Origin of the sequence: Terriglobus sp. RCC_193 (assembly GCF_041355105.1) — a bacterium.
In the GTDB taxonomy this organism is placed as follows: domain Bacteria; phylum Acidobacteriota; class Terriglobia; order Terriglobales; family Acidobacteriaceae; genus Terriglobus.
The window spans coordinates 1109050-1166720 of record NZ_JBFUPK010000002.1 but is presented as its reverse complement, the minus strand read 5'-3'; the positions used below and the strand labels follow the sequence as shown (position 1 = coordinate 1166720).

Sequence of the window (57671 nt, the reverse complement as noted above, 5' to 3'; positions counted from 1 at the left end):
CTGATGGTCCAACCACTGGGCACAACATATCGTGTCCCGATGCATTCGTCAGGTACCAAACCACAATATCTACCCTCTCGCACAGGCATCCGGCTTGTAAATTACGTCCAAATTAGTCCGCGTTCTTTTGTTCGATCTTCGCGCAACCACGGAAACCAATATCGCAGACCAGGCATGAAAGCACTGTGACGACGGTCACACAACGCGAAAAACAAGTCGCGATGCATTCTTCCCAGGCTGGGGAACCACTTCGCAAACTCCTCCGTATCATCCACACACAAGGAGTTTCAAACACATGCTCCGCTTCGCTCAACGACTCTTCGCGCTTCTCGCTTTTGTATCCACCCTCTCTGCCGTGGCACAAACACCCATCACAGAAGAGCCGGACTACAAACCGACACTGACGTTCGATGTGGCCACCATCCGCATTTCGCCTCCGCCGGGAGAGGACTTCCGCGTCTCCGTCACCAGCCCGCGCGACTCCAGCCGCTTTGATGCGACCAACCTGCCCGTCCGCACACTGCTCCAGATCGCCTACGGTTACGACGCTCCCTTCGTGAACGCACCCGACTGGATCCGCAACACTTTTTACGACATCCACGCGCGTTCCGACGAAGCCGCCGACGCACGCCTCGCCAAACTTCCCGTGAATGAAGTGCGTCTGGAAAAACGCCATGCTATCCGCCTTCTTCTCGCGGACCGCATGAACCTCAAGCACCACATGGAAACCCGCAGCAGCGCCATCTTTCATCTCGTCGTTGCAAAGAGCGGTGTGAAGATGACACCCATCACGCTGCCGACGCCCGCCGATGCTGACGCCGAAAAGCAGCATGTCCCTCCCGCCGACACCGAGACACACGCCGGGCGTCACGGCCTGGAATTTATCGGCACCAATGCCAACATGCAGGCTGTCACCAGCGTCCTCAGCACCATGATGGAGGCTCCGGTACTGGATAAAACCGGCCTCACTGGCTTTTACAACTACACATTGCAGATTGGCCGCCCCTGGTCCGCGCACGATCCCGACAGCTTCCCGGACATCCTGACCGCCGTGCAGGAACAACTCGGCCTCAAGCTCGAATCTGTCCGCGAACCTGTCCCCAACCTGATCTTCGACAACATCACCAAACCCACCGAAAACTAGCGAAACTCCAACGGTCAAGACCGTCATCCTGAGCGAAACTCTAACGGTCAAGACCGTCATCCGCCACCGAAGTTCCTACGGTCAAAGACCATCCCCAGCAAAGTTCCTACGATCAAAGACCATCCCCAGCGAAGCTCATACGGTCAAAGACCGTCATCCTGAGCGAAACGAAGTGAAGCCGAAGGACCTGCATTCCCCTCAACCCACTACAACGCACAAGGAAACCCAAATAAACCAGCAACCAAAAAACCGGGTGCCCCAGGTTCGCGAAGCTAACCTGGGCCGAGCAGCAAAGCTGCTCCATTCGTGCGAAAGCGCGACCAGCAAAGCTCCTACGGCCCAAGACTATCCCCGAGCGAAGCCCCAACAATCAAAAGACCGTCATTCTGAGCAAAGCGAAGAATCCCGACGAACCCTCATCCCGCCAAGACCGCCACAACCTTCCAGCCACAACCCAAACCAGCTTCGCGAAAGCGAAGCTCCAACGCACGCTTTTCGAGAACAGTACGAAGTACCGCGTCTTCTTTCGGAAGGGCAGGTGCCGTAACAGATGCAACCATAGGGCGGCTAGCCGCTGAGGGAATGCCGGTGGAGGCAGCGCCCGTGCGCCTAAAACTTCACGTCCGTCACCTTGCCGTCTTCAAACACCACCTGCATCCCGCGATAGCTCCACTGCGCCTTCGTGCCAAAGCTGACCTTCTTCTCCGGCGCTCCCATCGCCTTCGTCACATCCGCCTCCGTCATACCGGGCGCAATGGACGCTTCCTGCGTCGCAACCGGCACCTGCGCGGCTGCAGCCGGTGCAGCGGGTGCGGCAGGCTCCTGCCGCAGACGACGTTCCACCAGCTTGGCGTAGTTCTCCTTCGTCCAGTGGTCAATGCTGGAAGCCATGTCACTCGCAGCCAGTCGCCACGAAAGCGCCGATTCCGTATGCAGTGGAATCTCCGAATTGCCCGCCAGCAGCGTCACATGAAGTTCATTCACATTCCGCACACTCGGAACAGTGGTCGCCGTGGTGGAGCGGCCATCCTTACTCTGGTTGGCATAGGTGTTGACCGCAGCCGTCTCTTTTCGCACATTGCGGGAATCAATCCGCGCCACCACATCGGCCTCCGCAGGCGAATCCACCACCACCAGCGTCCGCGACTTGCCCAGCAGCGCCTTACGCAGATCCAGTGAGGAATCCCCCGCCCCATTCGCAGCAAAATCGCCGCTACCCGCCTGCACATACACACGGATCAAAGTCTGCGACCACGAAGCAGGTGCAATCAGTGCAATACAGAACAGCAAGGCAAAAGAAAGCCGACGAAAGCTCATATATCTCGTTCCTTCAAAAGTGATTCCAGGGAATAGGGGAATGCAAACGAAAATGCAGACTTATCCTAATCCACTCAGAGAAACAGGCATCCGGTATCTGCAACCGGGAAACCTGAATTCCTGTCAAGCCCCCGGACCACGCAACTCTAACAAATAACAACAATTAGAGTTGGCATGATATGTCCACCAAACCACTAAAATAGAAACAAGGGGAGCTAAGAGCTAACAGCTAACAGCTTTAGAAAGACGATTTTGCCCATAACCCCAACAGAAAGACGAATTTACAGCACTAAAATCGTAACCCTAATCAAAAGAGGGTTTTAGAAAAACAGGGGGGGAGGGGGGTACCTCCCCGGACAAAACGAAAAAGTTCGCATCTCGGTCAACGCACGATATGCTGAAATCCGGGAAGAACCAGTAGCTCAGCCGGATAGAGCATCTGCCTTCTAAGCAGAGGGTCGCAGGTTCGAGTCCTGCCTGGTTCACCACAGATTCCGACGCAGGATCAAAAGGGGATCGCCGCTGGCGATCCCCTTTCCTTTACTGCGGCTGGTTTGTCGGTGGGGTTGTTGGCGCGCGCGGCGGTCCGGAAGTGGTTGGAGTCGGCGGTTCCGGGCTGGAACTCGGGTTCATCGGATCCGCTACCGGCTTGTCACCGGCTGGCGTATCCGGTACGTCCATGCTGTTGGCGCGCGGTGTGCTGGTGGATGTGGCTGTTCCGCGGTGCTTTCCCGTGTGCTTCGGCTGCGGAGCTGTCGGGGAAGTGCCCGTGCTGGAAGCGGTCGACCCGGCATTGGTCGAACCCGACGTGTTCGAGCCCGAACTCTGGGCATGCATGACAAGCGGTGACATCAGCGCCACCGCCATAAGAGGAAGTACAACTCTGCCAGAGAAGCTCATCGTGGTGTCCTCCTGTGCAGACGTAAGAGGCCGCCTGACCCGCAGAAGATGCCGCCGTGACGCTATTCGGCAACCGTGTAAGGCGCAGTCTCCGAACCGGCTACGATCGGCTTGCCGGTGACATGCCGCAGCACCGCCAGCGCGATGACCACGAACTCCAGCGTGGTGATGCCCGCAGCGCCAAAGTGCTGCCACAGCACCGGCGAGAAGGCCGACGCGATGGAGCCGCCGATGAAGTAGGCCGTCATGTAGATGGTGTTCAGCCGCGCCCGCGCTTCGGGCCGCAGGGCGAAGTTACGCGCCTGGTTGCCAATCTGCATGCCCTGCATGCCCACATCCATCCAGATGACGGCAAAGCCCAGCGACAACAGGTAAGGGATCACATGCAGATGTCCCGCAGCCTGCGCATGAACGGCATAACGCTCCACCAGGTACATGCTCAGGTAAGCCACAGCCATCAACGCCACGCCAATGGACAGCACATACCGCGGCCCCTTACGGTCCGCCATCCGACCCCATACGGTAGCCCCCAGCGCCCCCGCCGTAGCCACCAACCCAAAGCTTCCCGTAACCGCCGCACCCAGTCCGTGCGACTCCATGACGAACGCAAATGTGTTCCAGAAAGCAGAGAATGCACCGAAGCAAAGCGCGCCCATCCAGCAGCTCTCACGGAGCAGCGGCTCTGCGCGCAGCAGCTCCCACAGCGACCGCATGGCCTGCGGATAGGTCAACGTACTCTTCGGCGGCAGTTCCGGCATCATGCGGCCAACCAGCGGCACCAGCGCCGCCGACACCAGCGCGGCCACGGCAAACACCACCCGCCAGCTTGCCACGCGATGCGTCAGGTGCGCCGCAGCCTCGGACAGCCAACCCGCAAAGGTCCGGCCCAGCAGAACACCGCTCAACAGACCGGTCATCACAGCGCCAATGGCCTTGCCGCGCTCCTCAGGAGCCGCAAGATCCGGTGCAATCGGCAACACCAGGTGCGTCACGCACGCCATGAATCCCGACGTGGCACTCAGCAGTAGCAATAGTGGCAGCGATGGCGCACATGCCTGCAGCAGCAGCGCCACGGCAACCATGCCGAACATCCGCTGGATCATCCCGCGCCGCTCGCGGATATCGCCCAGCGGCGTCACGGTGAGCATGCCAATGGCATATCCCACCTGCGTGGCCACGCCCACCTGCCCCGCCGCAGCGGCATCGGCGCCGAACGTGGCCCCCATCTCAGGGAGTAGTGGCTGGCAAAGGTAGATGGTGGAAACACCTACGCCGCAACACAGGCCAAGGAAGCCAAGGTGCGCTTTGGGGTGGGTGGAGGGTGCGTCGTGCTGCATCCCTCCAGTTTACTGGAGTTTTAGGGATCTCTGACGATTTGGCTACTGTAAAGCCCGGCGAATGCTCTGTCCGGAGGCCTCAAGCGCCGCCTCTGCAGCCGCTCGGGAGATGCCACGCTTCTGCATCACAATAGCCACGCGCACACTGCCCGCCTGCTGCAGCAGCTTCGCCGCCTGCTCCTGCGGAATGCTGGTCGCGCCGGAGATGATGCGTTCCGCACGATCCACCAGCTTGATGTTGGTGGTCTGCACGTTGGTCATCAGGTTGCCGTAGACATAGCCCAGCTTGATCATCAGGCCGGTGGAGAGCATGTTCAGTACCAGCTTGGTCGCAGTGCCCGCCTTCATGCGCGTGGACCCTGTCACCACTTCCGCCCCGGTCGCGGGTGAGATGGCAATGTCTGCCGCCTCCTCCACAGGCGATCCCGGTACGCACGACAGGCCAATCGTCAGGCAGCCGTGGTTCCGCGCCGTCTCCATCGCGCCCAGCACATACGGCGTGCGGCCGCTGGCAGCGATACCCACCAGCACATCCAACCCCGGCGACTGGTTGAATCCGTTCAGCATCAGGTCCACACTGCCCTGTTCGCGGCTGTCCTCCGCGCCCTCCTGGCTGACACGCAGCGCAGGCTCACCACCCGCGATGATGCCCACCACCATGTCGCGCGGCACCCCATACGTAGGGGGACACTCGCTGGCATCCAGCACTCCCAGCCGCCCACTGGTACCGGCGCCGATGTAAAAAAGTCGACCACCTTTGGAAACGCGTTCGTAGATAGCGTCCACGGCTTTTGCAATCTGCGGCAGCACTTCATTGACGCGTTGAATCACGGTGGCATCTTCGCGATTCATGATGGCGAGCATCTCTTCGGTCGAGACGATGTCGATGTTTTCCGATGCGGGATTGCGCGATTCGGTAAGTAGGTTACCTAACTTCATCTCTTTGCCTCTGGATCAACGCGGTTGAGGTACTTTCTCTTCGCTGGGGCTGTAGCTTTCCTTCTGCTTCCTGCCAGTGGGATCAAGCTCTTCATCCGCATCGGGCCGCTGATCGCTGTTCTGCACTTTGCGTTTGGGAGCCGCGAACGGCTGCTTGATTCCCTGCTCTGCCGCTGCGCGCACATCCGCCTGCGCTCCCGGCGTATTCATCGCGGCCTTATATTCGGCAACAGCCTTCGAACGATCCGGGTTCTGCTGCGCGTCATACAAACGGCCCAGATACACATGTGACCACGCAACCGTGCGTGCGTCCTTGCCTGTGGTCACAATCTTCTGAAAGCGATCGAATGCTTCCTGCGGTTCGCCACCGAGAAGTTTTAGGCGCGCGATCATGTATAGCGCTTCACTGTCAGACGGATTGGTTGCAAGCTGCTTCTCCGCGATCTCTTCCGCGCCCAGCTTGTCGCCCTTCTGCAACTTCAGTTCCGCCTGATCCATCACGGAGAGTGTGCGTTTCGGAGCACGAGCGCGAGTAACACCTGCACCGGCAACAAGGTTGTTACTATCTGGCGCGAAGAACGGGATCTTCTTCGCTGCATCCACTTCATGCGGCACGTCCATGCCGTAGACCATCTCTGCGATGCTGTCTTTGAGCGTGATGCCATCCTTGTCTTCCTTCATCAACGAGTCATAGAACGAACCTGTCAGCACCCATCCCGACTCCATGTCGAGCACGACCTGCTTGCGGCGCACAGCTTCGGCGCGACGGTCATAGTCAATCAATGCCTGGTTGTAATCGCCAATATCCACGCGGGCTTTTACGGTGCCGGGCTTACGTGGCTTGTCGAAGCCTACATCCATCGTGCGTGCTTCGATGGCCTTCACAAGACATTCGGTGGTGAACGCAACAATGTCGTTCTTGTAATTGAAGTCGATAGGCGCATCCTGAACGACTTTCAGAATGGGCAACAGACGATTCGTAGCCTGGGCACGCGCATAGATGAGCGGGTCCACCTGATAAAGCAGGTAGATGTGCTTCACCTGTTCCATCTGCAACCCACCTGCATGTGATCCGATGGACAAACGTGAACCATACGACGACTTAGTGGCTGTGTTCTCGTCGATGCGTGTCGGCGACGTCACAACGAAATAGTCTGAACCATACACACGCGCATTGACAGCCTGCGGGCTGAGCATGGGTTCCAGCAGAACAAGAAAGCGGCGACCGTCATAGATGCTGACCGGCTGATGCAGGTACGAGTTCGTCTCCAGCAGAAGACGTGTCATGCTGTCATGCACCTGTGCAGCCGCGGCCTCATACTCCGCATGGTGACGCACGAAGATGAAGTGCAAATCTGCCTTCTGCGCAAAGTCCTTCAGCAGAGGCAGCACACCAACAACCTGTCCCGCGTCGGGCGAGAGGTCGCCTTCACTCACCGACAATGTCAGATCCGGTGGAGGCGACAGGAACAACGCCAGCGACACGTATTGCGCCAGGTTCTGCGCCCCACCCTGCGAATGGCTTGCAATATATTTGCAGAGCGCGATCTGGCTTTCGCGGACATCAACAGAACGATCCAGCGCAGCACTTACCTCTGCGCGAATCTCCGCGCGCACCGGCAGCGAACTGTCCAATCCATTGTCATAACCGCAGGAGTTCAGAGCAGCCGCCATGGTGAACATGGTCTCGCTGGTTTCCAGCGAAACAGCGGAACCAGCCTGCTCCACGCCGCGGCGTGGAATCACCGTGGAGGATGGGCGCTCCTCGATCTGCTCACCGGTGGATGAAGACGAGGATGATTGCTGCGCGTGTAGCGGCACCAGCACCAACAGTGCTGCGAGAGAAAGAACGGAACGGGAAAAGAGTCGCACGGATGTTCGACGGACCTCAGCGAAAGGTGTACCAGAGGCTGAGTCTAGGCTGCTGGCGAAGGGTGGTCAAACCTGCGCGATGGTTAACCACGCACCACAACGTCGCCAAAGGTGAGCAGAACGCTGCCACGGACCGGATGGTCAAAGACACGCGCCGGCTGAAAGACACCTGTGAGCATGCGCTGGCGCAAAGCCTCTAATGTTGGGGAATCCAATGCTCCCGACAACACTTGGTAGTCATAGACACGCCCACTGGCATCCACCATCGCTTTTACGATAAGCGGCGCTTCATTCACACTGGCCAGTGGGTTCTCTCCCGCAGGTGAATAGAGATAACGCGGCGCGGAGAAGCCTGCCAGGGGTTCGTCGTTCGCTTCCACAGCCTGCTGCGGAGCGCTTAGCATCAGGGCACCGCCCGTAATCGCCACCAACGCCACCGTTGCCACGCCAGCCTGAACGGCCATGGGGCGCAATGTGTTCTCCAGGAACAACTCCACGCGATCTTTTACACGATGCAACCAGTTGTGCTGCGCGCGCACGCGCTCCTTTGAGAGAGCAACGCGAATGCGCAATGAAAGATCGCGTGGCACCTGTGCCGGGGCAAGCGTGCGCAAGGCGTTGTCCGTCAACGAACGTTCAAAACCAAGTTCCTCCTGCTGAGGCTCATCTTCATGCAGACGTTCCAACAGGTGTTCCAGATCTTTGGCCGAAAAACTCATCGTGCCTCCTTGGATGTCGCAGAGGAGGCTTTCGCTGCTGCCTGCGACATCTTTTTGGGCGCGACTTGTGCAAATTCGGGAAGGCGTGCGCCCAGGCTGCTTCGCAGAGCTGCGCGACCACGCATCAGCCTGCTCTTCACCGTCCCGATATGGATATTCAGAATCTCTGCGATCTCGTCATAGGCCATGCCTTCGATCTCGCGCAGGATCACAACCGTACGAAAGCTTTCCGGCACCTCGCGCAGCGCAGCTTCGACCACCGTCCGAAGCTGGGATTGACGCGCGCTTTCAAACGGCGATTCACGTTGATCCGCAAGCGTATCGCGCAGGGAGAAGTTCAGCTCGCCATCGTCTTCGCTGCTGTCACCGTCAATCGTGACTTCGGCCTTCTTGTGGCGCACCCACCAGCGGCGACTGTTGGACGCCTCGTGCATGGCGATGCGATAGATCCACGTACGCAGACTGCTATCACCGTGGAAGCTGCCAATGGAACGAAAAATCTTGATGAACACGTCCTGCGTGACATCCGCGGCATCTGCCGGATCGGCCAGCGAACGCAACAACAGCGAATACAGCGGGCCGCTGAACTGTGCAATGAGCTGGCGGAAGGCATCCTCAGAGCCCGCCTGCAAAGCAGCCACCAGGGCTACTTCTTCCACAGGCAGTTCCGGACGCGCGGCAGTGTAGCTGCTCGCCTTGGAAAATCCACCGATCGTGCCGGTAACCGGATCCATCACCGCTGCCCCGTTCATCTGTACAACTCCCTTTAAGGTACGGCTCCAGTGCATTTCCTTGCAATGGCCTAAATCCCGGGTGGAGAAAAACGGCTCATCCGCCGGCGGATGAAAGAGTGCTCTCGCTCACTCTGAACGTATAGACACCGGGTGCCGCTGGCTTTGTTCCCGTCCCGTGAGAAAGATTTTCACGACACGCCAGAAAAGTTTCCCTTTCCCAGTAGCAACTCGACATAAGATGGCCGTGTCTATCCGAACACCGCGGCGGTCAAGGCATTGGCCGTCCAGGAGGTTGATAACAAAATGAGGAAATTTACCGGAATCGGACTTACCGCCATTCTGCTGGGGACGACGCTCGCTCCTGCGGTTGTCGCCGCTCAACCAGGTTATGGCCCGCCGCCTCCGGGACCGCGTATGGGGCCTCCACCTCCTCCAAGGGAACGTCGCCCTCCCCCGCCTCGTCCAGGATGGGCCTGGCGAGGTGGCTATTACCGGTGGGGAGGCGGACGGTACGTATGGGTTCCCGGTGGCTATATGGCTCCGCCACGTCCGGGCGTGTACTGGGTTCCAGGCCGCTGGATGAGTACTCCCCGTGGATGGGTTTGGCGTGAAGGCTATTGGCGTTAGAAAGACAAAGAGGCCATCCCAGTCGGATGGCCTCTCACATTGCCGTAAGGTTTACGGAATCATCGAATCACGATATTCTAAGAACCAGTGGGCCTGTGGCGCAGCTGGGAGCGCGCTTCCATGGCATGGAAGAGGTCATCGGTTCGATCCCGATCAGGTCCACCAATAAATCCAATCATTCCTTAGTGTTCCACATCCGGATCATGCTTTTTCTGTCAACCAGATTGTGAATAGTCCCTTGACGTTTCTGGTGCAGACAATCGATAAAATGCATCTTATGCGTGTGTATTCCGGGGTCGTCCTGAATTGTAGCCGCGTGGGTCTATCTGGCGGACTCAAAACGTACTCGGACGAACTCATGAAAGCGCTGATCGAAAGCGGAATCCCCTGTCATGCAGTGCTTCCCGCAGGCTATCCCGTACAGCAAGGCGTCGAGCCGATTTTTACCCCTCCGTCTCTCGCAGGGAACTCAGACCTTTCCCTGCTCCGTCCGATCAAGTGGTTTGTTTATAGCGCATTCGGTTTCCCTATTCCGAAAGAGCAACGAATCCTCAGTACGACACACCAGGTTCTTCCCGGACGCTCGCACCAGATTGTGACTATTCATGATCTGCGACCATACTTCTACCCTGATACGCGAGTACAGAAGTTCTATTTTCACTACATGCTGCCTCGCGCGCTCTCCAAATGCGACGGAATTATTACGGTCTCAGAAACGAGCAAAGCCCTCATCTCGCAGGTCTATAAGATTGCGCCGGAGCGCATAGCTGTTATTCCGAACTGCATTCAGCCACCCACATCGTTTCTTTTTGATGCAGAGGTAGCCGAGTGCCCATATATTCTCGCCGTGGGTGCATCCTGGCGGCACAAAAATATCGAATCATTTCTCAACCAGCGCCGCGTCTGGTCAAACAGCTATCGACTCAAGGTGGTTGCAGGACGAGGGTCCTATCTAACGCATCTTCAGGCCTTGTCATCCTCGCTCGGTATTTCGGACAAGGTGGAGTTTTTATCTGCTGTCAGTCCCCAACAGCTTGAAGCTCTGTATGCAGGATGTTCCGCCCTGATCTACCCATCTCGAATGGAAGGTTTTGGTATCCCTCCGTTAGAGGCGATGGCCAGGATGCGACCGGCAATCGTATCTGATATCCCGGTGTTTCGCGAACTCTATGGATCTCATGCATTGTATGTTGATCCAGATGATCCGGCTTCATGGGAACGAGCAATGAGCGCGTTAGCAACATTGACTCCCACTCAACTGGAAGATGCTAAAGATCACGCACTGGCTTATAACCAGGAGCGAATGGCAATTGCGCTGCGCAAGGCACTGAATCAATTTTGGCCACTTTAATCCCCTACAGGGATGTACTTCGAAAGTATGAAAATGGAAAGGAGAGTACTTCTGACCGAATCATTCGAGCCAGGAAAAATCGGAATCGCTACAGCACTCTTCAACAGCAGTAAGGTGCTCCCTGACTTCTTCAAATCACTTGAGGAGCAGACCTATACGAACTTCATTGTCTATTCAGTGGATAACGCATCCGCGGACGGATCAGCCGCCTTATGCCGCGATCAGGGTTCCCGCTATAAGGTGACAGAAAACTCTCAAAACACCGGGTTTGCACAAGGCACCAACCAGGGTATTCGTCAGGCCATCGAGGATGGCTGCGAATATGTACTGATACTGAATAACGATGTGTTATTCGAACCGGATTTTCTGGCGCTGTTAGTAGAGGGTCTGAACCAACATCATGCAGACATGGTCGCTCCTCTGACGTACTACTTCGATCCACCAAATGTTATATGGGCGGCTGGAGGCAGGCTGCAGCGCCTTTTCGGCTATCGTCCGGTGCACCTTGGGATGAACCAGATCGATACGGGCCAGTTCTCACTTGATATGAAGATTCAGTTTGCGCCGGGTTCCTGTATTCTCGCGCGACGTGAGGTGTTCTCAAACATTGGGCTGCTTGATGAAACGTTCTTCACATACTGGGAAGACACGGATTTCGCGGCACGTGCCCTTAAAAATCATCTCCTGACCTATCTGATTCCGCAGGCGAAGCTATGGCATAAAGTGAGCAGCTTAACTGGAAAGAACTCCCCGTTTCAGCGCTACTACGCAGTGCGTAACCACGCGCTTTACATCCACAAGCACTGTTCGCCCCTTGAAGCTCAAGCGCTTAACGCTCTTTACCTCACCTGGTATCGAATCGCAAAAGCTTTCAACAAAGGGGATGCAGCCCGGATACAGGCATGGAAAGATGGGCTTGAGTTAGCCAGGACCCAATCTTTTAAAAAACCTTAGCCGAAGAGAAACAGGCCTGCTTTTCGCAGGCGCCTGTTCGATCTATTCCTCAATCGCAGCAAACTCTTCCGGCCAGTCGACCAGGGGCGAAAGACCAGTACTTTCCAGATGTGTCGAGAGTGTTGGCATGGGAGACCAAAGCTTGTAGCCGCGCGAAAACAGCAAATTTCTCCAACCCCACAACCAGGTCTTGACCCAGATTTTGAGCCTGATTGTGTCCGCGGCGTGGACACGAGGATTAAACAGGCCTTCTTTTTGAGTAAGTGCAAGCCATAGCGAACAGTCCATATTTCCGCGGCTATAGCTCCGCATCATGTGCTCTGTTGCAATTAAGGTACTCCGCCTTGTCAAAAACGTAAGACAGGTAGACGAAGCCGTTCTCCAGTGCCGTTTCCCAAAAGGCCTGACCTCGTGATGTTCATATCGAGAACTGGTGAAGTAGCTATCTGGATGATCGTAGGGAGTGACAAAATCAACGTCACTGTTTTCCTGAACAAAGTTCACCATCTCAACCAAAGCGTCTGGGAAGTAAAAATAATCGTCTTCTGCAAAATAGACGAGTTCTGCTTCCGTCTGCTGAGTAAGCAAATCGATTTGCATGGAGAACGTTTTCAGGTTTCCGGCAGACGCTACGTCAACGAGCTCCAACTCATCTTGAGTGAAGACTCGCCGAAACAGGTCAGGATACTCTGGCGGACATCCATCCAGGAGCGCCCAAATCTTGAAGTTTAGGCCGCCGAGGGCGCGGCGGAACGACTCCAGTGCAAGTTGCGATAACTGGAATTTATCGGTCGCATGGACAACAGGTATCTTTGAGACCCCAGGATAGAGCCGGTACGCTATAGCAATATCTCTCATTGTCCGACGTGAATCCTCATTCAGACCTGTTGCTCCGTATCAATTCGCTTGCCGCTATTTTAACGCACTGTGCACAGCCGACGAAGTGCGTAAGAACTGCGTCCCCCGCTCGAACGAACTGATGTCAGAGACATGAAACAGCAGCATTTTGCAAACCGTCAACCCGGAACCAGGATGGAAGGAGAGCCTGATACGCTTGATTCATAGAGGCTTTTGGATAGGGCATTTTGAATGCTTAGGGAGCCTGGCAGGTGATTTTGTATCGGCCAGGTTCGTCAATGGACGATGGGTGTAAGCGAACTTGATCAATCGAAGTGAAAAGTTTTTAGTCTTGAAGAATGCCACGGCCAACGTGGTTCGCGGCAGCGCTTCCGCTTTGGTAGCGTTATTTCTTCCGCCGTTCTTGACTCGCTCAATGTCTCCGGATGCCTTCGCCGCCTGGTCATTGATCTTACAGATGAGTGCCTACGTCGGCTATCTGGACTTCGGTATTCAGACTGCGATAGCCCGCTTCATCGCTCACGATACCGAGCGGAAGGAAGCACAGCACCGCGATGGCATTGTAAGTACAGCGCTTGCCTTTCTCATTCTTTCAGGTGCGATTGCATTCTTAGGGCTTGTTGTACTGTGTTTCTTTCTGCCTCAGCTTTTTCATCAGCTTCATGGCTCCCTGCTTCTGCAGGTTCGCGTAGCTCTGCTGTTGGTTGGTGGATCACTTTCAATCGGGTTACCGGCCTCTGTCTTTTCAGGCACCTTTGTTGGGTTACAACGTAACGAGGTACCCGCAGGAATCATTGGCGGCTCCAGGCTTCTCAACGCTGCGCTCCTTATCCTGATCGTGCGTCAGGGAGGAGGAATCATTGCAATGGGAGTCGCAGCAGCGGCTGTGAACCTTGCATCCTATGCGGTCCAATTTGTTGCGTATCAACGTTTGACTGCCAGTCTCGAACCATCGATGTCTCTTGCACGTGAGAGAGCATCTCGGTCATACGCAAAAGAGTTGATCGACTACTGCGGTAGCCTGACTATCTGGGCCATTGGCTTGATCCTTGTCACCGGGCTTGATCTCACAATCGTTGGAGCATATCGATTTGATCAGGTTGGTTATTATGCGATTGCTGCAACGGTAGTCAATTTTCTTGGTGGCCTGTTTGGCGCACTCTTCAGCGCGATGGGATCTCCAGCGGCTGTGTTGCATGCACGCGAAGATAAGCTTGGGTTGGGGCGCATGGTTTCAACCGGTACGCGTCTGGGCATGCTCTTGCTGCTGGCCACAGGGCTACCGTTGATCTTTGGGGCAAGCCGCATTCTCAACCTTTGGGTTGGTTCCGTATATGCTCAGCACACTGCATTGCTTGTTCAGTTGCTCGTTACCGCACACATTATCCGCCTTAGCGTAAGCCCATATACCATCGCAATGATCGGCACTGGAGAGCAAAGGCGTATTATCCTGGTGCCGCTGCTCGAAGGGGCTGCCAATCTTATTGCCAGTCTTATCGCTGGTTATTATTGGGGCGCGGCAGGAGTCGCATTTGGCACGCTCATTGGAGCTTTGGTGAGTCTCGCTGGCCACTTTTTCTACAACATGCGACGGAGCATTACCGTGCAACTCGGAATCGGCGAGTATCTGCGCGAAGCTTATCTTCGCCCTATTCTCTGCGCGACACCGGTTCTGATTCTTGGGTTCTCCTGGAATGCGTTCGAAAGAGCGCTGACCTTTTGGCCATTGTTCTTTATCGTTTTGCTCGGATCGATTCTTACACTGATTTTGGTTTGGTATGTCGGATTAACTTCGATCGAGCGAGGCCGCTTCATAGCCATGCTAACTCGACGTACGAGCAGCAATTAACCCGAAAGAGCACGGGGAGGCCCAAATCAATCGCAAACAGGACGTGGCCTTTTCTCCCGCAGATACATCGTCGCTCCATCTGCGATTAAAAGATAAAGCCCTGCTTACGGCAGGACTTCTCGTCGCGGCGATGCAATGCTGGTCATCGGTTTCCGCGGAAGGACAATCTTGTATCTTCCCATCGCTTTCAGAAGGCACATGCCAAGAAACTGGACAAGAAATAACTTGAATCCATTCGCAAAAGGCACCTTAACAAACATCAGGCCAATCGTAGGCATCCATGCAAAATAGAGGATACGGTACATATTTTTATGCTGATCCACCCAGATGAGGGAGAAGGCAAAAAGAAGAGTAACAATGGGTGGGCCCACGTAGGAAAAGGCCGCGACAGCCTCCGAAACATAATAAAACCCGCCCATGGGAGCAAAGCGATCGCTCAGAATAGGCGCTAACCCGGCGGTCCACCGATCAAAAAAAAGCAGCCCTTCGCGCCCAATTGCCCTGGGTACAAGCCAAAAAATAGGATCCAGAAGGTAATTTGCACCTAACGTGTAATGGGGGTTAGGTAGCTGCTCCATTCCTTGAATCGACTGGAGGCTTGAATAGTCACCCATCGTGCCTTCCACTGTTACAGGCACGACGACTCCCTGCAATAAGCTACTATTTTCAAAAACCAGGGCTCTCGTGAGCATCGAGAGCAAGAACCCACCAAGCGCCAGTATGTAGATCGCCTTAAGTTTTCTCGGGTTGGATATCTTATCGATAAGGATGAACAGTGTTACTAGGAACACTGGGACAAATGTAGCCCGGGCACCGTCAATGATGAGCACTAGGACATGTTCAGACAAAAGTATCCAGGCGCCTTTATCCAGGCCAAATCGGTAGAGATAATACAGGTAGACCGATACGAAGAAAAACTTGAAATAGGCGGTCACCGTAAACATACCGCCTAAGGATTCAATTGCCTCTCCCGTTTCAATACCGGCGTGTGTTAGCTGATGCCAACCATACTGATGACAAAGTAAACACAATACAAGAAAAAGTGGAAAGGCACACAGTAGATAGTTCTTCCGTGCATTGGGCGAGATTGTTCTAGGCGGCTCGCTGAAGGGGACAGGGCGATAGAAGAACAGATAAACAAGACCAAAACACATGTTGGCGATTGCTGACAGCACAAGCTGTATGTCGATGAACCGCGTTTCAGACAAAAGCGAAAGCAGTGTTGAAGTAACGCCGCTGGATGCGACAACCCAGGGCATCAGGTTGTACAGGACCTGAAACACAATGAAAATTCCGTACGGGGACAATACGCGAATTTTCTTGCGTCGCGCAACAAACATGGTGAAGACGATGGAAATTGCAAATAGATAAATCGCCATAAGACACCTATGCCTGCAGAAAGCGTTTCGTCCCTAAGACCATCACAATCTGGCCCATAGCACTGGATTTGAAACTCAAGATTTCTGTACGTACTCGCGTCCCAGCACGAAAAGGCAACCGCTCAGAAGCCCCACAAAGAGGCCCCCCATCATAAACAAGGCTCGGGGCGGCCAGGATTTCACATCAGGATAAGACGCAGAGTCCAAGACTTGAAGCATCGGTGCGTCGCGTGCTTCATCCATATGTGCCATCTCATCCTGCTTACCAATCAGTTCGAACAGTGCCTCGTGATATTTCACTTCTCGCGCGCGGCGAACATACATCAGTTGCAATTCAGGGGTCTTTGACACAGGGATAGCGCCGGAATCACCGCCTTTACTACCATGCTGAAGATTTGCGAGTTGACGTTCCAACTCGGAAATCATGCTGCTCAATCGCACCACTGCAGGATTCTGGTCTGTGGATGACTGGCGCATGCTGGCAAGCTCAATTCGACGGGCAGAGATTTCGGCTCGAATCTTTTCGATGGTTTGAATTTGTAGCGCAGTTTGCCCCGTGGGAGCGATAAGACCGGATTCCTCTTCGATCTTCTTTAGCTCGACTTCCGCATCTTCCAATGCGTTCTTCTCTTGAGCAAGCTGTTGATCAAAGAAAAGGCGTCGCTGAGACGACTCGGTAAGTGCAAGGCGACCGTTTGCATCTCGTAATGCATCCAGGTACGCATTTGCCAGGTCTCTCGCCCGCTCCGGGCTCCGATCCTGCACAGTAAGCGCAATGATTGTGTCTTTTGGGCCAACAGTAATTGTTGTATTAGAAGCCAAACGTTTCACCGCATCACTGTCATGCTTTACCCGATACACCTTCTTGAGGTCAAAGCGGGTGATCAGTTTGTCGGCGATGGAGCGGCTGCGAAGAATGCCGGCATAAAGATCGCCAGGTCCCTTCGACCCGCTTAACATTCCCGCAGCACCTCCTGCGGAAGAGACTTGACTCGCCAATGCGGCCATAGCCGAGCTTGCACTACTTGTGGGAGGAACAAACGAGGCAACGGAAGAGTACTCGGTCGGCATTAGAAATGCAGCGACTGTTGTTGCAAGGAAGATCACTCCAGCAATGCCTGAGATAGTCTTCCTGCTCCGCTTTAGAGTCGCCAGCATGGCCGAAAAATCTACAGGAGCCGGTGAAGCAGCCGCAGGTTGAATTGGGTCCTCACCACTGGTTGAGCTCTTCTCCAGTTTTTCATTGAGTGTAGCTTGAGCCATCATGAATTATCTGCCTGCACTTCCGTCTGACGAACGGATCTGACTGTTTCGAATCGCTTTTACTGACAAATCACCCATGTAACAGGATCGAAGCGATTGTCGATGGATTTTCGATCGTCTGGTCGTTGCCCTGGAGTGTCCAATAAACGAGATACCACGCTTGGTCGACAAGTCGGCTCTTATGAAAGCGCTCGACCGGCATCGTTGAATCCGGCATGAGGTTGCGTTATAGACCGAGCAACAGGCGACGTTACGTGGTTCATAAAATTTGATTGTACCGGCTCCAAGCCAGTGCGCAAGGACCTGACAGGGTACCTTTGCCGGGAGTAATTGCTGTACTATGTGGCGCTGGGATATCCTTTAATATATGGGCTACTGCGAACATGGTTCAGGAGATTGGCGCAATCGACTCTCTCATCTGGACAGGCCAGGAAACCTCTCCGGCTCGTCGAAGTCAGATATCTCGCACGATCGGTGCAAAATGCGCCCGCATCTCTGATGGTATCTGAACCAGTGTCCGTTACACGATCTGCAAGCGGCTGTCCTGGCGGTGTACTGTACTTCAGACGTGTGATGGCAGAACCGACGACACGGCCGAAATTCAAGGAATCTCGGAAGAGAATATAAATAATGTCTATGAAGCGCCCCGCAGTCCTTGTTGCAGTTTTTTCTACCATTTTTGCTTTTTCGGTGCCAACCATCGCAGCCGCTGCGGGATTCAACGCGCAACTCGGCGGCGGCCTGTTTTCCGGAGCGTCACCGCAGACATCTGACCAATCCCAGAGTGGCTCCGCAGCACAGCAGAATACTCAGAACGGCTCGCAGACAAACACTCCCATGGACGGCTCATCTGGCTCAGATCAGACCCAGACGATGAGAGCTCCAGACCTCACCCCTACTCAACAGTCGACCACTCAGAATCAACAGAACCAGGATCAGCTGACCGAGCGAAATGGTCGCATCGTGAACCGCAATCAGCCTGAGCCCCCTGTTCAGTTGAGCGAATTTCAGCGTCTCGTCGCTGCATCCGTTGGCAAGGTCCTGCCCATCTACGGCGCCAATCTCTTCGTCAACACCCCCACAACGTTCGCGCCCGTCAACCGGATTCCGGTCACCCCAGACTATGTCATCGGCCCCGGGGACGAATTGCTCATTCGCATGTGGGGGCAGGTAACCCTCGACGGACACTTTACCGTTGATCGTTCTGGCGCCATCTACATCCCGCAGATTGGTACCGTGCACGTCTCCGGTGTGCCGTTTGCGAACCTCACAGACTTCCTGCGCTCGCAGGTGAGCCGCGTCTTTCACAACTTTGACCTCAATGTGAATATGGGCCAACTGCGTTCAATCCAGATTTTCGTGGTCGGCGAAGCAAAGCAGCCCGGCAGTTACACCGTAAGTTCCTTAAGCACGCTCGTAAACGCAATCTTCGCCAGTGGAGGTCCCACCACAGCTGGCAGCATGAGAAACATTCAGCTGAAGCGTGGGAAAGAGACAATAACAACTCTCGATCTGTACGACTTGCTCATCAAGGGAGACAAGTCCAAGGATGTGCCTCTTATCTCCGGTGACGTCGTCTATATTCCGCCCGTCGGCCCCATGGTGGCTCTCGCTGGAACCGTGAACCAGCCAGCGCTCTACGAACTCAATCATGAGAGCACCGTCAAGGATGTCCTCGCTCTTGGAGGTGGTCTTGCCACGCTGGCGCGGGACAAGAATATCCGCCTGGAGCGTATCCGCCGCAGCGACGACACTCGTTCCGTTCAAGACGTCTCTCTCGATGCAACTGGCATGTCGACCACACTTGCCGATGGTGACATTCTCGAAATAGCTCCAATCGTAGACCGTTTCAAAGATGCCGTTACCCTGCGAGGCAATGTCGCTGATCCTCGACGCTTCACCTGGTTTCCTGGAATGCGCGTCCGCGATCTCATTCCCGATAAGGAAGCGTTGCTGACACGTGATTACTGGGCACAGCGTAACAAGCTCGGTCTCCCCATTCTCGAGTCCAACCCGGATGTTCGCCGATATGCTCCCGACGCCCCCGCCACGCAAGTCAACGGGGTAGGAATCTCGCCTCCGCGCGCGGCTTTGGCCATCGCATCGCCAAATGCCCGTGACAGCGACCTCAACGTTTACGGCGACAACTTATCCGACCCGCTCAATGGACAGGGATCGACACAGGCAACGGCTCGTCAGCGAGAGCTGAACCCCGACAACCCGAATTTCGCTCAGTCGTCAAACACGGCTGCCACTGGCCGCACCGACAGCAATGCGCAGAACGCCGCCCGAACCCAACGCGGGACATCGTCGTCCCCTGCAAATATTTCGTCCCAAAGCTCCGATGCGCCTCTGAATAGCGCATCCGGTACATCGTTCAGCTCGGCAGTCACCGGCACGGCACAGCGTTTTCCTGTCAAGAACTCGGTAGTCCTGGCAGCGCCTGAGATCGACTGGGCCTACGCAGTCATCCAGCGTCTGGACAAGACCGACCTCACCACGAAGCTGCTGTCGTTCAACCTTGGCCGTGCAGTCATCGACGGCGAAGCTTCGCAGAACCTCGAACTTCAGCCCGGTGATATCGTCACCGTCTTCTCCAAGGCCGACATTCGAGTTCCGCAATCGCAGCAGACTAAATTCGTCCGCCTCCAGGGAGAGTTCCTCGCATCTGGCATCTACAGTGTCACTCCCGGTGAAACCTTGCGGCAACTCGTCGCGCGCTCAGGTGGCCTTACAAAAGACGCTTACCTGTACGGTTCCCAGTTCACACGCGAATCCACCAAGGCCGTGCAACAACGGCGCCTCGCAGAATATGCGGACGATCTCGATCGTCGCGTCAAGCTCGCCGAGGCCAACTCCGCCAACACCACACTGAGTCCCCAGGATCAATTGGCAGACATCACTGCTCTGCAGGGTGCCCGCACGGTCGCCGCAAGTCTCCACCAACTAAGCGCCAGCGGGCGAATCGTCCTCAATATCCGCCCTGAAAGCTCATCGATCGATGACATCCCAGAACTTCCGTTGGAAGACGGCGACACGTTCACCATTCCCCAGCGGCCACAAAGCGTTGACGTCTATGGGTCGGTCTACACACAGAGTTCGTTCATATTCGATGGGCATAAGCGTGCCAGAGACTATATCCGCCAAGCGGGGGGTAGTACCCGCACCGGCGACGTAAGCCGCAGCTACATCCTGCACGCCGACGGTTCCATTGTTAGCCGTCAATTCTCCACTGCCCTCTTCACCGGCGGCTTTGATTCGACACACATCTTTCCGGGTGACGCGATCGTGGTCCCAGAGCGTGTGGACAAGCGTCCGCTGCTCCGCAACCTTGTGGACATAGCTACAATCGTCGGACAATTCGGCCTGGGTATCGCGGCAATCAACGTGTTGAAGTAAACGAAAAGGGTTGAACAGGAATCGCGAAGAACGGATTCCTGTTCAACCCTTTGTAGCGTGTAGCCATTCCTGTTAATGAGGAAAGTGCAGCTTAGGATTCCAGGTAATGGATAGCCATCCGCTCTCATTGTGCTGGGACCCAGGAGCCTGAGAGGGAATGAAATGGCGTTCGTACTGGGCGAAGACCTGCGCAGACCATTCTCGATTAATGGCATAGGATGCATTCAAAAATGCATCGCTCGTGGTTCCGCCACCAGGTAGAAACAAACTGCTGATAACCCTCTGGCGATATCCCAGCTCAACCTTGGTTCGGGCGGAAAACCAATATCCGGTACGGCCTTCGTAGGCTCTCCCATCCCGCCCCACAGCATTCCCAAGCAGAAACCCTTTGTTTGTATTCCCGTCACGATATTGGTTGTTCAAGAAGAACCGGGTACCCCCTTCATCTTGGCTCATCTCTTCTGAACTGGCGACTTCGAAACGAAAATCCATGTGAGGCAGGTAAGGCAGTCGGGCAATGTAGATACCCGGCGCCCATGCAACGCGCCGCGGAGCGGCAATGGGATTCAGTTCATCATCGGCATAGGCATCCGCATAAATCGTCACTAGGCGGCGCAGGCCAGGAACGCGATACCGAATATCAAAGCCCGATTTGCGATCTCCCGGATCTGTCCGGTCACCGTATGTGAACGTGGCACCCGTTGAACTCGAGCTGAAAAAATTCCTCCCGAGCGAGCCTAAGGTCATCGGATGGCCTACACCCCAAAGAATGGACCACCGAGTAAAGCTGACCTCCAGATTACTTCCCAGTGTCATATCGAACTTTTGCCCGTTGTAATAGGGCCGTGCCGGGTACTTGTGTCCCGAGAGCTTTCCAAAAACCACGTCAAATCGATAGGTTCCTAGCCACGGCACAAGAGGAAATGGGTGTGGCCGGGTCGCAACAAAACGCAGGTTGTACGTTGGCTCCGCGTTGCTTGAGAACGCCCATGGTCCCATCGTCGTGGGTCCCCAGTACAACGCCTGCTTTCCAAACGACAGCGCATTCCCGCCAAACGCTACACCCGCATACAGTTCAAGCGGGCGTTGGCGCGTATATGCAGGCATCGCAGGCGTCACCGGGAACGGAGCTGGAATAACAGGGCTTCCGAACGGAATGTTATCGATCGTATTAAACAGTTGCGCCTGGGACGCGGTAAGCGCGGGGATAGTCGGAGTCTGCTGCATCTCCTGCCTGTCATAGAAGAAGAAACGGCGGTGAGTCGCACGTATGGAGTAGCCTGCAATTCCGCTGCTTCCTCGCCCCAGTGGACGCCCATAATCGTTCCACCACGTCTGACCGAAGTGGAATCCATCTGTGAGAGCCGGGCCGGCAATCGTGCCGTAACGAACATAGGCGGATTCAAGAACAATCCCGCTTCTGTCGGGAGCCCGGTCAAACTCCTTCTCCAGATCAGACATGATTCGTCTCGCCTCAGTGTTAATGCTCTCCTTCACCCCGTAGGTGTCCAGGCTTTCTTCAGCCTCGCGGATCTGACGCATACACTCAATCCGGGTCCATGGCCGAATGGAACTGTTTTGTGACGGGATGAATCCCATGGCTCCAAGGCGCTCCAAAGCCGGGTAAACCCAGCTATCCATGGGTACATTGGTTGAGCCAAAACGGTCTGTCGTAGTGAAATCAGAACTCTGTGAGGGGCCCCGCCAGTTATCTACTGCCTGCGGCGGAGCCGAAACTCGTGGGGGCAAGGCGTTTTGAAAGACATACGGGCGCCCCGCATAAGGCCGCGACGCAGCGGGAGGCATGAAGGACAACGCGACATTGGGCTGAAAAACAGTCGATGTTCCAGCGGCGGATGTGGCGCTGGCAGGTAAATTCGGAATCGGTGAGGCCACCTGTGCAAAGAGAGGTGAATGAACCGCAAAAGGAAGAGCAGCTATAGAACAAAACGAAAGGAACGATTGCCAGCGAGTCACTGATTCTCCGAGCACCATATTTTAAGTCTAAAGGCCCGTTCTTCTTAAGGATATGTCCACGATGGATTCCTCATGAGACAAGCCATCGTGGCGTTCGTCCGTCGTCACATTACGTCATTCTCTACCTGCACCCCACTGGATCGATCGAGCACGTTTGACCTCTTTAGAGGCCTGCCGGAGAGCGGATCACGCCCTAAATGCAGATATTCCAACCTGATACCGACAATCTGGACATCTGTTGCTCAGAGCACCGCTTGACCAATTTGGCACCCAAAGTGAGCCGCCCCGTGTAATGAGCGTCTAAAAACAGTGCATCAAAAAGGGGCAAGTTGAGAATGGTCACGCCGCCGCGAAAAGTCATCACCCTGCCGTCTTTCGTCTGTCAATCTTGGTTCCGCACAAAGCTGAATAACGTTCGCGGAATGTTATTGATTAGAATTAGCTTGGCGTGCCTGAGTGAAATCTCACGGCCGAGTTGAAGACAAACCTCTGGATTGAATTTCAATCAGGGAAGAAAGATACTAAGCAGCACCTTTACTTTTGCCGACCGTTCAACAAGCATCAAGCTTTGGTGTGAGAAATGGGGGCTTTAGTGAAAGGGCTACCAATAGTGGAGACGGCAATAGTGGCATCGCACACATCATCGTTCTGGAAGTCGCTCGATGCTCTTGCACAGGAAGACCGTGAAACGGCTCTCACTCCATCACAGATCAAGAAATCTCAACGAACAGAAGCAATTGCGGTTGCAGACGATGTCCCCTCCAAGCCGCATCGCTTCCAACTGGAAGACGTCGCGGTCATCATTCCCACATACAACGCCGGCTCCGAGTTTGCTCTACTAAGAGATTCTCTAATGGCATCCGGTCTGGCCCCAGACCAGATCCTGGTTCTGGACTCTCAATCCAAAGATCGGACTCGTGAGACAGCAACCGCAGCTGGCTTCCAGGTGGAAAGCATTCTGGCGCGAGACTTCCGCCATGGAAAGAGCAGGCAGTTCGCCGCCAGCTTCGTTCCGCAGGCAAAAATTCTGGTGTTTATGACCCAGGACGCTATGTTGGCAGATGCCCACTCGGTGAGCAACCTGATCAGCGCGTTTGATGATGCAGCCGTGGGAGCGGCCTTCGGGAGACAGCTTCCCCGACCGGAAGCGGGAGCAATCGAGCGCCACGGTCGGCTGTTCAACTATCCAGAGACAAGCTATGTCCGGGTCTACGAAGATCGCGAGCGGGTAGGCTTTCGCGTAGCGTTTTTCTCAAATAGCTTCGCTGCGTACCGGCGCGATGCCTTTGATTCTGTCGGCGGCTTCAATCCCGAAGTCATCATTGGAGAAGACGCGACCATGGCAGCGCAACTGCTGTCGAGCGGCTGGAAAACGGTCTACCGCAGTGATGCCAAAGTCGTTCATTCTCACGACTTCAACTTCTCCCAGGTACTGTCTCGCTACTTTGACACAGGCGTTTACCACGCCCGCACTCCATGGCTCATTGAAACCTTTGGTGGAGCAGGTGGTGAAGGCCGCAAGTTTGTCATCTCGGAGTTCAATTACCTGCGCGAACACGACCCTTTGGCTATACCCCGGGCAGCAACGCTCACCTTTGCGAAATTTCTTGGGTATAAGCTTGGTCGAATGGAAGCCCGACTGCCTCTCTCCCTTAAGCTAAGGCTGACTGGCCAGCGGTCCTATTGGAACCACTCTTAAGGTTGGCGCGGGCGTTCATTGCATCACCTTTTTTGGCTTGACCTGCGGGCACATGAAATGAGCAACTTCGTCTGGTTGATGAGCTACCGTGCAGCCATTGCCTGATCCCTCCTACGAGATCACAATTCCGTTTGCCGTCATATACGATGGTGGATATGAATTTCCAGAAGGCCCCCGTACTGGTGACAGGTGGTGCGGGCTTTATCGGTGCCAACTTTGTACTTGATTGGTTTGATGTAGTTGGAACTCCCCTCGTCAATCTCGACAAGCTAACCTACGCAGGCAACCCGCTGACGCTTGAGTCGCTGAAGGAAAACCCCAACTACACGTTCGTTCACGGCGACATCTGTGATGCTGACCTGCTCAAGCGCCTCTTTGCAGAACACCGCTTTCGCGCCGTCATTCACTTCGCCGCAGAAAGCCACGTCGACCGCTCGATTCTTGGCCCCCAGGTATTTTTCGACACCAATATCGGTGGCACATTTCAATTGCTGAACGCAGCGCGTGAGTTTTACGAAACTCTCACAGGTGACGAACGAGATACGTTCCGCTTCCACCACATCTCCACGGATGAGGTATATGGAACGCTCGAGCCAGACGCCCCCGCATTCTCAGAGACGACACCGTACGCGCCGAACAGTCCCTATGCTGCGTCCAAGGCAGCCAGCGATCATCTCGTCCGCGCATGGCACCACACCTACGGCCTACCGACAACGGTGACGAACTGCTCGAACAACTATGGCCCGTACCATTTTCCGGAAAAGTTGATCCCGCTCATCATCCATAACGCTATGGCTGGCAGGCCTCTGCCTGTTTATGGCGATGGACTGCAGGTTCGCGACTGGCTCTTTGTCAGGGATCATTGTTCGGCCATTCGTGCCGTTTTGGAACGCGGCAAAGTGGGCGAGACATATAACGTCGGCGGCTGCAATCAGCGGACCAATATCGATGTCGTGAAGACCGTTTGCGCATTGTTGGACGAGCTTCTTCCTAACTCGATCCATGTGCCGCACAGCAAGCTCATCACATATGTTCAGGATCGTCCTGGCCATGATCGACGCTATGCCATCGATGCGACCAAAATTGAGACGGAACTCGGTTGGTTACCCCAGGAAAGTTTTGAAAGTGGTCTAAGAAAAACGGTAGAGTGGTACCTCGCAAATCAGGAGTGGGTGCACGGAGTGACGAGCGGCGACTATAGAAACTGGATCGAGCAGAATTACTCGGCTCGTGAGGTGCAGAAGTGAAGGGAATCATTCTTGCCGGAGGCTCCGGAACACGCCTTCACCCCGTAACGCTGCCTGTCTCCAAGCAACTTCTTCCCGTATACGACAAGCCGATGGTTTACTATCCGCTGTCGACCCTTATGCTGGCCGGCATCCAGGAGATCCTGTTAATCTCCACGCCGATGGACACGCCTCGTTTTGAGCACCTTCTTGGAGATGGTTCGCAGTGGGGCATTTCGATTCAGTATGCAGTCCAGCCTTCTCCTGATGGTCTTGCGCAGGCATTCCTGATTGGGCGCGATTTCCTCGCTGGCGATGGCTGCTGCCTTGTTCTGGGCGACAATCTCTTCTTTGGGCATGACATGCAGGCGACTCTGTTAGCGGCATCGCGCCGCAAACAAGGCGCCACTGTCTTTGCCTACCCGGTCAGCGACCCGGAGCGTTACGGCGTGGTTGAGTTCGATGAGCAACGGCGTGCTCTTTCTCTGCAGGAGAAGCCCGCAGAACCAAAATCGAATTACGCCGTAACCGGACTCTACTTCTACGATTCGCAGATCGTGGAAGTGGCAGAGAGCATCACACCCTCGTCACGCGGCGAACTTGAGATCACCGATGTCAATTGTTGGTATCTCAACAAAGACCAGCTTCAGGTTGAGATTCTCGGTCGCGGCATCGCGTGGCTCGATACAGGCACGCACGATTCGCTGTTGGAAGCCTCCAACTTTATCCACGCGATTGAGCACCGACAGGGTCTCAAAGTCGCATGCCCGGAAGAGATCGCATGGCGTAAAGGCTGGATCTCCAGCGAACAACTGGAAGAGCTGGCACAGAAGATCGGCAAGAGTTCCTATGCCGTCTACCTCCGTCGCATCTTGAAAGAGCGGTTTTATTAACGTGACCGCGCCTTCGCCCATTCTCGTCACGGGCGCGTCGGGGCAAGTAGGCGGTGAAATCGCCAACCTGTTGCGTCTACGCAATCAGCCCATACTCGCGCCAACCAGCGCAGAGATGAACCTTGCGTCGCCGGGTGAAATTCGCTCGTACATACGCAAGCATCGGCCTTCGTGGATCATCAACGCCGCAGCGTACACCGCAGTCGATAAAGCCGAATCAGAAGTCGAACTCGCTGAGACCATCAACGCCATCGCCCCGGGCATTCTCGGGGAGGAAGCTGCCGCGCTGCACATTCCGGTCATCCACTTTTCAACGGACTATGTCTTCGCCGGCAACGGGACGAAGCCGTGGATGGAAAGTGATGCCACCAACCCTTTAAGCGTCTACGGCCGTACGAAGCTTCGGGGCGAGCAGATGCTCGCGCAGAGCGGCGCAGCATATGTGATCTTTCGAACAAGCTGGGTCTACGGTGCAACCGGCAAAAACTTCTTCCGTACCATCCTGCGTGTAGCATCCGAGCGCGAATCGATGAACATTGTCGCGGATCAGTTTGGTGCGCCCACGTGGGCACGCGATCTGGCGCGTCTAGCCTTGCACGTCATCGACAAGGCAGGTGAGAATGCGGAAGCTGCGGTGCGATACCTTCAGGGCTGTTATCACGCCTGCAGCGGCGGAGAAACAACGTGGTTCGGTTTTGCCGAAGAGATCCTTCGACTGGCCTCGCACCATCAGTCGGACGTAACATTCGCAACGCTGCATCCGGTGCCAACCGAAGCCTATCCCACCCCAGCCAGGCGTCCCGTAAACTCGCGCATGAACTGTTCTCTGCTCGCAACAAAGCTCGGCTTCCAGATGCCGGAGTGGCGCGAATCACTGGCGGCCGTCAGCCGCGAATACGATCAGCTACGTACAGCAGGCTCTTTGTAAGGGCTGGGTAGCTCAGCATCCTCTATCCGGGGAGCCACAACATCGCGCGCGGATAACTGCGGCTCAAGGCCTTCCAGCGGCCATTGAATCCCCAGCGTGGGATCATCCCAACGCACAGCGCGCTCCGCTTTGGGGTCATACAGGTTCGTGACCTTGTACATCACGCTTGCCGTTTCCGATAGAACGACAAAACCGTGCCCAAATCCCTCAGGGATCCAGAGATACTCGAGCACATCCCCTGTCAGATGGAAACCAGCCCACTTGCCAAACTGTGGCGAATTGGGGCGTAAATCAACTGCCACATCCCAAATGTGTCCGGCAGCCGCACGCACCAGCTTGCCTTGCTCATTCCCAAGCTGGAAGTGCAATCCGCGCAGCACACCCCGTCGCGAATAGGACTGATTGTCCTGTACAAACTTGGTCGGCAAACCGTGTTCGGCAAAAGAACGCGTACTAAAAAGCTCGGCAAACCAGCCGCGGTCGTCTCCATGCACCATGGGACGCACCAGCTTCACTTCAGACAAAGACGTATCAAAAACCTGCACGCGTTAAAAACTCCATTCAGTGCCACGGTGCTGCCGAGATTGCCCACATCCATTAACGTGACCAGCAACAGCGCTGCTGGCAATCATCGGGCCGAAGCCAGCCTTATTCGATTCTACCGTTTGTGGCTTAAGCCGTGGCGAATTACCCTCGACACCGTGCACCATAACTGCAGAGCTGCAAGAAACATTCAGGTGCGAGGACACAAGGGCCACTAAAAACAGCATGCGGCCTCCTGGGAGGCCGCACAAACACCAAAAGTGATTGGTTTAATAAGCGCCTTCTGAATTGGCAACTTTGTTCACCGTACGCAGCAGAAGAAGAAGATCCATTTGCAAGGACCATTCCTCCACGTAGCGGCGATCCAGAGCAACTCGTTCATCGTAGGATAGGGTAGAACGGCCCGAGGTTTGCCACAGGCCAGTGATCCCCGGCACCACGGCAAGATAGTACGCCAGGTCGGTACCGTACTTCTCTGCCTCTGCAGCAACAATCGGTCGGGGACCGACCAGAGACATCCGGCCTGTGAGGACATCCCAGAGTTGCGGAAGCTCGTCCAGAGAAGTCTGTCGAAGAAAGCGCCCGAGTCGGGTGACGCGAGGGTCATTCTTCAGTTTGTGCGTGGCGGCCCATTCTGCACGGTCTTCCGGGTGTGTGGCCAGATGCTGTTCCAGCACCTGGGCGGAGTTGACACACATGGTACGGAACTTCCACATGGAAAAGAAGGCACCATGATGGCCGATTCGACGGTGGGAATAGAAGACGGGCCCTGACGAAGTGAGGCGCACCAGCAGAGACAGCACTATGCACAACGGCAACCATAGTGGGACTGCTGCTAGGACAAATACAACGTCGAGAAGCCGCTTCACCCTACTGTACGCGAACGATGTTGACGGCGAGGGAACGAAAGACCACTCAAATTCCCTTCCCGAAACGGTTGCAAGATCCGGCGCGCTGAAGCTGCCAAGCACTGGAACCACTGCTGAGATGTGTTCTTCAGATTGCATTCACTTCCTGACTTCCGGTTCGCTATTCATGAGTTCCTTCAATACCGCAATAGGCAGACAATTGCAACATCACAACACAGTCACTCACTCAGTACGCGAGGAAGATATTCCCAGCTTCCAAACAACTCTTCATTAAACCTCAATATATATAACTCGGCATCGCCTGAAATAAAAGGGCTATATGTTCCGTCAAGAGGGATACCTGCTGCTTTACCACTTTTGTATACATGCTTGAAGGTTCTTGCAGCAGGCAGGAAAGCCTCGATCGGGGAATGCCCTGTTGTCGAAGAGATGCCCCTATCGCAAGGGGCAAATTTATTTGTGAATGGACATTGTTCTGACAGGAATCAGTTTCCGTTTCACCAAAAAGAACAGGGCGGGTGCCAGCGGCGACCTCGCCGGCGATATCAGCACAGCGGTCGCTCGGAACAGTTTGCTGGAGATCAAGGGGATGCTCTGCCACCCTTAGGATCATTTCAGATGCAGGCTCAGGGCAGTCCATGTCGGGGCGATACTCGCCTCCCCCATGCTCTGGATGGAAGGAGGAAAAATAGATGGCATCCAATTGCGTTCCATGATTTGCCAATTCTGTTTGGATATCGTCCATAAGAAGATGAAAATCTGCCTCTGAATATATGCCTCGGCTATCGCCCCGTACCAAGCTTCTGCGCATCTTTAGCAGTAGGGACCATCCGTAACGTGGCAATTTTCAGGCCTACAAAATAACGTGCTTCTCCTTGATGACGCCATCATGATCCAGAAAAACACCGGTCGCAAACGTTTGCAGTCCATCCCATCTCAACAGTCTGCGCCGTGAGGTTATTGTAATTCGCGTGTATCCACCTCGTCCTACAAAAACGTGCGGATGCTACACATTGTGCCTTTTTGGGACTAGCTGTGATCGTGCGCCAATGGCCTTCCGTCAAACAACCGGCGGCAATACTGTCCGCCCTGGCAGTTCCGAAGTGTTCTGTCCGGAGATTAGCTTCCAACTTCCATCCGCCTGTTTTATTGCCATGTATTTAAAATGCGTCACCAGCGTTCCTGGAGCCGTCGACACCACACCTGCTGGCAGAGCCGGAAAATCCGTAACCGTCTGGTCGGTGTCCAGCATTGCCACGCCCGGTGCCAGAACCTTCAGTGTTCTCATCGTGATCGCGATATGGCTGCCCTTGAACGGGCCTGCCAGGATCATCCCGTGTACCTGCGCAATCTGTTTGCTTCCGGCAAAGATATCCCCACGGATATTGATGAAGTCCGCATCGTCCGTAAAGTAGGATGCATACGCTGTTCCGTTACCCTGGTTCCACGCCGTCTCCAATCCGGTCGCGATACCCATCAGCGTCGCCGTCGGATCCGCCTCCTGTGCCTTCACGACATTGCTTCCACAACCCTCGATGCCCGCCATTGTCATCGTCAGCACTCCTGCCATCGCTATCGTCCATATCCTTTTCTGTTGCATTGCCATCTCCTTTGCAGGTGAATCTCGAACCGGTGTGTCACCGTCGAGACCTATACTGAGATTCGCTGCTACAGAAGTCCTGACCAATAGCTGTATATTTCCTGAATCGACCGCATCCCCTGTGGAGCAGCAGGAATCCCGATGACCAGCTCTGCAAGCATCCGCTTCCTCGACTTCGAGCTCGACCGCAGCACCTTCTCTCTCCGTCGCGGCGATACACCCGTTCGTCTCGACCCCAAACCCCTGGAGCTCCTCTTTCTTCTCGCTGAGCGCAATGGCGCCCTCGTCACCCATGACGAGGCTCTCGCGCATGTCTGGGGCGAAGGAGTGTTTGTCGACGGAGAATCAGCTCTCTATACTGCCATCAAGAAAATACGTCGCGCTCTCGGCGACCATACCCTCGTCCTCACTGTCTCCGGTCGCGGTTATCGACTCAATCTCCCACCAGCTTCGGCCACGGCGCTGGCTGTGCCTGAGGTGGTTCAGCGCCTCGCTGTCCTCCCGCTCGCCAACCTCAACCCCGATCCTGCTGAAGACTACTTCTCAGATGGCCTCACCGAAGAACTCATTGCCACGATGGCTCGCCTCTTCGGCTCTCGACTTGGCATCATCGCCCGCACCTCGGTCATGCGCTTCAAAGGCGCCAGCCTTCCCATCGAAACCATAGCCCGGGACCTCGCTGTCGATTACCTCATCGAGGGTTCCGTTCGCCGTGACGGCAACCGTGTTCGTATTGCCGTCAAGCTCCTCCGCGCCTCCGATAGCACTGCTCTCTGGACACAGACCTTCGAGCGAAATCTCACTGATCTCTTCCAGTTTCAGTCCGAGATTGCACTCGCCACTGCACACGCCGTCCAAACCCGACTCAGCGATACTCCTGCGCCCTCACCCGTACTCGACCCCGAAGTCCATGACCTTCTCCTCCGCGCTCGTCACCTCTGGGTCCAACGCACACGCCCCACCATCGAGGCGGCCATCGGTTATTTCCGACAGGCCCTCACTTTGGATCCTGCATGCGCCCCGGCTTACGCAGGTCTTGCGTCCTGCTACGCCATACTGCCCATTACCTCCAACGCCCGTCCCTCCGACTGTTTTCCTCTCGCTCAGCAATTCGCCGAGCAGGCACTCGCTATTCAAACGGGTTCTCAGGCGCAGCCTGAGGCTCATATGGCTCTTGGACTCGTTCAATTCTGGTACTGGCGCAACTGGCAACTCGCTGTCCATCATTTCCAGCAGATTGAGCTGCTCAATCCCTCCGATAGCAACGGGGCCATGTTCCTCGCTCACGTCTACTCCATCCTGCAGCAGCACGATCAGGCCATCGCCGCCATTCACCGTGCCCGGCATCTCGATCCGCTCTCACCGATCGTCAACACCCATATCGGCCACTTCCTCTACAACGCAGGCAGGTTCGAACAGGCGCTTTCGCCACTCAACCGAATTCTTGAGCTTGCTCCGCAGTTCTGGGTTGCGCATCTCATGCGCGGCAAGACTCTCGGTTTACTCGAACAGCCACAGGCTGCCATTGAGTCCTTCTCCAGGGCTCTCAGCTTTTCCTCCGGCAACACCGAACCCTTAGCCTTCCGCGCTTATACGCTCGCAAGCGCCGACCATCGCGAAGCCGCTCTCGCCGACCTCGCAGCGCTGGAGCATCAACGCATCTCGGCCTTCGCTTCGCCTGTCCACCTGGCCCTCGCTCAACTTGGCCTCGGCAACCATTCCGCAGCTCTTCAACTCATCGATCAAGCCTTCGAGGAACGTGACCTTCGCCTCATCTTCCTCGCTGTCGAATCCCGCTGGCAGCCGCTGCGGGATTCGGGCCATTTCGGTTCCATCCTCCTGCGCGCCGGTCTACCAAATCTGTAACCGGCTTACCCCTCAGAACGAACGTAATCTCCGCTCTTGCCGCCTTTTTTGCTTAGGAGAACCACCTCGCGGATGCGGATGCCCTTATCCAGCGCTTTCGTCATGTCGTAGATCGTGAGCGCGGCAACGGCCGCAGCGGTCATCGCCTCCATCTCCACGCCAGTTCCGGCAACCGTCGCTGCGGTGGCTCGGATGCGCACTCCCCCACCGGTCTTCAGCAACGCCGCGGGATGCACGATAGTCGCCTCCACATCCACGAAGGACAACGGCAGCGGATGGCACATAGGAATCAGATCCGCCGTCTTCTTGGCAGCGGTTATACCCGCAAATCGCGCCACTTCCAGTGGATTACCCTTGGGGTTTTGCGGTAGGGCGGCGAGGACGTCGGCATTCAGTTCCACGAAGGCTTCGGCAACCGCTTCTCGGCGCGTGGGCTTCTTGTCGCTCACGTCCACCATGTGCGCTTCGCCTGCGTCGTTGTAGTGCGATAGCTTGCTCACAGGTCTTCTCCGCGACTCAGCATCAATCCCAATATCAGCACGCCCGCATCCAGCGCCAGCCACTTCAGCAATTGTCGCTGCTCAATATGGATCAGCAGGTAGTGGCTTTCCACGATCAGCCCGGCCACCGCCAACGCAGGCACAATCACGGCAGCCCCAATCAACAGTTTGCCCAGGCGTGCGGTCTTCGTCATGTGTATGAGCCTACCGCAGCAGCACGGTCACGGTAGCGCCCGGAGCAAGGGATTCCACATCCGGCGGGACCACGATATAGCCGTCAGCGCGAGCATTGCCGGCCAGGTCACCCGAACCATGCGAGCCCACGGCTTCCACTTTTACTGCATGAAGTGAGGAAGAAAGCTTCGCAGCTACAAAACGCGTCAGTCCGGGACGCACCTTCACTGCGGCTGCCAGTGTCGCCTGCACGAATCGCGGCTGCGGTGACAACTCACCGCCCAACGCCTGCAACATCGGCATAGCAAACAGCAGCGCCGTTACCAGCGTGGACACCGGATTGCCCGGCAGACCGAAGATCCACTGCTCCGAGTGGGTGTCTGTCGCAGGCAGACGCCCGAAGACAACCGGCTTGCCCGGCTGAATGAGAACACCCGTGAAGTAGAACTCCGCGCCCAGCGACAGCAGCACATCTTCCACCAGGTCGTACTTGCCTGCGGAAACGCCACCACTTAACAGCAACAGCCTCGCGTCTCGTGCTGTAGTAATGTGTTCCAGAAGTGATTCGCGGGTATCCAGCGCAGGTGGTAACAATCGCGGCACACCGCCATGCTGCGACACCAGGGCCGCCAATACATGTGAATTGCTGTCGCGGATCTGGTGCGGCGCGGGGGTCCGGTTGACAGCCACCAGTTCATCGCCCGTCGCCAACACTGCAGCCACCGGCTGCGTATACACGTCCAATTCCGCAGCGCCAACTGATGCTGCAAGAGCAATCTCTGCCGGAGTAAGGCGGATACCCGCGCGCAGCAGCACATCGCCCGCGCGCGCTTCCTGTCCACGCGGAACCACATTGTCACCCGCACGCGGCAGGTGGTTGCCAGAGATGCGAACCTCGGCGGCAGTGGCCTCCACGTGCTCCAGCATCACGACAGCATCCGCGCCATCCGGAGCCGGAGCGCCGGTCATCACTTCGATGGTTTCTCCCTCGGCCAGTGGCGCTCCCATCCATATTTCACCTGCGCGGACGGAGCCAACGAGTCTTCGCACACCATGATCTGCAGCGCGAACGGCATAGCCATCACGTGCAGAGCGAGGAAACGGCGGTTGATCCCGGTCGGCATAAATAGGCTCAGCAAGAACGCGTCCCAGTGCCTGCTCCAGCGGCACACGCTCCACGTCTGTACGCGGCGAGAGCGTGGCGATGTGAGTTGCGACGAGATCGAGTGCTTCCTGACAGGTGATCAATGCCATGCGAGTGTCCTCAGGATGCCAGCAGTTCGCGTGCGGCGGCACGACCATCGCGGATCAGGTCTGGCAAGCCAACACCACGATATCCATTGCCCAGAAGATGCAGTGCACCCAGCGCATGCACGCGCTCCTGCAATTCCGCCATACGTTCGCCATGTCCCACACCATACTGTGGCAGTGAACACGGCATACGACGCGCAAATGCAATGGCAGGCTGCGGAAGTGGTCCCAATACCTTCTCCATCTCGCGACTCGCCGCAGTGATGATGGTTTCATCGCTTTCCTGCTGCAAAGCTTCTGCCTCTTTGCCACCAAAGAAAGCACGCAGACTCTTACCGCCTTCCGGCACGCGATGCGTGAACTTCTGATCAGAAAATGTCGCAGCCAATAACGTGCACGCTTCGCCTTCCGGCGACAGAAATCCGAATCCTTTAGGAGTGACAGGTGCGTTGCCTGGAAGATAACCAAAGCCAACAATGACCGCGGAACTCGTCGGCTGCACAATCAATTCCGCCATGCGTGCCTCGGTCGCAGCGATGAGTCGTGCTGCATGATGCACCGGCAACGCCAGCATCAAATGATCGAACGACTCACCGTCAATTGACCATCCATGACCAGTGCGCTCAATCTGCTTTACCTGTGCATTCAAACGGATGGAAGCATCCGGCAATGTCTCTGCCATTCGTTCCACCAGTGTTCCTGTTCCCGTCTTGAGCGAAGTAAAGACAGGCGAAGCAGGCCGATTGCCGCGTTGTGCCCTCTTCGCAGCAAGCGCGCGGATCAACGATCCATACTCACGTTCCATCTGCACAAACGCTGGCATTACCGCACGCACGCTGAGCTGGTACACATCGCCACCGAACACACCACCAAGCAAAGGCGCGCCAATGACGCGCAACACCTCTTCACCGAAGTGGCGCTGGATGAAGCTGGCGACAGATTCATCATGATCCGGGGCGGCGGCTTTCAACTCTTCCGCGCGCTGTTCTTCGGCAATGTATGCGTTGCGCGCATTCTCGCTGAACAGCGGCGAATGCAGAATGGTGTCCACATGTTCAGGAACCATCATGCGCATGTTGTCCGGCATAGGCAGCAGCTTACCTTGCTGCAATATCCACGTGATGCGTTCGTGATCGTTGGAAGTGATAAGTTCGTCTTCCAGGCCAAGTTCAATCGCAAGCTCACGTGCCCACGGCTTCTCCGTGACCCAGCCATCCGGACCACGCTCAATCACGAAGCCATCCTGCCGCAGCGTATCGACGATGCCACCCAGCCGATGACTTTGTTCAAAGAGAGTGAAGCCGTAACCGTTGCGCTGGAGTTCATAGGCAGCAGACAGGCCTGCCAGACCTCCTCCCACAATGGCGATGCGCTTCATACCTACACCGACGCCCGTTCTTCCACAGGTGCGAGTGTCTGCACAACTTCCGCAGGCACTACCGTTGTATTGCGAAGATACCGGGGCAAGCTACGTGTCCCACGACGCGCGAGGTCAGCCAGAGCGCCGAGCAGCGTGGGTGAATCGTTCAGGCTTTCCGGACGCGATAGCGTGATGCCGAGTTCTGCTGCCGTCTTCTGGAAGGCAATGTCGATGTCGTACAGAATCTCAACGTGGTCGCAAAGGAATCCAATGGGATCAAGGATTACGTGTTGATATCCGCCGTCGCGCAGCGCTTTCAGCGTGTCCTCGACACTGGGCCCGATCCACGGCCCCCCGCTCATGCCCTGCGACTGGAAACAGAAATACCAATCACTCTCATTGATCTGCTCGCTAAGCTCGTTCGCAATGAGCGCTGCGGTAGCTTTGCACTCAATCGCATACGTGTCCGCCTCTGTGCTCAGCAACATGCCATGATGTTCGCTTGGCTTCGACTGGATGGTGCGGCACGGAACGGAATGCGCCGTGAACAGCACGGCTGTTTCCTTACCCTGCGGTGCCGCTTCCAATGCTTTGCGCAAGCGTTCGGCGAAGGCGCGAATCAGCAGCGAGTGCTCACTCCATCCCGCAACAAAATCAATCTCAAATGCACCATCGGCCGCCGTTTCCATCGCACGACGATACAAGCCCACACTGGTGCGCGAATTCTGCGGCGCAAGACAGATGGCGCGCACTTTTTTCACGCCATCCTGTTTCATCTGCGCCACGGTGTCCGCGATGAACGGCTTCCAATTACGCATACCAACGTAAACTGGCATGTCTGTACGCTCACGCAGCAGTTCGGCCTGGCGCAGTGTCCATCGCGTCAGATGCGCACCTTCCGCGGTTGGCTCATCCTTTAAGCCGATCTCCGCGTAACGCTCCTGCAACTCATGCACCACGTGCGGCGGCACACCTCGGCCACCGGTGACCAGTTTCAGATACTCGTCCATCTCACCCAGCACATCGGGGGTGCCGTGCGCGAGAAGGACGATGGCATCAAATTGCTCCGGTTCAGGCTGCATAACAGCAGGCGCGGCCATGGCTGCGGCAATCTGATCTGCATTGCTGATCTCGTACTGTGCAAGAATGCGCGCTTCCTTCGCCACGGTAGGCGCGACCATCTGCTCCTGCAGTTTGAGCTTCTCGCTGGCCAGGCCGATGAGAAAGAAAGGAAGATCGCGCAGGCTCATCGCGCACTCAGCTCCTTCACCCATTTGCTGACAGCGATGACATTGTCGACCGGAGTGCCAGGAACAATGCCATGTCCCAGGTTGAAAATGTGACCGGGGCGATTCGCTGCCTTATCCAGAACATCTTTCACTCGCTGCTTCAGCAAATCCTGCGGAGCGAACAGTGCAATGGGATCAAGATTGCCCTGCACACCGCATGATTCACCGGCAAGTCGCCAGCCTTCATCCAACGGTACGCGCCAATCAAGGCCCAGTACATCAGCGCCGGTTTCTCTCATGGTGCTAAGCAACGACGCCGTATCCACACCAAAGTAGATCACTGGAACGCCAAGCGCCTTTACACGCTGCACCAGGTCGCGTGTGTACGGCAATACAAAGTCGCGATAGTCATTAACGGCAAGCGCACCGGCCCAGCTATCGAAAATCTGGATAACATCCGCGCCTGCCTGCACCTGTTGTGCGGCGTATTCCGCAAGCACTGTGTTCAGCTTTTCCATCAACAGCGACCACGATGATGGATCGCCATACATGAGGCGCTTCATCTCTATGTAGTTGCGCGAGGAAGCGCCTTCAATCATGTAGCTGGCCAGCGTGAACGGCGCGCCGATGAAGCCGATGATACCAAGACGATCGCCATCGGCACGCGGCACCGCGAAGTGGCTGCGCACCTTTTCAATGGCCCTGGCAACGTAGATCAACTCCTCCGCACGGTCAGTACGGAGAGCTTCAATCTGTTCGCGCGTGCGGATGGGCTTATGCACCACCGGTCCTTCGCCATTCACGAACTCAAAGTCCAGCCCCATAGGCGTGAACGGCAGCAGCAGGTCCGCGAAGATGATGGCTGCGTCCACATCCAGCCGTTCCGCAGCGGTAATGGTGACCTCCGCAGCGATGTCCGGCGTGCGGCAGATATCCAGCAGCGAATGCTGCCGGCGCACCGCCATGTATTCCGGCATGTACCGCCCGGCCTGGCGTAGGAACCAGACTGGCGTACGATCCACCTGCTGACGCAGACACGCGCGTACGAAACGGCTATCTGTCGCGCTACGTTTTGACGATTCGATCACTGTAGAAACGTCTGCCATTTACGCCGTGGGGGCGACGTATTCCTTGGGAAGCTCGCCGCCGGAGCCGTAGAAGAACTCGTTCATCTGCTCCACCAGAAATTCCTGCGCCTGGGGAGTCCAGGGCTGCAGACGATACTCGTTCAGCAACATCTTCTGACGTTCAATCCACTCACCCCACGCCTTCTTGCTGACGGTGTTGTAAACCTTGTTGCCGAAGTCGGAGTCGAAGGGAGGCTCGTCCAGCCCCTCCAGCTCCTGCTTGTATTTTGAGCAGAAAACCATGTGTGCCATGTGTGTCTCTTTCCGGCTTCTATTCTAAATTGTCGGGAAGCCGTTCGCCTTTACCGGGCACCAGATCGCCATTTTCATCGTAAGGGCAGTGGCGGCAACTATTACCGCAGCAGGAGCCGCGTTTGCGGTGATACGCCGCCGTAAAGACCAGAAATGGTCCCTCGAAATAGAAATCCTCGTCAGCGAGCGCGGGTTCCGTACTCATGCGAACAGGCTGTCCTGTGGCTGCGGCACAGTTTCTGCGCGGGGCGATTCCATCTTTGACGACGGATTGCGCCGAATGCCCTGCGGTGTGGCGACTGCATCAATGGAATTACCCTCTGCATCGCACGCCAGCCCATTACGCAGATACACCTTTTTGCCCGCAACGGCGCAGGTACGTTCACCCGGAACAACAATGCCGATCAGATTCACAGGGTCGCTGGCGGTAAGGGCGAGAATCTCTTCGTGCTGCAGATCGCGCGTGGCGCGCAGGCTTTCCACCGCCTCCGGCAGCGCGAATTGCTCGCCATGAAAGCCTTGAACAAAGCGGCCTCCACGCACTTCACCGCGTGCCTCCATGCGACGCAGCATGCGCAGCAGATCGCGCCAGCGCGGCGTATTGGATTCGCGTGTAAGGATGTCACGGAAAACTACTCCATAACGCGCCAGCAACATACGCGCTGCGGCTGCGAGCGATGTCTCTTCTTCGCGTGCGCGTTCACTTACGGTGAGCTGGCGATGTTCCTCTTCGATGAACAGGGACCATCGTCCCGCTGTGCTGCGCGTAGCCCGACGCGACGCGTTTGTCACCGGCTCTGCTGTCAGCGGCTTACGCTTCGGGTCCATCATGATGCGAAGTTGGTCGAACCCATCTGCAGAAGCAATGCCCGCCGTGGCGAGTTCCCACAACGCACTTTGCGTCTGTTGCTTACTCAACACGCAGAGGCGTTGCAGGTCACTGGCGAAGGACGCACCGCGTTCGCGCAGTGCATTGCGTATAGAGAGCGCTTCAGGACTCAGTGCCTGTTGCAGTTTCGTTTCATCAATCGACTTTTGCGCGAGCGCCGCGGGCAACCAGTCCGCGGATTCGCGCAGGTAAAACGTGATGGGTGCCATGTTCGTGGGAATCACGCGACGCGGTGCAGCACCGTCGCCCACGGCCCACGCCGGATGCGGCGAGATACGTCCCCATCCCACCGCACCGGAGAGGCACAAAGCATCCAGCCACTTGCCGTCGTAATCCTTCACACGCTGCGGCAGCAGGTTGCGTTCCCACTCAATGGCAGGCGCTTCAAATCCCTCCAACTGCACCAGCGCTTCCAGTACGCCTTCTTCACCGCTGAGTTGTGTTTGCGGCTGCAGATGCTGCCAGCGCGTAAGCCAGCGCAGATACACAGCAGGCGTGACGGCTTCAATCTGCTTGCGCAGTGCGCCAAGTGTCAGGCGATGGATGCGTTGCAAAATGCGGCGTTCGCACCATTCCACGCTATTATCGTTTTCCGCGGGACCGCTGCCTTCAAAGATGCCCCGCAGCGCCAGCCCCTGCACTTCAATCGCAACAAGTTGCTGCGCAATGGCGCGTGGTTGCAGGTCAAAGAATTCAGCGATCTGCGTAGCAGTAGTCGGCCCAAGAAGCTGCAGAAAACCCTGTGTGAGCAGGCGAAGGGATTCACCAACAGTGACAGCATCTTCACTTTGTCCGGAAGCGACAGGCACAGATGCGCCTTGCGAGATGGATTGCAAAAGATGCGCATGTGGCAAACGTTCCGTTGCCACCCAACAGTCCTGCGTACCAAAACGAACCAGGCTTGCGCGGCCGCGTTGCTGCAAACGTTCAAAAAACAACAGCCAGTGACGGCTACTGTGAATGCGATGCGCCTGCACCACCTCATCGGCACATCCCACCATCGAACTCTGTTCCCCGAACAGAGCTACTGGCAAAGCAATGGCGCTGAAGAGAAGATCATGCAGTTCATGCTCATCACGCAGGTCTGGCCATATCTCGCAACGCGTCTGCCGAATGGCCGCGGGATCAAGCCGCCCGGCCTCTCCCAGAACGGAGTCGGGAATGCTGCCGCGCAGAGACACCGCACGTGCGCGACGTTCGCCCAGGTCGGCTTCGTCCAAAAATGCATTCTGGTTTGCATTGAGCAGTTCGTGCGAGAAGACAGACGGCACCGGCGTATCGACCGCGATGCAACGGATCTTCCCGCTCTCCATGTCACGCAGGACCTGTTGCAGACCGGCAAGATCCATCGCTTCCTGCAAGACATCCTGCATCACTTCGCGTACCAGTGGATGATCGGGTATCTCGATATCGCCTATGATCGTTTCAAAGCACGCTGCCGCCTGCGGAAAGACACTCGCCAGCAAATCTTCGCCGCGTGTGCGCTGCACCTGTGGTGGCACCTTGCGGCCCTTCTGAAAACGCAATAGTTGCAGTGAGCGGTTAGCAGCCCAGCGCCAACGCGTCTTGAAGATAGGCGATGCCAGTGATGCTTGCTCCAGCAGTTCCTTCGCTGTGATTTCGGTAAGGAAGTGGAACACATCAGCCAGTGGAAAGCTGTGCTGTTCCGCAAGACAGATGTTGATACCGTTATCCGTTGCGGCAGCCTGCAGTTCGTAGTTGAAGCCGCGGCAGAAGCGTTTGCGCAGCGCCAGCCCCCATGCACGATTGATGCGGCCACCAAAGGGTGCATGCAGGATCAACTGCATACCTCCACCTTCATCGAAAAAGCGCTCCGCAATGATGGTGTTCTTGGTGGGCACGCAACCCAATACGGCACGACCATTAACGATGTACTGGATCAGTTGCAGCGCAGCCGATTCGCATAGACTGCACTCTTCCATCAGCCATGCCAGCGCTGCATCCACGCGTACATCATCGCGTGTGACCATTTCGTGATGCACGCCATCCGTGCGACGGCTGATCTCTTCGCGAAGCTCCGCAACAAAATCGCTGAGAACATTGGTGCGCTGTGGCGCTTCACCTTCCCAGAAAGGAACAGAGGGCGGCGCACCATGTGCATCTTCCACCAGCACGCGGCCTTCTTTTTCTACAGTGAGGATGCGCCAGCTTGCATTGCCAAGCTGCACCACGTCACCCGGCCCACTATCTACTGCGAAATGCTCGCCGAGTGTGGCAATCTGCACGCCTTCCGGCATCAGGATCACAGAGAAGATAGACGTATCAGGAATCGCTCCGCCATTACCGATAGCGGTCATGCGCGCGCCGCGGCGTGGATGCAACACGCCTGCCACACCGTCACGCAACAGATATGCGCCGTAGCGTCCGCGCGAGTTCTCAATGCCCGTGTGGAGCAGAGTGATGAGTTCATCGAACTCCGGACGCGTTAGGAGACGATAGGGATACGCACGAGTAATTGCGCGGTACATCGCATCTTCTTCCCACGGCTCCGCGCCACACATGGCCACCATCTGCTGCATCAACACATCCAGCGGTTGCGGCGGAATCTCAAGCCGGTCGAGTTGCCCACTGCGCATGGCACGGATCAGTGCTGCCTGTTCCAGCAGATCATCACGCGTGGTGGCGAAGAAGCGTCCCTTGGGGATGGCCCCACGCCAATGCCCTGCACGTCCCACGCGCTGCATGGCTACGGCGATATCGCGCGTGCTGTTCAATTGCAGGACAAGATCAACTGCGCCGATATCAATGCCCAATTCCAACGACGCGGTTGCAACAAGACACTGAATCTGCCCTGCCTTTAATCGCTGTTCTGCATCGAGACGGAGTGCGCGCGAAAGCGAACCGTGATGTGCTGCGACGTTGTCCTGTCCAAGACGCTCACCCAACGCACAGCACAGACGTTCCACCATGCTGCGTGTGTTCGCAAAGACCAGCGTGGAGCGATGCTGCGTGCACAGTTCGGCCATGCGATCCACCACTTCAATCCACATCTTGCTGTCGCGAACACTGGTGAGTTCCGACGATGGGATTTCAATCCCCAGATCAAGTGTCCGTCGCTGTCCCACCTGCACGATAGTGGCGCGTGTACGGCCTGCGTCGATGCCGGTGAGATAATCCGCAACCAGTTCGATGGGGTTCTGCGTTGCGGAAAGCCCGATGCGCTGCGGACGTTTCGCAAGCCCCATTAACATACCGCTCGGCGCGAGCCTGTTCTCGCCCGTCACCAACGCATCAAGCCGCTCCAGCGTAAGTGAAAGATGCGCACCTCGCTTGTCATCCACCATCGCGTGAATCTCATCCACGATGACCGTGTGAACTTGTCGAAGATTCTCGCGTGACTTTCCAGCCGTCAACAGCAGATACAGCGACTCCGGGGTGGTGACAAGAATGTGCGGCGGATCCTTGAGCATCGCGATGCGCTCTTTGGGCAGCGTATCGCCGGTGCGCACACCCGTGCGGATGCGTGGACACAGATAACCTTCTTCCAACGCCAGCGCGAGAATTTCGCGCAAAGGTTCATCCAGATTTTTCTGGACGTCGTTACCCAGCGCCTTCAGCGGCGAGACGTAGACGATTTGAGTACAAGGAAGAAGCGAACCTTCAAGAGCTTGCGCTACAAGGCGATTGATCGCAACAAGAAATGCGGTCAGGGTTTTGCCACTGCCGGTAGGCGCGGAGATGAGCGTATCGTCGCCACGGAGAATCGCCGGCCATCCCTCAATCTGAGGCTCCGTGGGTGTGCCAAATTTCTGCACGAACCACTGCCGCACCACCGGGTGCGCCCATGTCAGCGACGCTTGGATTGCCGGAATGGAGGAGGCAGCAACAGCCATGCGGTGATTGTATTCTGTTCGTGATTTCTTCGCTTTTCATGAGATAGAAATGGGCAGGGTACGATCACTCTGCCCATGAAAATGAATGGATAGGTTCAGGCGGCCTTTGCTGTTGGTGCCACGGTGTTTACACGATCGCTGATATCGCTCAGCAGTTTGTCGGCATGTTTCTCATCGCGCTCAATCAGTTCAATTAAAGACACATCCTCTATGCGGCCAAGAATGCGCGCCCACGATTTCAGCGTGCCGTAAACAGCAATCTCATGGTGCTCCACCTGCTGCGCGGCACCAATGATGGCAATGTCACGCACGTCAGCATCGCTGGCGTCTTTCATGCTGTCTTCTGCTTCGGAGACAAGTGTGTGAATAACCTTGCATCTCTTCGAGCCGGAGTCTTCGAAGCCGCGAAGAAGCGCTTTCACGCGGTCCACGTGCTGTTCACTCTCCTGCAAATGCGACGTCAATCCTTGTTTCAACTGTTCGTCTGTGGAGTTGTTAATCATGGCAGGCAAGGCCTTCACGATGGTTTCTTCCATATCGAGCGCCTTACGCAATTCCGTGTTGTAGAGTTCGGTCAATGATTTGATGTTCGCGGAAAAAATCTTCATTGAAATCCTCCGTGCGCGATATCTAGGGGAGCGCACGTGGAGTTGGATGCTACGTATAAATCCTCGCGCAGTGGCCACATTACGCCGCAATGAGCCGCATAGTGGAGTTGCCTCTGCGATGATGAAGGTATGGATGCGGAACTGAAAGCGCGCGCAGAAAAGATCAAAGTTATTGTGTTTGATGTGGATGGGGTTCTGACAGACGGGACCCTGTGGTTTATCCCCACCGGCAAACGTGAGGATGGCTTCATTAGCAGCGTAGAGATGAAGGGATTTTCGGCCCATGATGGCCTGGGTATTGGCATTGGCCGTATTGCGGGTTTGCGTTTTGGCGCCATCACCAAACGCAGCAGCGACACGGTAGCCGTGCGTCTGCGCGATCTGAAGGTGGAGTTTATCCACCAGGGATCACAGCAGAAGATGGACGCCATTCGCCAGATCATGCAGGAAGGCGATGTAACTCTGGAGGAGATCTGCTACGTCGGCGATGACATTATTGATCTGCCTGCGATGCGTGCTGTTGGGCTTGCCATTGCAACGTGGAATGCGCGTGATGCCGTAAAGGCTGTCTCGCATTACGTAACATCCCACGCCGGTGGCCATGGTGCGGGTCGCGATGCGATTGAACTGGTGCTGGAAGCGAAAGGCGTACTCGCCGATGCGATCGAAGACTATCTGCGCGAAGCCGGTGGTGTGCGCGACATCGGTCACGGTGTGCAGTAATCAGGGAGCGGAGTCGCCTTCCAGCGAATGAATGGTTGGCGGCTTAATGTGCAGCCGCCTGCGTCCGTAACGGAACGCAATGTGAACGCTCAACGCAATGCCAGTACCGATGAGCGTGGCCATCACGCGATGCAGCAACACCTCGCGTGGTGGCTGGTGGGCAACGGCCAGCACAAAGCAGATATAGCCGGTCAGGGTGACAGCGAACGCACCATAGTTGACTGTGTTCAAAAGATACGTGGCTGCCTGAAAAGCCAGAACGTAAAACGCAAGCCACATGCCGCTGGGATGAAATTCCACGACGATCAACGTGCAGAGAGCCGCACCGATGAGCGTTCCTGCAGCACGCAGCAGACCGCGCGCGATGGTCTGCACAAACTCCGGTTTAGGCAGTAGCAATGCAGTCATGGCGATCCAGTAAGCGCTGGTCCATGTTTGCGTGTGATAGATCCAGACGGATACCGCAGCCGTCACCGCCATGCGCAGCGCAAACTGAAATGTGCCGCTGCCGGGCGCAAGCTGCTCTTTCAAAAAAGCCAACTGAAATCGCGTTGGATCAAAGTCATGGCGGCTGAATTTTGTATGCGCCTCCGGCAGCCATAAACGGAAGACCCATAAAATCGAAAATTGCAGCAGACCACCAGCCAGCACACCTGCGCCACGCAGCAATGCAGAGAGCAGCAGGTCATGCGTGGTTCCCGGTGTGTTGGGAGCAGCCGCAGAGATCACCAGGAAGATGCAGCACTGCTGCCCCACCCACGCGGTCGCAGTGCTGATGCTGTTGGAGAATGCATACAACACTGCCCAAAGAATGGTCGTGAACAACAACGCGACTGTATTGTCGCGGCACAAAGCACCCACCAGCGCAGAGATAGCAATCCCGAACGATGCTGCCAGCATGGCTCCCGACCGCGTAAACAGCGGCTGCTGATACGACCCGAAGCCCACACACTGCGCGCCGCCCACCATCAGCGCCGCGGTACCGGGATAGCCGTAATGAATGCCCACAATCAACGGCAGTGCAAGGCCCGGCATGCAGAGCAACGCATGCAGCGGTTCGGACTTGTGCCAGTCAAAACGTGAGATCAGCTTGCGAATCGATTCAGCCACGGCACTTCTGATGCTAACGCCCAGGGATAAGAAAACTGTAAAAGATAAAGGCCCGCGACCTGCCGCGGGCCTTCATAAGAACTGGTAATGCGGATTAACGTTTGCCCAGCGTTACACGCAAGCCGCCAAATACCGCGATCGGTGCTCCCGGTGCAAGGTACGTCGTGTTACGCACGGCATAATCGCCTGAAGCATTCGCAGCGAAAGGGCGACCAACAAAGTTACCGTTGCTATCATACGGCGTGGTGGAAAGCTGGCCAGCCGTGTAGTAGTGGCGGTTCAGCAGGTTGTTGATTTGCGCAAACAATTGGAAGTGCGAGGTGATGTTGTAGCTGGAACCAAGGTTCACCACGCCAAAACCGGGGCTCTTACCACTGCCCAGGTAGTACACGCCATCAGCCTGATGCTGATTATTCTCGTTGCCGCGAACATAGCTTGAGCTGATGAGGTTGAAGTCCGCACTGATGCCCAGCTTCCGCAGTGGGTGGTAATCCGAGTAGAGCTTGAACATGTGCTGCGGCACCTGCGGAATGTAGTTGCCCGGCTTAATGTTGATGAGACCACCGTCCGCCACACCCTTTTCGCCACTCAGTGCATTGCTGTTGCTGCTATTGCTGTCTGCTTCAATTGTCTGCGAGCTCTGGTAGGTCGCCTGCAGATAGGTATACGCCGCGCCCGCGTCCAGCTTACGCAGATGAGCCGATGCCGACGCTTCCACGCCCTGGCGACGTGTCTTGCCAAAGTTCTGAAAGTAGCCGTAGCCGGTGGTCTGTGCCGCCACGAAGAGCAGGTCATCATAGTTGTTGGTGTGGAAGTATCCGGCGGACCAGCGATAACGTCCGTCCGGGTTGCCGCGGAAGCCGAACTCATACGTACGGCTAACCACCTGCTTCAACGGGGGATCGCTGACCAGCGCATTCGGCAGCGAGCAGGGGAAGTCCGGGTCGGCGCAGCCAAGCTCCGTGGATGTTGGAGCGCGGCTGCTTTCGTCATAGTTGAAGTAAGCGTTCAGCAGGCTGCTGGCCTTGTACACCACCCCGGCCGTTGGATTGAAACGCTGATAGTTATTCACGCCGGTCAGCGTACCGCGATAGCTGGCTGGCGGTATGCGATCTACATTGTGAATGCTCGTGTGGTTGTAGCGGCCACCCACGTTCAGCACCCACTTGTTCAGGCTGAAGGTATCCGTCACGAAGAAGCTGGGAGTCGTTGTGGTGCCGTGCAGGTTCACGCGATTATCCAGAACGGCGCCATCGTCATCGGTATAAGAACTATCCAGAAATGCATTCACACGGGTAATGCTGATGCCGTCGGAGTTCAGATAGCCATATTGCCCGGATTGCTGGAAGGTCAGGCCACCGCGGTCAAATCCGGCCCCCACAGACAACTTGTTATGAGCCGTGTTCCAGTTCAAAACGCCGCTGAAACCGGCAGCATGTTGGCGGGTAACTGTATCCGTATCCACGCCGGTGCACTTTTCGTATGGCTCGTCCTTTTGCAGAGTCTGCGCAATGCAGCGGAGATACGGGTACGGTACGGTGGTAGCGTTCTGCGGTGTGGTCGGGAAGGCAATGCCGGCGTTCGTCAGCGCGGTCTTGTCTCCGTTGCTTAGCGTATACAGCGACTGGTCAAAACTATTGTCATTGACGTCGCCGTTCGTGGTGTTCTGGCGTGTAGAGCGAACGTATGCATTCGCGTTGATCGTCACAGAACCGGAGACCGCCTGCGTCACGTTCAGCGTAAAGAAAGGCTGATGTTGATAGGTGACGTCGGGAATGGAATAGACGCTGTTATAGCCATGATTCAAACCTGTGGTGCGATGGATGGCCCGAAAATCCTGCGTACCATTGCCGGTCAAATTGTTAATGGCATAACCGCCGGACAACGACACCAGCGTTCCCCCCTGCGCATAACCCAGCTTGGCAAAGCCCTGACGCACACTGGACGGCGAAAGAGTACGCCAGCCATCCTCGTGATACAGCGTGCCCGCAGCAAACCAGTTCCATGCCCCCTTGCTGCCACCGTATTCAGCATCCACCGCGCGTCGGCCGAAAGAGCCGCCATAACCTGAGATCACAAAGCCCTGATTCGCAATACCGTCCTTGGTCTGCACAGCAATAGCACCGCCAAGAGTATTGAGACCATACAGCGGGTTCGAGCCGGGTATCAGCTCCATGGAACTGATGGCGACCTTGGGAATCAGATCCCACTGCACCACATCACCGAAGGGCTGATTCTGGCGCACGCCATCCAGATACACAGACAGTCCTGCAGGCGATCCCACGAGCGGCGACGCCGTATAGCCACGGTAGTTCACATCTGGCTGAAACGGGTTGTTCTGGTTCTCATTGACGTAGACGCCGTTCAGACGGCGCTTCATGGCATCCGTAAGATCAATGGCGTTGGTATCCAGCAGCGTCTGTGCGGAGAGCGTCTGGACCGGCACCGGCACATCCTTCAACGACACATTCAATGCACCGATCGGAGTGGATGCAATGACGTCGACCGTAGTGTTCACGCCGCCCACGGTCAGGATGATGTCCTGCGCGATTGTTGTGCCCGGCCTCACAACGAAGCTACTCCGTCGCGTTGCGAAGCCCGGCTGTGAGAGGTCCAGGGTGTAGCGCCCGGGAGCCAGATCGCTGACCTGCAGTGAGCCATCCGATGCTGCCTCCACGGCTTGCGAATGTCCCCCCGTAGGCCCGTACAGAGTGCCTTTCGCCGAAATGGCGGCCCCGGAAGAGTCGCGAACGTGGAGACGAAGACTACCGGCAGACGATTGTGCCGTAGCGATGACGCAGGCCTGGGACAGAGTTAATCCTGCCAGCAGAAAAGCAGTGCGTTGATATCCGTACATCTTGCGAAGCGCCTCAAAAACAAATCGGATCGGTCGGGCTGCGGCCCGTGAGAAAAACCGCTCTACCAACGGGAACCAGTAGAGGAAAGGAGTAAGTGTTCCTTTGCTAATTCCAATCGCAACGATTTTGTTCAGCGTTTTTTGCAAATTTCTTTCGGACGACAGTTCTCCCCTGTGTCACGCATAATGGAAGCGAAAACCATGTCGTTTCTTTCCAGCAGCACGGACGGTTTTTTTGACGCCTCCGCGACACTCATCTCCGCGGAGGAGACGGCTGCGCTGCAGTCGGAAGTGCTTTCGCTGTACGACACGCTGCACAGCCGCTTGCTGCGCTATGCCGTTTCGTTTGGACTGTCTGTCCCAGACGGCGAAGACGTACTGCAGGAAGTCTTCCTTGCCCTGTTCCGTCATTTGCGAGCTGGACGTTCGCGCGAAAACCTTCCGGGATGGGTGTATCGCACCACGCACAATCTCTCTCTGAAACGACGTGCCAGCATTCATGCAGAGCAAAGGATCACCGTCGTGGAAACCGACGCGGAGATGGAAGTAAGCGACCATCAGCCCGACCCGGAAGAAACCGTACTTTTTCAGGAGCGCCAACAACGCCTGCGTGCGGTGGTGGAAGCACTGACAGAGACCGACCGCATGTGCCTGCTGCTGCGTTCAGACGGCCTGCGTTACCGTGAGATTGCTTCCACGCTGGGCATCTCGCTTGGCAGCGTAGCGGCATCTTTGGCGCGATCGTTCGATCGGCTGCAAAGAATGGAGCAGCGATGAACGTTCCTCACCTTTCCGACGAGACGCTCCTGCTCCTGATGGATGGCGAACTGCCGTACCCTCAGGAAGCCGCTGCAATAGAACATCTGTGCCAATGCGCAACATGCCGCCAGCGCCGCGATGCCTTTACCGGATTACTTGCTGAAGTCACCGTTCTGGAACCGCACGTCGCACCGCCCGATACCGTACGCGAAAGTCTCGCACAGCGTATCGCGGTAACAGCGGAGGCGCGTCGTCCCGCATGGCTGCGTCCGCGCCTTCTGATGAAGACTGCCGCAGTTCTGTTGCTGGGAGTTGGTGCGCTGGCCTATCGCCATTTTTATGCGCTGCCGCAAAACGCGATGGTCTCCTACGAGGAAACCGGTCCGGAGCCGAACCACAGCATCACACCGGGATCGGTTCGCAACGCCGAGTTATCGGAACTGTGCATCATGCCCGATGACAATCTCGACCCGGTCGTAACACCGCAAAAACAACATGCAATCTTTGCGGCATATGGATTGGATGATCGAGCCTCCCGTGCTTACCAGGTGGACTACCTCATCAACCCGCAGCTTGGCGGCAACGATGAGTTTCAGAACCTGTGGCCCGAACCGTACCACGCTACCGTATGGAACGCTCAGGCCAAAGACGCTTTGGAAACACGTCTGCACGGCATGGTCTGCAGCGGCCAGATCAGCCTGGAAGAAGCGCAACAAGCGATTGCGACCGACTGGATCGGCGCTTACAAGAAAACCTTCCACGCAGACCGCCCCGTTCGCGTACAGGCCGCCATCGATTCCCCATCCGAATCCAGCGACGTGAAATAGAAAGGGCGTGACCATAGCCACGCCCTTTCTATTCTTCAGTTCGCTTACAGCGTCTTCAGATACTCCACCAGTTCCTTGATCTCTTCCGGTTTCAACTGGTCTTTGAACGGCGGCATGGGAACTTTGCCGTTTTCAATGCGCTCCGTAACGGTGGCGTCGGTCACTTTAGTAGTGCCGTCGGCCAGGACGCCGTGTGCATACAGGCCTTTCAGTCCCGGCCCGATCTTCTTGTCGGTGCTGTCAGCGTTGTGGCACAGGGCACACTTCGAATCAAAGGTGGCCTTGCCGTGGGTTGCGGCCTCGCTCAACTGAGCGTGGGCACCTGCGGTGAAGGTCAGCGTAACGGCAAGGAGCGAAAGAGTCAGGGTCGGTCGCATCATTTTCCTTTCCGGCGAACGGCTGCCGGATATGTTCTGTCCTAAGGATAGACGGCAAATGGAGATACAAAGTCGCGGTGCGTTTGCAACGGCTTTGCATGCTGTGAAACTCCGTCTGCCGCAGTACGGGAAAGTTACGGCAGTACCACCAGCCCCCACGGGCTGCCGCCGGAAGGAGCCTTGGCCTTGACGGTAAGCGTAGCCAGATCGACGGCACTCACGTCGTTCGATGGGCCATTGGCGCTATACAGAGTCTTGCCATCGGGCGACAACGCGATGCCCCACGGACGTTTGCCCACGGCAACGTCCCCGGCAACAATATTGGTCGCGGTATCAATGGCGGCAACCTTGCCGCCACGACCGGTGGAAACGTAAAGCTTGGAGGCATCCGGCGACAGCAGCACAAACATGGGCTTCACCTGTCCCGGCGTACCCATCTCAATCGTCTTCACCATCTTGTGCGAGGCAACGTCGACAACCACCACAGAAGCATCGTTCTCTGCGTTGATATAAGCCGTCTTGCCATCGGGAGTGAAGGCGACGTTGCGCGGGCGGTGGCCCACTTTGAAGGTCGCGGTGATCTTCTTCTTCACCGGATCCACCACAGAGATGGTGCCCGTCTCTTCGCTCGTCACATAGACGAAGCTGCCATCCGGCGATGTCTTTACGCCTTCCGGCTGCGCGCCCATCTTCATGGTGGCTTCAATCTTGCCGGAATCAACGTCGATGATGGAGACTGCCGACTCGTCTTCATTGGAGACGTAAATCTTCTTGCCGTCCTTGCTCAAATCGAAGTTTTCCGGGTCGCTGCCGCCGGGAATAATCTTCACCAGCTTGTTCTGTGCCACATCAAAGACGCCAATGCCATCCTTCGAATGATCGCTGGGTGGCAGTGTGTCCTCATCCACACCGGGCCCCCCAATGGGAGTACCGCTGAGCGCGATGTAGAGGGTCTTGCCATCGAGAGCTGCGTGAATGCCGCGCGGACGCGTGCCAATCTTCAACTGCTCCAGCCGCGTCATGGTCGTCGCGTCAATCACCGTCAGTTCGCCGGAGACTTCATTCGTCACATAGATGCGCGGCCCCTTTGCCGTATCCATGGTCAACGGCGCAGGGCCAGAACTTGTCCCGGTTTTCGGAGCAGACTTGCAGCCGGTAAGCACCATGAGAAGGCCTGCCGAGAGAAGAAGGGAATGCGAAGAGCGCATGCGATGTCCTTTTACAAAAAGTTGAAGGTAGCTTGATTCCGTATTCTGTTCGGCCCGATGGCGTTCAGGCTTTTCACCGCGGTGGCACAACGCGGCGACTGGCGTTGCCGATTATAAAAGCACGTTCCGCGAATGGCGATTTCCCCAAATCTGACGTCACCATTGCCCTCACGGTAATGCTTGACAAGGCACAGAGCAATTCTCATGAATAGGTCCTACAGCGGAGGTCAGTATGGCGATTCCTGCAAGTGACTCAAAGCATGTTAGCGCCAATCGTTTCAGTGCGATGGCTTGGCTGAGAAGAGGCGTATCGGCAGCCGTGATCATCACAAGCCTTCTCCTTGCTTGCGGAATGGCCGCAGCGCAGAACACGCCAAATTCCGCCCTGCTGGTCATCTCCAAACGCGAACACGCATTGGCCATCGTGGATCCCACCAACCTGAAGGTGATCGCAAAGGTTCCCGTCGGTAATGACCCGCATGAAGTAACCGCTTCCGCCGATGGCCGCACTGCCTACGTGTCTAACTACGGCTCCGGGGCATATCACTCCCTTGCAGTCATCGATCTGGTGCGGCATCAGCCGCTCACCGCCATTGACCTCGGAGCTCTCACCGGGCCGCATGGACTGACATTTGTTGATGGCAAGGTGTGGTTCACCGCAGAAGGCGCCAAGGTGATCGGAAGCTACGATCCTGCTACCAGCAAAGTCGACCTTGTCCTGGGCACAGGGCAAAACCGCACGCACATGATTTTCGTCAGCCCCGGCAGCGAACACATCATCACCACCAACGTCAGTTCCGGCACGGTCAGCCTCATCGACAAACAGGCCGTTCGCATGCCCGGTCCTCCCCCGGGTATGACACCGCCTGCAGGTGCTCCGCGTCCTCCGCAGGGTGGGACGCGTACGGACTGGAATCAGACCGTGGTGCGCGTGGGCAATGGCTCTGAAGGCTTCGACGTTTCCCCTGACGGGCGTGAGATTTGGGTTGCCAATGCGCAGGACAGCACCATCTCCATCATCGACCCGCAGAACAAAAGCGTAGTGCAGACTCTGCAGGTGAATGTGGCTGGAGCAAACCGCCTGAAGTTCACACCCGATGGGCGTCGCGTACTGGTTTCAAGTTTGAGCGGCCCGGACCTCACCGTTCTGGATGCACACACCCGGCAGGTGGAAAAGCGTATAGCCATTGGCCACGGAGCTGCTGGCATCGTGATGCAGCCCGACGGCAAGCGCGCATATGTAGCCTGTTCGCCGGACAACTACGTCGTCGTCATCGACCTGAATCAACTCGCAGTCACAGGAAAATTTGAGGTAGGCGACGAGCCCGACGGAATGACCTGGGCCGTCCGTCCTTAGAGCAAGTGATTTAGAACTGCAACTGATCGACATTGTTGCGATCGATCTTCAGCGGCTTGCCCAGAATGATTTCACTCCCCTGCACCGTCAGGTCGCCCAGGCGTCCGGCATGGAACGTCGTGGCGTTGGTTGGAATCTTTCCTTCTGCCTTCATGGCTCCGGCATACACAGTCAGGTAGCCCAGATCCTTCGTATTCCATAGATAGATCGCCTGCACCGTACCGCGATGAATGTAGGTACGGCAGATGCTCGGCAGTGAAAGTCCAATCACGTTGACACCAGGGCGGCCAGATTGCTGCACGGCTTCTGCCGCTCCCGGCACAGCAGGCGCAGAAATAGCAATCACCATCTTCACCTGCGGATATGCCTTCAGGATCGTCTGCGTCGCGCTGAATGCTTTGTCGCGATCATCATCGCTGGGCTGAATGGTAGCCAGTCGCAAATTCGGATGTGCCGCCGCAACACGCGCCTTGATGTTGCGAATCCAATCGTTCTGGTTCTCCGCACTCAATGCTCCGGTGACGATGGCGTAGTCGCCCCCCTGCGGCAGTAACAACGCTGCTTCATCGGCAAGCGCTGTGCCAATGCCTTCCGGTGTGGCCTGGTTCAGGAAGTAATCGCGCGCATCAGGTTGCGCATCAGCATCCCACGTCAACACAGCGATTCCATGTTCACGCGCCTTGCGCAACACCGTGGAGATGCTTCCCTTGTTTTCAACGGCAACCACAATCGCGTTCACACCACGCGTAATCCAGTTTTCAACCAGTTCGTTCTGCTGCGACGCATCCAGACTCGTAGGCCCATCCCAGATCATGTTCACGTGCAGCTCTTTCGCGGCTTCTTCCGCACCAGCGCGAGCGCTGATGAAGTAAGGATCGCCCTTTGCCTTGGGCATGACAGCGATAGTAAGTTGCTGCGCATTGCCACCGCGCTCCGCACGCATCGCAAAGAAGACGCCCAACGCCAGTAGCGCAACCACAGCAATGGCAATCAGCGGTGTGCGTTTTGCCGCCGCTGTTTCCGACGAAGCCTTCTTCCTGCGAAGCTGATCCACAGAAACAATCAGCAACAGAAGCACACCGGTCAGCACACCATTTAATTCACTGGGCAGCGCCATCAGGTGCATACCGTTCTGCAGCACACTCAGGAAGAACAACCCAAGCAACGATCCGAAAATAGTGCCTCGACCGCCAAAAACGCTCGTGCCTCCTAAAACAATTGCTGCAATCGCCTGCAACTCATAACCGGTGCCAAGGTCGGACTTTGCCAGTCCAAGATGCGCAACGTAAATAATCCCGGCAAGCGCCGCCACCAATCCAGACAGAACATAGATCAACGCAATGCGTTTGCGCACAGGGATGCCGGCATAGCGCGCACCCTCTGCATTGAACCCAATCGCATACAGCGCACGGCCAATCACGGAACGATGCAACAGCACCCAGTACGCAGCCACTACCAGCAAAAACAGCGGCAGTTGTACTGGGATCACCTTCAGAAAATATCCCTGTCCAAAGTGTAAAAATGCAGGTGAGAAGCCGGTGAAGCTCACCGCGCCATGTGTAATGCCTTCCGCAATACCGCGATACAGCGAATACGTTCCCAGCGTAACGATGAGCGGCGGCAGCCGAAGCCCTGCAATCAGCGCGGCGTTGATGCCACCTGCCACAAGCCCAAACAGCAGCGACAACACAATCGCAATGCCTGTGGGCCAGTGTGCGCTCTGCGTCATCACACCAAACAAAACTGCGGTGATACCGATGGTGGAACCGACTGAAAGATCAATACCGCCCGTGATCAGGATGGGCGTCAGCGCAACCGCCAGCAGCCCAAGCTCCACTGAGAAGCGCAGCACTTCAAAGAAGTTGCCCCACGTAGCGAAGCTCGGTGCAGCCGCCGCGAAGAAAAGAACCTCCAACAACAGCGCGATCGCCAGCGCAATTTCATTCACAGAAAGACGAGTGCGCGATGCGTTAGCCAATCACCACCTCCGCTCCCCGTTTACGCCGATACTGGCTCAACGCATGGAAGCTAACGGCAAGCAGAATAATTGCGCCCTGCAAAGCCTTTTCCCAATACGCGCTGACACCAAGGAACGTGAGTGCGGGACCAATGATGCCAAGCAGAATCACACCCAGCACTGTGCCTGTGATCGTCGCAGAACCACCGGTGATGGCCGCACCTCCAACGGCAACCGCTGCAATCACCTTCAACTCCATGCCAAGGCCACTGTTGCTTGGTACCTGCTGAAACCGCACCGCATTCAACGTAGCGGCAAGGCCGGTCAACGCACCCGTCAGGACAAAGACACCAAAGACAACGCGCTGTGTATTCAAGCCCATCTGCTGTGCGGCTGCTGCGTTCGAACCGGTAGCAAAGATCGCTCGCCCCACACGCAGATTGCGCAGGGCCCATGCGAATCCCGCAATCATCAACACGGTGAGGATCAAAACACTTACGGTATACGTCCGCGATGCCAGCCCGAAACGCACAAACGATGCAGGTAAACCGCCCACCCATGCACCCTGCGTTGCCCATCGCAAACCATCACGCAGCGCCACCATGGTTCCCAGCGTGACAACGATGGAAGGAATGCGAACCCATGCAGTCAACGCACCATTCAGTGCTCCGCACGCAGCGCCGGTAAGAATCGCCGCCAGAAGAAAGACAGGAGCAGGAGCGCCAGTCTTCGCCGTAATACCGGCAACAATACTGCATAACGCGAAGATGGACCCCACCGAAATATCAATCTGCGCCGTGACGATGACTGCCGTCATGCCCAGTGCAATCAGCATCACCGGCATGTTCGCCAGGAATAGATCGGCAAGATTCTCACCGGTGAAGAATCCTTGCACGGTGAACGCCAGCAGTAGAAGCAACAACACATTTGCTGCGGCAATGGCAATTTCCTGCGTATGTCGCCTCATGCAGCGTCCTCCGCCGCATGTCCAAAGGCCAACACCATCAACCGCTCCTGCGTGCACGCATCGCGTTGCAGCACTCCTGCAATCGTGCCTTGATGAAACACGGCGATGCGGTCGCTCATGCCCATCACTTCCGGCAATTCCGACGAGATAAGAATCACCGCCATACCCTGCGCTGCAAGCTCCATGATGAGTTCGTGGATCTCCGCCTTCGAACCCACATCCACGCCCTGCGTAGGTTCGTCCAGGATCATGATCTTCGGCCTGGTGGCCAGCCATCGCGACAGGGCAACCTTCTGCTGATTTCCACCAGAGAGCGAACCCGCAGTCACATGCACGTCAGGTGTCTTCACACGCAGACTTTCGCGATAGCGGTTCGCAAGCGCTTCCTCCGCATCACTTTGAATCAAGCCGCTACGCGACACCTGTGAAAGATCCGCCATGCTGATGTTCTGCGCAATCGGCATTTCCAACACCACACCATGCTGTCTGCGATCTTCCGGCAGATACGCAATGCCTGCGGCAACAGCCTTCGCAGGTGAATCAATCTTCACTGCATTACCGAAGACGATCACTTCGCTGTCCGTCGGCGTCAGCCCAAAGAGCGTACGTGCAAGCTCAGTGCGTCCTGAACCGACGAGGCCCGCAAAGCCAAGAATCTCGCCGCTGCGAACCTCAAAAGAGATATCGCGCAACCCCACTTCCGCATGATGCAGACCGCTCACCTGCAATGCCACATCACCGATAGGAACTTCGCGTTTGGGGAACACGCTGTCAATGGAGCGGCCCACCATCAACTGAATCAACTCCGGCTTGGTGACTTCCGACGCCTGGCGCACAGCGACGGTTTCGCCATCGCGCAGCACCGTGATGCGGTCCGCGATGCTGAGAATTTCATCCAGCCGGTGCGAGATGTACACCACGGCCACACCCTGTGCGCGTAGCTTGCGAATCAGTGCAAACAGGTTGTTCACTTCACGATCACTGAGCAGCGCCGTGGGCTCATCCATCAGCAGAATCTTCGCGTCTGAGCCAATGGCCTTGGCAATCTCCACAATCTGCTGCTCGGCCATGCTGAGCGTGTTCGCAAGACGATCCGGATCAAGATCGCTGCCAACCACTGCCAGCAAACGACGAGCGTTTTCGCGACGCTGTTTCCAGTCCACTCGAATGCCGCGCTGTCCCTGCTCCAAAGCGAGTGCAATGTTTTCCGCAACCGTAAGATCAGGAAATAACGCAGGCTGCTGATAGATGGCACTGATGCCCAGCGAACGCGCCGTGTTGGGATCATTGGTTGCAACGAGGTCGCCGAAGAGATGCAACTCGCCGCTATCAGCCATGATGGCTCCGGTGATGATCTTTGTCAGCGTCGATTTGCCCGCGCCGTTCTCACCAATCAGCGCATTCACTTCACCCGCACGCAAATCCAGCGAACCATTACGCAGCGCGCGCACACCCGCATAGTTTTTGGTCAGCGCGGTGACGCGGAGAATTTCCTGTGACTCTGTAGCGGATGCAGTCGGCATGAATCGTCTCAGTTTCGTGGCAAAAAAGAAGCGCCCTGCGGCGTATAAGCGTTATACCGCAGAGCGCATTCTTCTGGCGAAAACTCGCCGTGTTGACTACACGTGCACACCGCACAGGTGCACGGTGATGCCCAGCTCGGCACACATGGCCGCCTTGGTCGCCAGCGCCTTCAGCGCCTCGTCGCGGCTGCCCGCATAAGCAATGCTGACATGGTTGGCGCGATGGCGCGCCATGAAGGCATCGCGGCTCACACCCTCCGTTACCGCACTCACCATGGGCCACTGCTTCGTCGTTTCGTTCCAGCGCGCCTCGGTTTCGTCTTCCGGCAGCGTGATGACCTTAGCCAGTCCCAGGTCGATATGCATGGCGCCACCTTCCACAAACACGCGGCTCCACACCACATCGCCCGGACGTCCAATGCCCTTCAGCGTGCCTCCGCCCAGCGGGAAATACATCGCAGGCTGTCGATCACTCTGCGAACCGGCATAGCCACCGACGAAATGGCTTGCCGGAGCGGC

General features: G+C 56.3%; 48 protein-coding genes and 2 tRNA genes (1 of these 50 running past the window's edge). 17 read left to right on the top strand and 33 right to left on the bottom strand.

The genetic code is table 11. The features are described 5' to 3' along the window. Positions 1-295: 295 nt before the first annotated feature. Positions 296-1144 carry a TIGR03435 family protein gene (locus AB6729_RS13595; RefSeq protein ID WP_371082161.1) on the top strand — a complete coding sequence of 283 codons (849 nt, stop codon included), beginning with the start codon at positions 296-298 and terminating at the stop codon, positions 1142-1144. Between the two features lie 609 nt (positions 1145-1753). Here the strand turns inward: AB6729_RS13595 and AB6729_RS13590 are convergent. Beyond that, positions 1754-2461, bottom strand: a complete 708-nt coding sequence (locus AB6729_RS13590; protein ID WP_371082160.1) for a hypothetical protein — start codon at positions 2459-2461, stop codon at positions 1754-1756. A 411-nt stretch (positions 2462-2872) separates the two neighbouring features. Between AB6729_RS13590 and AB6729_RS13585 the strand changes: the two genes are divergently transcribed. Beyond that, positions 2873-2949: transfer RNA gene (locus tag AB6729_RS13585), tRNA-Arg, on the top strand. Positions 2950-3001: 52 nt separating this feature from the next. Here the strand turns inward: AB6729_RS13585 and AB6729_RS13580 are convergent. The 6 genes from AB6729_RS13580 to AB6729_RS13555 all read right to left on the bottom strand — a co-directional run bounded on the left by AB6729_RS13580 (position 3002) and on the right by AB6729_RS13555 (position 8980). After that, a complete protein-coding gene (locus tag AB6729_RS13580; RefSeq protein WP_371082159.1) occupies positions 3002-3361 on the bottom strand; it encodes a hypothetical protein in 360 nt (119 codons plus the stop codon). 62 nt (positions 3362-3423) lie between these two features. Beyond that, entirely contained in the window at positions 3424-4698 is a 1275-nt protein-coding gene (locus tag AB6729_RS13575; protein WP_371082158.1) for an MFS transporter, read from the bottom strand. Positions 4699-4740: 42 nt separating this feature from the next. Next, complete coding sequence (gene murQ, locus AB6729_RS13570) at positions 4741-5637, bottom strand: N-acetylmuramic acid 6-phosphate etherase (RefSeq protein WP_371082157.1); 897 nt, start codon at positions 5635-5637, stop codon at positions 4741-4743. Between the two features lie 15 nt (positions 5638-5652). After that, complete coding sequence (locus AB6729_RS13565) at positions 5653-7509, bottom strand: tetratricopeptide repeat protein (RefSeq protein ID WP_371082156.1); 1857 nt, start codon at positions 7507-7509, stop codon at positions 5653-5655. A gap of 83 nt (positions 7510-7592) precedes the next feature. Then, a complete protein-coding gene (locus tag AB6729_RS13560) occupies positions 7593-8228 on the bottom strand; it encodes an energy transducer TonB (RefSeq protein WP_371082155.1) in 636 nt (211 codons plus the stop codon). Further along, complete coding sequence (locus AB6729_RS13555; protein ID WP_371082154.1) at positions 8225-8980, bottom strand: sigma-70 family RNA polymerase sigma factor; 756 nt, start codon at positions 8978-8980, stop codon at positions 8225-8227. The genes AB6729_RS13560 and AB6729_RS13555 overlap by 4 nt, the downstream gene beginning before the upstream one ends. 285 nt (positions 8981-9265) lie before the next feature. Here AB6729_RS13555 and AB6729_RS13550 point away from each other — a divergent pair, with 285 nt between their 5' ends. The 4 genes from AB6729_RS13550 to AB6729_RS13535 all read left to right on the top strand — a co-directional run bounded on the left by AB6729_RS13550 (position 9266) and on the right by AB6729_RS13535 (position 11894). Further along, positions 9266-9589: a hypothetical protein gene (locus AB6729_RS13550; protein WP_371082153.1), complete on the top strand. Its 324-nt coding sequence runs from the start codon at positions 9266-9268 to the stop codon at positions 9587-9589. An 89-nt stretch (positions 9590-9678) separates the two neighbouring features. Then, positions 9679-9754, top strand: a tRNA-Ala gene (locus AB6729_RS13545). 103 nt (positions 9755-9857) lie between these two features. Next, positions 9858-10940 carry a glycosyltransferase family 4 protein gene (locus tag AB6729_RS13540; RefSeq protein WP_371082624.1) on the top strand — a complete coding sequence of 361 codons (1083 nt, stop codon included), beginning with the start codon at positions 9858-9860 and terminating at the stop codon, positions 10938-10940. Positions 10941-10967: 27 nt separating this feature from the next. Next, positions 10968-11894, top strand: a complete 927-nt coding sequence (locus AB6729_RS13535; RefSeq protein ID WP_371082152.1) for a glycosyltransferase family 2 protein — start codon at positions 10968-10970, stop codon at positions 11892-11894. A gap of 42 nt (positions 11895-11936) precedes the next feature. Here AB6729_RS13535 and AB6729_RS13530 read toward each other — a convergent pair whose 3' ends face one another. Then, on the bottom strand, positions 11937-12752 hold the full coding sequence (locus AB6729_RS13530) for a hypothetical protein (RefSeq protein WP_371082151.1): 816 nt from the start codon (positions 12750-12752) through the stop codon (positions 11937-11939). A 331-nt stretch (positions 12753-13083) separates the two neighbouring features. Between AB6729_RS13530 and AB6729_RS13525 the strand changes: the two genes are divergently transcribed. Continuing rightward, the gene (locus AB6729_RS13525) at positions 13084-14601 is read left to right on the top strand and encodes a hypothetical protein (protein WP_371082150.1); all 1518 of its coding nucleotides are present in this window, start codon (positions 13084-13086) and stop codon (positions 14599-14601) included. 104 nt (positions 14602-14705) lie between these two features. On the opposite strand, the gene AB6729_RS13520 is transcribed toward AB6729_RS13525, so the two are convergent. Beyond that, the gene (locus AB6729_RS13520) at positions 14706-15980 is read right to left on the bottom strand and encodes a hypothetical protein (RefSeq protein WP_371082149.1); all 1275 of its coding nucleotides are present in this window, start codon (positions 15978-15980) and stop codon (positions 14706-14708) included. A 75-nt stretch (positions 15981-16055) separates the two neighbouring features. Then, positions 16056-17246: a GumC family protein gene (locus tag AB6729_RS13515; protein WP_371082148.1), complete on the bottom strand. Its 1191-nt coding sequence runs from the start codon at positions 17244-17246 to the stop codon at positions 16056-16058. A gap of 627 nt (positions 17247-17873) precedes the next feature. Between AB6729_RS13515 and AB6729_RS13510 the strand changes: the two genes are divergently transcribed. Then, a complete protein-coding gene (locus AB6729_RS13510) occupies positions 17874-20642 on the top strand; it encodes an SLBB domain-containing protein (protein WP_371082147.1) in 2769 nt (922 codons plus the stop codon). A gap of 72 nt (positions 20643-20714) precedes the next feature. Here the strand turns inward: AB6729_RS13510 and AB6729_RS13505 are convergent, their stop codons facing one another. Further along, positions 20715-22184: a capsule assembly Wzi family protein gene (locus AB6729_RS13505; protein WP_371082146.1), complete on the bottom strand. Its 1470-nt coding sequence runs from the start codon at positions 22182-22184 to the stop codon at positions 20715-20717. Positions 22185-23199: 1015 nt separating this feature from the next. Here AB6729_RS13505 and AB6729_RS13500 point away from each other — a divergent pair. From AB6729_RS13500 to rfbD, 4 genes are all read left to right on the top strand, one after another. After that, positions 23200-24318 carry a glycosyltransferase family 2 protein gene (locus tag AB6729_RS13500; protein WP_371082145.1) on the top strand — a complete coding sequence of 373 codons (1119 nt, stop codon included), beginning with the start codon at positions 23200-23202 and terminating at the stop codon, positions 24316-24318. Positions 24319-24473: 155 nt separating this feature from the next. After that, positions 24474-25565 carry a dTDP-glucose 4,6-dehydratase gene (rfbB, locus tag AB6729_RS13495; RefSeq protein ID WP_371082144.1) on the top strand — a complete coding sequence of 364 codons (1092 nt, stop codon included), beginning with the start codon at positions 24474-24476 and terminating at the stop codon, positions 25563-25565. Continuing rightward, the gene (rfbA, locus tag AB6729_RS13490; RefSeq protein ID WP_371082143.1) at positions 25562-26437 is read left to right on the top strand and encodes a glucose-1-phosphate thymidylyltransferase RfbA; all 876 of its coding nucleotides are present in this window, start codon (positions 25562-25564) and stop codon (positions 26435-26437) included. Before rfbB ends, rfbA begins: the two co-directional genes overlap by 4 nt. Position 26438: 1 nt before the next feature. Beyond that, on the top strand, positions 26439-27365 hold the full coding sequence (gene rfbD / locus AB6729_RS13485) for a dTDP-4-dehydrorhamnose reductase (RefSeq protein ID WP_371082142.1): 927 nt from the start codon (positions 26439-26441) through the stop codon (positions 27363-27365). Here rfbD and rfbC read toward each other — a convergent pair. The 4 genes from rfbC to AB6729_RS13465 form a co-directional block, all read right to left on the bottom strand. Next, a complete protein-coding gene (rfbC, locus tag AB6729_RS13480) occupies positions 27338-27910 on the bottom strand; it encodes a dTDP-4-dehydrorhamnose 3,5-epimerase (RefSeq protein WP_371082141.1) in 573 nt (190 codons plus the stop codon). The genes rfbD and rfbC overlap by 28 nt on opposite strands. Positions 27911-28177: 267 nt before the next feature. Beyond that, the gene (locus tag AB6729_RS13475; protein ID WP_371082140.1) at positions 28178-28915 is read right to left on the bottom strand and encodes a sugar transferase; all 738 of its coding nucleotides are present in this window, start codon (positions 28913-28915) and stop codon (positions 28178-28180) included. Positions 28916-29054: 139 nt separating this feature from the next. Then, positions 29055-29522, bottom strand: a complete 468-nt coding sequence (locus AB6729_RS13470; RefSeq protein WP_371082139.1) for a hypothetical protein — start codon at positions 29520-29522, stop codon at positions 29055-29057. A 315-nt stretch (positions 29523-29837) separates the two neighbouring features. Then, the gene (locus tag AB6729_RS13465; protein WP_371082138.1) at positions 29838-30383 is read right to left on the bottom strand and encodes an SgcJ/EcaC family oxidoreductase; all 546 of its coding nucleotides are present in this window, start codon (positions 30381-30383) and stop codon (positions 29838-29840) included. Positions 30384-30518: 135 nt separating this feature from the next. Here AB6729_RS13465 and AB6729_RS13460 point away from each other — a divergent pair, with 135 nt between their 5' ends. Then, a complete protein-coding gene (locus AB6729_RS13460) occupies positions 30519-32243 on the top strand; it encodes a winged helix-turn-helix domain-containing tetratricopeptide repeat protein (RefSeq protein WP_371082137.1) in 1725 nt (574 codons plus the stop codon). Positions 32244-32248: 5 nt separating this feature from the next. On the opposite strand, the gene moaC is transcribed toward AB6729_RS13460, so the two are convergent. From moaC to AB6729_RS13410, 10 genes are all read right to left on the bottom strand, one after another. Beyond that, the gene (gene moaC / locus AB6729_RS13455) at positions 32249-32743 is read right to left on the bottom strand and encodes a cyclic pyranopterin monophosphate synthase MoaC (RefSeq protein ID WP_371082136.1); all 495 of its coding nucleotides are present in this window, start codon (positions 32741-32743) and stop codon (positions 32249-32251) included. Next, positions 32740-32937: a hypothetical protein gene (locus AB6729_RS13450; RefSeq protein ID WP_371082135.1), complete on the bottom strand. Its 198-nt coding sequence runs from the start codon at positions 32935-32937 to the stop codon at positions 32740-32742. Before AB6729_RS13450 ends, moaC begins: the two co-directional genes overlap by 4 nt. A gap of 10 nt (positions 32938-32947) precedes the next feature. Further along, complete coding sequence (gene glp / locus AB6729_RS13445) at positions 32948-34171, bottom strand: gephyrin-like molybdotransferase Glp (protein ID WP_371082134.1); 1224 nt, start codon at positions 34169-34171, stop codon at positions 32948-32950. A 10-nt stretch (positions 34172-34181) separates the two neighbouring features. Then, positions 34182-35546, bottom strand: a complete 1365-nt coding sequence (gene hemG / locus AB6729_RS13440; RefSeq protein WP_371082133.1) for a protoporphyrinogen oxidase — start codon at positions 35544-35546, stop codon at positions 34182-34184. A gap of 2 nt (positions 35547-35548) precedes the next feature. After that, positions 35549-36778, bottom strand: a complete 1230-nt coding sequence (gene hemH / locus AB6729_RS13435; protein WP_371082132.1) for a ferrochelatase — start codon at positions 36776-36778, stop codon at positions 35549-35551. Then, entirely contained in the window at positions 36775-37863 is a 1089-nt protein-coding gene (hemE, locus tag AB6729_RS13430; protein WP_371082131.1) for a uroporphyrinogen decarboxylase, read from the bottom strand. The genes hemH and hemE overlap by 4 nt, the downstream gene beginning before the upstream one ends. Beyond that, the gene (locus AB6729_RS13425) at positions 37864-38136 is read right to left on the bottom strand and encodes an oxidative damage protection protein (RefSeq protein ID WP_371082130.1); all 273 of its coding nucleotides are present in this window, start codon (positions 38134-38136) and stop codon (positions 37864-37866) included. 19 nt (positions 38137-38155) lie between these two features. Further along, positions 38156-38341: a DUF5522 domain-containing protein gene (locus AB6729_RS13420; protein ID WP_371082129.1), complete on the bottom strand. Its 186-nt coding sequence runs from the start codon at positions 38339-38341 to the stop codon at positions 38156-38158. Continuing rightward, positions 38338-42879 (bottom strand): DEAD/DEAH box helicase, encoded by a 4542-nt coding sequence (locus tag AB6729_RS13415; protein WP_371082128.1) that lies wholly within the window; start codon positions 42877-42879, stop codon positions 38338-38340. The genes AB6729_RS13420 and AB6729_RS13415 overlap by 4 nt, the downstream gene beginning before the upstream one ends. 95 nt (positions 42880-42974) lie before the next feature. Then, positions 42975-43487: a ferritin-like domain-containing protein gene (locus tag AB6729_RS13410; protein ID WP_371082127.1), complete on the bottom strand. Its 513-nt coding sequence runs from the start codon at positions 43485-43487 to the stop codon at positions 42975-42977. Positions 43488-43616: 129 nt separating this feature from the next. Here AB6729_RS13410 and AB6729_RS13405 point away from each other — a divergent pair, with 129 nt between their 5' ends. Then, on the top strand, positions 43617-44210 hold the full coding sequence (locus AB6729_RS13405; protein ID WP_371082126.1) for a KdsC family phosphatase: 594 nt from the start codon (positions 43617-43619) through the stop codon (positions 44208-44210). Here AB6729_RS13405 and AB6729_RS13400 read toward each other — a convergent pair whose 3' ends face one another. Next, on the bottom strand, positions 44211-45320 hold the full coding sequence (locus AB6729_RS13400) for an FUSC family protein (protein ID WP_371082125.1): 1110 nt from the start codon (positions 45318-45320) through the stop codon (positions 44211-44213). Between the two features lie 94 nt (positions 45321-45414). After that, positions 45415-48177: a TonB-dependent receptor gene (locus AB6729_RS13395; protein WP_371082124.1), complete on the bottom strand. Its 2763-nt coding sequence runs from the start codon at positions 48175-48177 to the stop codon at positions 45415-45417. A 201-nt stretch (positions 48178-48378) separates the two neighbouring features. On the opposite strand from AB6729_RS13395, the gene AB6729_RS13390 reads away from it, so the two are divergent. Both AB6729_RS13390 and AB6729_RS13385 read left to right on the top strand, forming a co-directional pair. Then, complete coding sequence (locus tag AB6729_RS13390) at positions 48379-48954, top strand: RNA polymerase sigma factor (protein WP_371082123.1); 576 nt, start codon at positions 48379-48381, stop codon at positions 48952-48954. Further along, on the top strand, positions 48951-49763 hold the full coding sequence (locus AB6729_RS13385) for an anti-sigma factor (RefSeq protein ID WP_371082122.1): 813 nt from the start codon (positions 48951-48953) through the stop codon (positions 49761-49763). The genes AB6729_RS13390 and AB6729_RS13385 overlap by 4 nt, the downstream gene beginning before the upstream one ends. A gap of 44 nt (positions 49764-49807) precedes the next feature. On the opposite strand, the gene AB6729_RS13380 is transcribed toward AB6729_RS13385, so the two are convergent. Together AB6729_RS13380 and AB6729_RS13375 are read right to left on the bottom strand one after the other, a co-directional pair. After that, complete coding sequence (locus AB6729_RS13380; protein ID WP_371082121.1) at positions 49808-50143, bottom strand: cytochrome c; 336 nt, start codon at positions 50141-50143, stop codon at positions 49808-49810. A 131-nt stretch (positions 50144-50274) separates the two neighbouring features. Continuing rightward, complete coding sequence (locus AB6729_RS13375; RefSeq protein ID WP_371082120.1) at positions 50275-51348, bottom strand: beta-propeller fold lactonase family protein; 1074 nt, start codon at positions 51346-51348, stop codon at positions 50275-50277. 352 nt (positions 51349-51700) lie between these two features. Here AB6729_RS13375 and AB6729_RS13370 point away from each other — a divergent pair, with 352 nt between their 5' ends. After that, positions 51701-52705: a YncE family protein gene (locus AB6729_RS13370; protein WP_371082119.1), complete on the top strand. Its 1005-nt coding sequence runs from the start codon at positions 51701-51703 to the stop codon at positions 52703-52705. Positions 52706-52715: 10 nt separating this feature from the next. Here AB6729_RS13370 and AB6729_RS13365 read toward each other — a convergent pair whose 3' ends face one another. The 4 genes from AB6729_RS13365 to AB6729_RS13350 form a co-directional block, all read right to left on the bottom strand. Continuing rightward, positions 52716-54683, bottom strand: a complete 1968-nt coding sequence (locus AB6729_RS13365) for a substrate-binding domain-containing protein (protein WP_371082118.1) — start codon at positions 54681-54683, stop codon at positions 52716-52718. Continuing rightward, a complete protein-coding gene (locus AB6729_RS13360) occupies positions 54676-55629 on the bottom strand; it encodes an ABC transporter permease (RefSeq protein ID WP_371082117.1) in 954 nt (317 codons plus the stop codon). Before AB6729_RS13360 ends, AB6729_RS13365 begins: the two co-directional genes overlap by 8 nt. Then, a complete protein-coding gene (locus AB6729_RS13355; protein ID WP_371082116.1) occupies positions 55626-57152 on the bottom strand; it encodes a sugar ABC transporter ATP-binding protein in 1527 nt (508 codons plus the stop codon). Before AB6729_RS13355 ends, AB6729_RS13360 begins: the two co-directional genes overlap by 4 nt. A gap of 96 nt (positions 57153-57248) precedes the next feature. Then, positions 57249-57671, bottom strand: partial view of a fucose isomerase gene (locus AB6729_RS13350; RefSeq protein WP_371082115.1) — the end only. Its footprint extends 1164 nt past the window's final position; only the last 423 of its 1587 coding nucleotides appear in the window; its start codon lies beyond the right edge, outside the window — the gene reads right to left on this strand; its stop codon occupies positions 57249-57251.

Excerpts from the sequence above, each read along its gene's own strand:
- AB6729_RS13595 (WP_371082161.1), top strand. The coding sequence starts at position 296 with ATGCTCCGCTTCGCTCAACGACTCTTCGCGCTTCTCGCTTTTGTATCC.
- AB6729_RS13590 (WP_371082160.1), bottom strand. The coding sequence starts at position 2,461 with ATGAGCTTTCGTCGGCTTTCTTTTGCCTTGCTGTTCTGTATTGCACTG.
- AB6729_RS13580 (WP_371082159.1), bottom strand. The coding sequence starts at position 3,361 with ATGAGCTTCTCTGGCAGAGTTGTACTTCCTCTTATGGCGGTGGCGCTG.
- AB6729_RS13575 (WP_371082158.1), bottom strand. The coding sequence starts at position 4,698 with ATGCAGCACGACGCACCCTCCACCCACCCCAAAGCGCACCTTGGCTTC.
- murQ (WP_371082157.1), bottom strand. The coding sequence starts at position 5,637 with ATGAAGTTAGGTAACCTACTTACCGAATCGCGCAATCCCGCATCGGAA.
- AB6729_RS13560 (WP_371082155.1), bottom strand. The coding sequence starts at position 8,228 with ATGAGTTTTTCGGCCAAAGATCTGGAACACCTGTTGGAACGTCTGCAT.
- AB6729_RS13555 (WP_371082154.1), bottom strand. The coding sequence starts at position 8,980 with ATGAACGGGGCAGCGGTGATGGATCCGGTTACCGGCACGATCGGTGGA.
- AB6729_RS13550 (WP_371082153.1), top strand. The coding sequence starts at position 9,266 with ATGAGGAAATTTACCGGAATCGGACTTACCGCCATTCTGCTGGGGACG.
- AB6729_RS13540 (WP_371082624.1), top strand. The coding sequence starts at position 9,858 with ATGCATCTTATGCGTGTGTATTCCGGGGTCGTCCTGAATTGTAGCCGC.
- AB6729_RS13535 (WP_371082152.1), top strand. The coding sequence starts at position 10,968 with ATGAAAATGGAAAGGAGAGTACTTCTGACCGAATCATTCGAGCCAGGA.
- AB6729_RS13530 (WP_371082151.1), bottom strand. The coding sequence starts at position 12,752 with ATGAGAGATATTGCTATAGCGTACCGGCTCTATCCTGGGGTCTCAAAG.
- AB6729_RS13520 (WP_371082149.1), bottom strand. The coding sequence starts at position 15,980 with ATGGCGATTTATCTATTTGCAATTTCCATCGTCTTCACCATGTTTGTT.
- AB6729_RS13515 (WP_371082148.1), bottom strand. The coding sequence starts at position 17,246 with ATGATGGCTCAAGCTACACTCAATGAAAAACTGGAGAAGAGCTCAACC.
- AB6729_RS13510 (WP_371082147.1), top strand. The coding sequence starts at position 17,874 with ATGTCTATGAAGCGCCCCGCAGTCCTTGTTGCAGTTTTTTCTACCATT.
- AB6729_RS13505 (WP_371082146.1), bottom strand. The coding sequence starts at position 22,184 with ATGCGTCAGATCCGCGAGGCTGAAGAAAGCCTGGACACCTACGGGGTG.
- AB6729_RS13500 (WP_371082145.1), top strand. The coding sequence starts at position 23,200 with ATGGGGGCTTTAGTGAAAGGGCTACCAATAGTGGAGACGGCAATAGTG.
- rfbB (WP_371082144.1), top strand. The coding sequence starts at position 24,474 with ATGAATTTCCAGAAGGCCCCCGTACTGGTGACAGGTGGTGCGGGCTTT.
- AB6729_RS13475 (WP_371082140.1), bottom strand. The coding sequence starts at position 28,915 with ATGCAATCTGAAGAACACATCTCAGCAGTGGTTCCAGTGCTTGGCAGC.
- AB6729_RS13470 (WP_371082139.1), bottom strand. The coding sequence starts at position 29,522 with ATGGACGATATCCAAACAGAATTGGCAAATCATGGAACGCAATTGGAT.
- AB6729_RS13465 (WP_371082138.1), bottom strand. The coding sequence starts at position 30,383 with ATGGCAATGCAACAGAAAAGGATATGGACGATAGCGATGGCAGGAGTG.
- AB6729_RS13460 (WP_371082137.1), top strand. The coding sequence starts at position 30,519 with ATGACCAGCTCTGCAAGCATCCGCTTCCTCGACTTCGAGCTCGACCGC.
- AB6729_RS13450 (WP_371082135.1), bottom strand. The coding sequence starts at position 32,937 with ATGACGAAGACCGCACGCCTGGGCAAACTGTTGATTGGGGCTGCCGTG.
- glp (WP_371082134.1), bottom strand. The coding sequence starts at position 34,171 with ATGGCATTGATCACCTGTCAGGAAGCACTCGATCTCGTCGCAACTCAC.
- hemG (WP_371082133.1), bottom strand. The coding sequence starts at position 35,546 with ATGAAGCGCATCGCCATTGTGGGAGGAGGTCTGGCAGGCCTGTCTGCT.
- hemH (WP_371082132.1), bottom strand. The coding sequence starts at position 36,778 with ATGAGCCTGCGCGATCTTCCTTTCTTTCTCATCGGCCTGGCCAGCGAG.
- hemE (WP_371082131.1), bottom strand. The coding sequence starts at position 37,863 with ATGGCAGACGTTTCTACAGTGATCGAATCGTCAAAACGTAGCGCGACA.
- AB6729_RS13425 (WP_371082130.1), bottom strand. The coding sequence starts at position 38,136 with ATGGCACACATGGTTTTCTGCTCAAAATACAAGCAGGAGCTGGAGGGG.
- AB6729_RS13420 (WP_371082129.1), bottom strand. The coding sequence starts at position 38,341 with ATGAGTACGGAACCCGCGCTCGCTGACGAGGATTTCTATTTCGAGGGA.
- AB6729_RS13415 (WP_371082128.1), bottom strand. The coding sequence starts at position 42,879 with ATGGCTGTTGCTGCCTCCTCCATTCCGGCAATCCAAGCGTCGCTGACA.
- AB6729_RS13410 (WP_371082127.1), bottom strand. The coding sequence starts at position 43,487 with ATGAAGATTTTTTCCGCGAACATCAAATCATTGACCGAACTCTACAAC.
- AB6729_RS13405 (WP_371082126.1), top strand. The coding sequence starts at position 43,617 with ATGGATGCGGAACTGAAAGCGCGCGCAGAAAAGATCAAAGTTATTGTG.
- AB6729_RS13395 (WP_371082124.1), bottom strand. The coding sequence starts at position 48,177 with ATGTACGGATATCAACGCACTGCTTTTCTGCTGGCAGGATTAACTCTG.
- AB6729_RS13390 (WP_371082123.1), top strand. The coding sequence starts at position 48,379 with ATGTCGTTTCTTTCCAGCAGCACGGACGGTTTTTTTGACGCCTCCGCG.
- AB6729_RS13385 (WP_371082122.1), top strand. The coding sequence starts at position 48,951 with ATGAACGTTCCTCACCTTTCCGACGAGACGCTCCTGCTCCTGATGGAT.
- AB6729_RS13380 (WP_371082121.1), bottom strand. The coding sequence starts at position 50,143 with ATGATGCGACCGACCCTGACTCTTTCGCTCCTTGCCGTTACGCTGACC.
- AB6729_RS13375 (WP_371082120.1), bottom strand. The coding sequence starts at position 51,348 with ATGCGCTCTTCGCATTCCCTTCTTCTCTCGGCAGGCCTTCTCATGGTG.
- AB6729_RS13370 (WP_371082119.1), top strand. The coding sequence starts at position 51,701 with ATGGCCGCAGCGCAGAACACGCCAAATTCCGCCCTGCTGGTCATCTCC.
- AB6729_RS13360 (WP_371082117.1), bottom strand. The coding sequence starts at position 55,629 with ATGAGGCGACATACGCAGGAAATTGCCATTGCCGCAGCAAATGTGTTG.
- AB6729_RS13355 (WP_371082116.1), bottom strand. The coding sequence starts at position 57,152 with ATGCCGACTGCATCCGCTACAGAGTCACAGGAAATTCTCCGCGTCACC.